At 61.8% G+C, this 57,671-nt stretch carries 48 protein-coding genes (2 of these 48 cut by a window edge); 29 read left to right on the forward strand and 19 right to left on the reverse strand.

The window, feature by feature from the left end; translation table 11 throughout:
* On the forward strand, positions 1-16 hold the 3' portion of the coding sequence (locus QQF40_RS05730) for a DeoR/GlpR family DNA-binding transcription regulator (protein ID WP_175088940.1). Its footprint begins 761 nt before the window's first position; only the last 16 of its 777 coding nucleotides appear in the window; the start codon falls outside the window, past its left edge; its stop codon occupies positions 14-16.
* A gap of 149 nt (positions 17-165) precedes the next feature.
* Here the strand turns inward: QQF40_RS05730 and waaA are convergent, their stop codons facing one another.
* From waaA to QQF40_RS05745, 3 genes are read right to left on the reverse strand one after another with little or no spacing between them, the layout of a single operon-like run.
* A complete protein-coding gene (gene waaA / locus QQF40_RS05735; protein WP_285460681.1) occupies positions 166-1,488 on the reverse strand; it encodes a lipid IV(A) 3-deoxy-D-manno-octulosonic acid transferase in 1,323 nt (440 codons plus the stop codon).
* Positions 1,489-1,490: 2 nt separating this feature from the next.
* Positions 1,491-2,921, reverse strand: a complete 1,431-nt coding sequence (gene hldE / locus QQF40_RS05740; protein WP_285460682.1) for a bifunctional D-glycero-beta-D-manno-heptose-7-phosphate kinase/D-glycero-beta-D-manno-heptose 1-phosphate adenylyltransferase HldE — start codon at positions 2,919-2,921, stop codon at positions 1,491-1,493.
* The gene (locus QQF40_RS05745; protein ID WP_285460683.1) at positions 2,921-4,084 is read right to left on the reverse strand and encodes a glycosyltransferase family 9 protein; all 1,164 of its coding nucleotides are present in this window, start codon (positions 4,082-4,084) and stop codon (positions 2,921-2,923) included. The genes hldE and QQF40_RS05745 overlap by 1 nt, the downstream gene beginning before the upstream one ends.
* Positions 4,085-4,088: 4 nt before the next feature.
* On the opposite strand from QQF40_RS05745, the gene QQF40_RS05750 reads away from it, so the two are divergent.
* From QQF40_RS05750 to QQF40_RS05760, 3 genes are all read left to right on the forward strand, one after another.
* Positions 4,089-4,871 (forward strand): 3-deoxy-D-manno-octulosonic acid kinase, encoded by a 783-nt coding sequence (locus tag QQF40_RS05750; protein WP_352230717.1) that lies wholly within the window; start codon positions 4,089-4,091, stop codon positions 4,869-4,871.
* A 202-nt stretch (positions 4,872-5,073) separates the two neighbouring features.
* A complete protein-coding gene (locus QQF40_RS05755; protein WP_175088935.1) occupies positions 5,074-5,919 on the forward strand; it encodes a glycosyltransferase family 2 protein in 846 nt (281 codons plus the stop codon).
* A gap of 2 nt (positions 5,920-5,921) precedes the next feature.
* Positions 5,922-7,055 carry a glycosyltransferase family 4 protein gene (locus tag QQF40_RS05760; protein ID WP_285460685.1) on the forward strand — a complete coding sequence of 378 codons (1,134 nt, stop codon included), beginning with the start codon at positions 5,922-5,924 and terminating at the stop codon, positions 7,053-7,055.
* A gap of 148 nt (positions 7,056-7,203) precedes the next feature.
* Here QQF40_RS05760 and QQF40_RS05765 read toward each other — a convergent pair whose 3' ends face one another.
* The 3 genes from QQF40_RS05765 to rfaD form a co-directional block, all read right to left on the reverse strand.
* Positions 7,204-8,115 (reverse strand): hypothetical protein, encoded by a 912-nt coding sequence (locus tag QQF40_RS05765; RefSeq protein WP_285460686.1) that lies wholly within the window; start codon positions 8,113-8,115, stop codon positions 7,204-7,206.
* A complete protein-coding gene (gene waaF, locus QQF40_RS05770) occupies positions 8,112-9,131 on the reverse strand; it encodes a lipopolysaccharide heptosyltransferase II (RefSeq protein ID WP_285460687.1) in 1,020 nt (339 codons plus the stop codon). The genes QQF40_RS05765 and waaF overlap by 4 nt, the downstream gene beginning before the upstream one ends.
* A 117-nt stretch (positions 9,132-9,248) precedes the next feature.
* Positions 9,249-10,205, reverse strand: a complete 957-nt coding sequence (gene rfaD / locus QQF40_RS05775; RefSeq protein ID WP_175088931.1) for an ADP-glyceromanno-heptose 6-epimerase — start codon at positions 10,203-10,205, stop codon at positions 9,249-9,251.
* Positions 10,206-10,374: 169 nt separating this feature from the next.
* On the opposite strand from rfaD, the gene glyQ reads away from it, so the two are divergent.
* The 5 genes from glyQ to QQF40_RS05800 all read left to right on the forward strand — a co-directional run bounded on the left by glyQ (position 10,375) and on the right by QQF40_RS05800 (position 16,144).
* Complete coding sequence (gene glyQ / locus QQF40_RS05780) at positions 10,375-11,331, forward strand: glycine--tRNA ligase subunit alpha (RefSeq protein WP_107335756.1); 957 nt, start codon at positions 10,375-10,377, stop codon at positions 11,329-11,331.
* Between the two features lie 2 nt (positions 11,332-11,333).
* Positions 11,334-13,403, forward strand: coding sequence for a glycine--tRNA ligase subunit beta (glyS, locus tag QQF40_RS05785; RefSeq protein WP_285460688.1), 2,070 nt, complete (start codon positions 11,334-11,336; stop codon positions 13,401-13,403).
* Between the two features lie 376 nt (positions 13,404-13,779).
* A complete protein-coding gene (gmhB, locus tag QQF40_RS05790; protein WP_175088929.1) occupies positions 13,780-14,409 on the forward strand; it encodes a D-glycero-beta-D-manno-heptose 1,7-bisphosphate 7-phosphatase in 630 nt (209 codons plus the stop codon).
* A 137-nt stretch (positions 14,410-14,546) separates the two neighbouring features.
* A complete protein-coding gene (luxS, locus tag QQF40_RS05795) occupies positions 14,547-15,059 on the forward strand; it encodes an S-ribosylhomocysteine lyase (RefSeq protein ID WP_175088928.1) in 513 nt (170 codons plus the stop codon).
* A 155-nt stretch (positions 15,060-15,214) separates the two neighbouring features.
* A complete protein-coding gene (locus QQF40_RS05800; protein WP_175088927.1) occupies positions 15,215-16,144 on the forward strand; it encodes an alpha/beta hydrolase in 930 nt (309 codons plus the stop codon).
* A gap of 146 nt (positions 16,145-16,290) precedes the next feature.
* Here QQF40_RS05800 and gyrB read toward each other — a convergent pair whose 3' ends face one another.
* The 4 genes from gyrB to dnaA form a co-directional block, all read right to left on the reverse strand.
* Positions 16,291-18,708, reverse strand: a complete 2,418-nt coding sequence (gyrB, locus tag QQF40_RS05805; protein ID WP_175088926.1) for a DNA topoisomerase (ATP-hydrolyzing) subunit B — start codon at positions 18,706-18,708, stop codon at positions 16,291-16,293.
* Positions 18,709-18,727: 19 nt separating this feature from the next.
* Positions 18,728-19,813, reverse strand: coding sequence for a DNA replication/repair protein RecF (gene recF / locus QQF40_RS05810; protein WP_153636738.1), 1,086 nt, complete (start codon positions 19,811-19,813; stop codon positions 18,728-18,730).
* A 175-nt stretch (positions 19,814-19,988) separates the two neighbouring features.
* Positions 19,989-21,092, reverse strand: a complete 1,104-nt coding sequence (gene dnaN / locus QQF40_RS05815; RefSeq protein WP_285460689.1) for a DNA polymerase III subunit beta — start codon at positions 21,090-21,092, stop codon at positions 19,989-19,991.
* Between the two features lie 145 nt (positions 21,093-21,237).
* A complete protein-coding gene (gene dnaA / locus QQF40_RS05820; protein ID WP_175088924.1) occupies positions 21,238-22,725 on the reverse strand; it encodes a chromosomal replication initiator protein DnaA in 1,488 nt (495 codons plus the stop codon).
* A gap of 885 nt (positions 22,726-23,610) precedes the next feature.
* Between dnaA and rpmH the strand changes: the two genes are divergently transcribed.
* The 6 genes from rpmH to QQF40_RS05850 all read left to right on the forward strand — a co-directional run bounded on the left by rpmH (position 23,611) and on the right by QQF40_RS05850 (position 31,423).
* Positions 23,611-23,745 carry a 50S ribosomal protein L34 gene (rpmH, locus tag QQF40_RS05825; protein ID WP_043331656.1) on the forward strand — a complete coding sequence of 45 codons (135 nt, stop codon included), beginning with the start codon at positions 23,611-23,613 and terminating at the stop codon, positions 23,743-23,745.
* An 11-nt stretch (positions 23,746-23,756) separates the two neighbouring features.
* Positions 23,757-24,146, forward strand: coding sequence for a ribonuclease P protein component (gene rnpA / locus QQF40_RS05830; RefSeq protein WP_175088923.1), 390 nt, complete (start codon positions 23,757-23,759; stop codon positions 24,144-24,146).
* 119 nt (positions 24,147-24,265) lie between these two features.
* The gene (gene yidC / locus QQF40_RS05835; protein WP_175088922.1) at positions 24,266-25,930 is read left to right on the forward strand and encodes a membrane protein insertase YidC; all 1,665 of its coding nucleotides are present in this window, start codon (positions 24,266-24,268) and stop codon (positions 25,928-25,930) included.
* A 210-nt stretch (positions 25,931-26,140) separates the two neighbouring features.
* Positions 26,141-27,559, forward strand: coding sequence for a tRNA uridine-5-carboxymethylaminomethyl(34) synthesis GTPase MnmE (gene mnmE, locus QQF40_RS05840; RefSeq protein WP_285460690.1), 1,419 nt, complete (start codon positions 26,141-26,143; stop codon positions 27,557-27,559).
* Positions 27,560-27,713: 154 nt separating this feature from the next.
* A complete protein-coding gene (locus QQF40_RS05845) occupies positions 27,714-29,609 on the forward strand; it encodes an ABC transporter ATP-binding protein (protein ID WP_285460691.1) in 1,896 nt (631 codons plus the stop codon).
* Positions 29,606-31,423: an ABC transporter ATP-binding protein gene (locus QQF40_RS05850; RefSeq protein ID WP_285460692.1), complete on the forward strand. Its 1,818-nt coding sequence runs from the start codon at positions 29,606-29,608 to the stop codon at positions 31,421-31,423. The genes QQF40_RS05845 and QQF40_RS05850 overlap by 4 nt, the downstream gene beginning before the upstream one ends.
* A 114-nt stretch (positions 31,424-31,537) precedes the next feature.
* Here the strand turns inward: QQF40_RS05850 and QQF40_RS05855 are convergent, their stop codons facing one another.
* The 4 genes from QQF40_RS05855 to rdgB form a co-directional block, all read right to left on the reverse strand.
* Positions 31,538-33,232 carry a 23S rRNA (adenine(2030)-N(6))-methyltransferase RlmJ gene (locus QQF40_RS05855; RefSeq protein ID WP_175088919.1) on the reverse strand — a complete coding sequence of 565 codons (1,695 nt, stop codon included), beginning with the start codon at positions 33,230-33,232 and terminating at the stop codon, positions 31,538-31,540.
* Between the two features lie 228 nt (positions 33,233-33,460).
* Positions 33,461-34,123 carry a YiaD family glycine zipper/OmpA-like lipoprotein gene (locus QQF40_RS05860; protein ID WP_043331663.1) on the reverse strand — a complete coding sequence of 221 codons (663 nt, stop codon included), beginning with the start codon at positions 34,121-34,123 and terminating at the stop codon, positions 33,461-33,463.
* A gap of 85 nt (positions 34,124-34,208) precedes the next feature.
* Positions 34,209-35,408: a radical SAM family heme chaperone HemW gene (gene hemW / locus QQF40_RS05865; protein WP_285460693.1), complete on the reverse strand. Its 1,200-nt coding sequence runs from the start codon at positions 35,406-35,408 to the stop codon at positions 34,209-34,211.
* Positions 35,408-36,028: an RdgB/HAM1 family non-canonical purine NTP pyrophosphatase gene (gene rdgB, locus QQF40_RS05870; RefSeq protein ID WP_175088917.1), complete on the reverse strand. Its 621-nt coding sequence runs from the start codon at positions 36,026-36,028 to the stop codon at positions 35,408-35,410. Before rdgB ends, hemW begins: the two co-directional genes overlap by 1 nt.
* Positions 36,029-36,510: 482 nt before the next feature.
* Between rdgB and QQF40_RS05875 the strand changes: the two genes are divergently transcribed.
* From QQF40_RS05875 to QQF40_RS05905, 7 genes are all read left to right on the forward strand, one after another.
* Positions 36,511-37,149 carry a LuxR C-terminal-related transcriptional regulator gene (locus QQF40_RS05875; RefSeq protein ID WP_052384307.1) on the forward strand — a complete coding sequence of 213 codons (639 nt, stop codon included), beginning with the start codon at positions 36,511-36,513 and terminating at the stop codon, positions 37,147-37,149.
* Between the two features lie 581 nt (positions 37,150-37,730).
* On the forward strand, positions 37,731-38,414 hold the full coding sequence (locus QQF40_RS05880) for a LuxR C-terminal-related transcriptional regulator (RefSeq protein WP_043331668.1): 684 nt from the start codon (positions 37,731-37,733) through the stop codon (positions 38,412-38,414).
* A gap of 11 nt (positions 38,415-38,425) precedes the next feature.
* Positions 38,426-38,929: a CsgE family curli-type amyloid fiber assembly protein gene (locus tag QQF40_RS05885; RefSeq protein ID WP_285460694.1), complete on the forward strand. Its 504-nt coding sequence runs from the start codon at positions 38,426-38,428 to the stop codon at positions 38,927-38,929.
* A 76-nt stretch (positions 38,930-39,005) separates the two neighbouring features.
* On the forward strand, positions 39,006-39,419 hold the full coding sequence (locus tag QQF40_RS05890) for a curli assembly protein CsgF (RefSeq protein WP_054556371.1): 414 nt from the start codon (positions 39,006-39,008) through the stop codon (positions 39,417-39,419).
* 27 nt (positions 39,420-39,446) lie between these two features.
* The gene (locus QQF40_RS05895; protein ID WP_175088915.1) at positions 39,447-40,280 is read left to right on the forward strand and encodes a CsgG/HfaB family protein; all 834 of its coding nucleotides are present in this window, start codon (positions 39,447-39,449) and stop codon (positions 40,278-40,280) included.
* A 355-nt stretch (positions 40,281-40,635) separates the two neighbouring features.
* Positions 40,636-41,124, forward strand: a complete 489-nt coding sequence (locus QQF40_RS05900) for a hypothetical protein (protein WP_285460695.1) — start codon at positions 40,636-40,638, stop codon at positions 41,122-41,124.
* A 244-nt stretch (positions 41,125-41,368) separates the two neighbouring features.
* On the forward strand, positions 41,369-42,544 hold the full coding sequence (locus QQF40_RS05905) for a hypothetical protein (RefSeq protein WP_175088913.1): 1,176 nt from the start codon (positions 41,369-41,371) through the stop codon (positions 42,542-42,544).
* Between the two features lie 293 nt (positions 42,545-42,837).
* On the opposite strand, the gene QQF40_RS05910 is transcribed toward QQF40_RS05905, so the two are convergent.
* From QQF40_RS05910 to QQF40_RS05930, 5 genes are all read right to left on the reverse strand, one after another.
* Positions 42,838-44,358: a bifunctional aminoglycoside phosphotransferase/ATP-binding protein gene (locus QQF40_RS05910; protein ID WP_225347450.1), complete on the reverse strand. Its 1,521-nt coding sequence runs from the start codon at positions 44,356-44,358 to the stop codon at positions 42,838-42,840.
* 211 nt (positions 44,359-44,569) lie between these two features.
* Positions 44,570-45,862, reverse strand: coding sequence for a glutamate-1-semialdehyde 2,1-aminomutase (hemL, locus tag QQF40_RS05915; protein WP_175088911.1), 1,293 nt, complete (start codon positions 45,860-45,862; stop codon positions 44,570-44,572).
* 251 nt (positions 45,863-46,113) lie between these two features.
* Positions 46,114-46,974: a bifunctional hydroxymethylpyrimidine kinase/phosphomethylpyrimidine kinase gene (gene thiD, locus QQF40_RS05920; protein ID WP_285460696.1), complete on the reverse strand. Its 861-nt coding sequence runs from the start codon at positions 46,972-46,974 to the stop codon at positions 46,114-46,116.
* Positions 46,975-46,988: 14 nt separating this feature from the next.
* Entirely contained in the window at positions 46,989-47,420 is a 432-nt protein-coding gene (gene hemJ, locus QQF40_RS05925; RefSeq protein WP_248380268.1) for a protoporphyrinogen oxidase HemJ, read from the reverse strand.
* Between the two features lie 169 nt (positions 47,421-47,589).
* Positions 47,590-49,341, reverse strand: coding sequence for a chloride channel protein (locus tag QQF40_RS05930; RefSeq protein ID WP_175089065.1), 1,752 nt, complete (start codon positions 49,339-49,341; stop codon positions 47,590-47,592).
* 253 nt (positions 49,342-49,594) lie between these two features.
* On the opposite strand from QQF40_RS05930, the gene argC reads away from it, so the two are divergent.
* The 7 genes from argC to rsmG form a co-directional block, all read left to right on the forward strand.
* Positions 49,595-50,638 carry an N-acetyl-gamma-glutamyl-phosphate reductase gene (gene argC, locus QQF40_RS05935; RefSeq protein WP_175088909.1) on the forward strand — a complete coding sequence of 348 codons (1,044 nt, stop codon included), beginning with the start codon at positions 49,595-49,597 and terminating at the stop codon, positions 50,636-50,638.
* Positions 50,639-50,785: 147 nt separating this feature from the next.
* Positions 50,786-51,139 (forward strand): iron-sulfur cluster insertion protein ErpA, encoded by a 354-nt coding sequence (gene erpA / locus QQF40_RS05940; protein ID WP_175088908.1) that lies wholly within the window; start codon positions 50,786-50,788, stop codon positions 51,137-51,139.
* A 221-nt stretch (positions 51,140-51,360) separates the two neighbouring features.
* The gene (locus tag QQF40_RS05945) at positions 51,361-52,122 is read left to right on the forward strand and encodes a transporter substrate-binding domain-containing protein (RefSeq protein ID WP_175088907.1); all 762 of its coding nucleotides are present in this window, start codon (positions 51,361-51,363) and stop codon (positions 52,120-52,122) included.
* A gap of 162 nt (positions 52,123-52,284) precedes the next feature.
* Complete coding sequence (locus QQF40_RS05950) at positions 52,285-52,956, forward strand: amino acid ABC transporter permease (RefSeq protein WP_043331697.1); 672 nt, start codon at positions 52,285-52,287, stop codon at positions 52,954-52,956.
* A 109-nt stretch (positions 52,957-53,065) separates the two neighbouring features.
* Positions 53,066-53,812, forward strand: coding sequence for an amino acid ABC transporter ATP-binding protein (locus QQF40_RS05955; RefSeq protein WP_054556363.1), 747 nt, complete (start codon positions 53,066-53,068; stop codon positions 53,810-53,812).
* A gap of 1,374 nt (positions 53,813-55,186) precedes the next feature.
* On the forward strand, positions 55,187-57,109 hold the full coding sequence (gene mnmG, locus QQF40_RS05960; RefSeq protein ID WP_175088906.1) for a tRNA uridine-5-carboxymethylaminomethyl(34) synthesis enzyme MnmG: 1,923 nt from the start codon (positions 55,187-55,189) through the stop codon (positions 57,107-57,109).
* Positions 57,106-57,671 carry the 5' portion of a 16S rRNA (guanine(527)-N(7))-methyltransferase RsmG gene (gene rsmG, locus QQF40_RS05965; protein WP_285460697.1) on the forward strand. The gene runs 85 nt beyond the window's last position, so the window shows 566 of its 651 coding nt (coding positions 1-566); its start codon is at positions 57,106-57,108; its stop codon lies off the right edge, out of view. Before mnmG ends, rsmG begins: the two co-directional genes overlap by 4 nt.

Here is a 57,671-nt window from a genome sequence, read left to right on the forward strand (position 1 = left end):
GCTTGTCGACTGCTGAGCAGCTGATTGTCTTGCAGGAAGGAGCCAGGCCACTCGCAGCGCCAGACCAATGCCAAACACCTGGATTCATAGAATAACCGCCGCACGATTGTGCGGCGTTTTCTGTCTGACCAGACAGTCAATGCACACTTTGCGTGCGCGGGGACGTCACAGCGGCAGGTGGTGCTCGAGCATCGCCAAGGTGCCGCTCAGCGCGCCACGATTGCGCGCCACGACCTGACTGGCCGCCAGGCCTGCCATCTGCTGCGCGGCCTGATCCGAGAACAGCGCATTCACCGCTTCGGCCAATGCCGCGTCATCCGCGACGACCTGGAGCGCGCCTTCCGCGGCCATCGCCTCGGCAATCTCGCTGAAGTTGTCCAGCGATGGGCCACTCAGCAGTGGCAGCCCCAACGCAGCGGGCTCGAGCAGGTTGTGCCCGCCGATGGGTACCAGACTGCCGCCGATGAAGGCGATATCACTGGCCGCATACAGCGTCAGCAATTCCCCGAGACTGTCACCGACCAGTACCGATACGGCATCAGCCACGTCGGTGCCGCTCTCTGACATGTCACTGCGCCGCAGGCTGCTCTCGCCGCGCGCCTGACACCACTGCGCCGCCTGAGCGGCCACTGCTTCGAAGCGCTGGGGATGGCGTGGCACCAACAGCAGCAAGGCTTGAGGATGCTGGTCACGTACCACGGCATGCGCCGCGAGCATCTGGCCGTCCTCGCCGTCATGCGTCGAGGCTGCGATCCATACCGGCCGCTGCGCGAATGACTGGCGCAGCGCCTGTCCGTCGGCAACGACCTGTTCAGCAATGTCCAGTTCGAACTTGAGCGAGCCGACGGCCGTGCCGCGCGCTGGCGGCAGACCGAGCGCCATGAAACGCTCCAGATCCTGCTGCGACTTGGCCGACAGACCACTGACGTGGGCGAGGCTGTCGCGCATCAGGGCGCTGATCCTGCGATAGCGCTGGAAGGCGCGCGGTGACAGGCGGCCATTGATGACGCACAGCGCAATGCCATCCCGCGCGCAGGCGGCCATCAGGTTGGGCCACAGTTCGGTTTCCACCATGATCGCCAGCGCCGGACGCAGCCGGCGCACGAAGCGCCGCGCGCTCAACGGGAAATCCAGCGGCAGGTAATGGTGTCGGGCCGGGGCAAGCTCCGACGAGCCCTGCGGGGTGTGCAGCAGACGTGCGGCCTGCGCAGCGCCGGTGGCCGTCATGGTCGTCAGCACCAGCGGGCGCCGTGGGTAGCGCTGACGCAGCACCTCGACAAGACTCGCCACCATCACCACCTCGCCCAGCGAGGCGGCGTGCAGCCAGATGGGGCGCTCACTGTCGGGCGTGGTGTTCGGCGTGGAGGGGATGATACCCAGCCGCTCCAGGCGCGGGTGCTGGGCATCATGCTCGCGCCAGACCCGCTGCCAGATGAGGGGCGACAGCAAGGTCAGCGCGGTGCTGTAAAGGCCACGGGCAAGGCTCACGCCTAGTCCTCGCGATCGAGAATGGTGGCGATCATCGCGGTGGTGGAGACGCCATCCTCGAACCCGAGCACACGGACTTCACCGCCATTGGCGATCACCGCCTCTCCCCCGGCGATCTCTTCGGGGCGATAGTCGCCGCCCTTGACCAGCACATCCGGCAGCACGGCTTCGATCAGACGTGCCGGGGTGTCTTCGCTGAAGGGCACCACCCAGGCGACCGCGCCGAGGCCCGCCAGCACCTGCATGCGCCGCAGCACCGGGTTGATCGGGCGTGTCGGCCCCTTGAGGCGTGCTACCGAGTCGTCGTCGTTGACGGCCACAATCAGGCGATCGCCATGGCGCGCCGCTTCCTGCAGATAGGCCACGTGACCAGCGTGCAGGATGTCGAAGCAGCCATTGGTCATCACCACGCGCTCGCCGCGTGCCTGGGCGGCCTTGACTGCCGGGATGAGCGCCGCTTCCTGGATCACGCCGAATTCCGCCAGCTTGTCGCCGTGCAGTGCGGTGTAGAGCTCCGCCACCGACAGGGTCGCGGTACCCGGCTTGGCAACCACCAGACCCGCGGCCAGGTTGGCCAGCATCACGGCTTCCGGGAAGGCGTGACCGGCCGCCAGCGCCAGACCCAGCACACCGATCACGGTATCGCCGGCACCGGTGACGTCGTAGACCTCACGCGCATGCGTCGGCAGGTGCAGCGGCTGATAGCCCTCGCGGATCAGGGTCATGCCCTTTTCGCTGCGGGTCACCAGCAGGGCTTCCAGCTCGAGCTCGGCACGCAGCGCCTCGCCCTTCTCGGCCAGTTCCTCATCGCTGCGGCACGGCCCGACGATGGTCTCGAACTCGGTCAGGTTGGGGGTGATGATGCTGGCGCCGCGATAGCGCGAGAAATCACTGCCCTTGGGGTCGACCAGCACACGCTTGCCCGCCGCACGCGCGGCGGCGATCAGCGCCTCGACCTGATTCAGCGAGCCCTTGCCGTAGTCGGAGAGAATCATCACGCCACTGGCGCCCAGTTCGTCCTCGACCTGGCTCACCAGCGCGCTGGTATCCACCTCGTGCAGCGGCTCCTCGAAATCGAGGCGCAGCAGCTGCTGGTTGCGGCTCATCACGCGCAGCTTGGTGATGGTCGGCACGCTGTGACTGGCCTGAAAGCGCGTGATGACATTGGCGTTTTCCAATGCGCGGGTAAGGATGGCGGCGTTGTCATCCTGACCGACGACACCGGCCAGGGTGGCGTGTGCGCCGAGCGAGGCGATGTTGAGCGCGACGTTGGCAGCACCGCCGGGGCGGTCTTCGCTCTCGCCGACTCGTACCACCGGTACCGGCGCTTCCGGCGAGATGCGTGAGGTGCCACCGTGCCAGTAGCGGTCGAGCATCACATCACCCACGACCAGCAGGCGAGCCTGTTCAAGCGCAGTCAGATCAAGCTTCATCAGGCGTCTCCGCGTGCAGAGGGGGATTGGGAAGAAGAGGTATCCGTAGAGGAGACAGCCGCGACCGGCAGACGTTCGCAGCTCTGGCCGCGAATGACGCCATCGGTGTCCGCCAGCAGCTCAGCGAGACGCGCGATGACATCCTCGGCGCGGATCAGGCTCATGGCGTCCTGATGGCGCACGCGCTGGCCCCAGTTGATCTCGTCCATCTGCTTGTGAAGATAGGTCTTCACGGCGTCCGGATAGCGATTGACCACCAGATGCTGCCAGCAGTACGGCGCCGCACGCTCGGGATTGGTGGTGGCGTACAGACCGATCACCGGGGTGTTGAGCGCATTGCCCATGTGCACCGGGCCGGAATCCGGCGCGATCACCGCCACTGCGCGATCGATCATCGCCAGCAGGCCCTTGAGCGAGGTGCCACCGATGGCATCGATGACCGCGCCTTCGCTGACCAGCGCCTTGATGCGTGCGCCCATTTCACGCTCCTGCGGGCTGCCGCCACCGGTCATCACGCTGCGGATGCCATATTGCTGCCAGGCATGATCGACGACCGCCGCATAGCCTTCCGGCGACCAGTTGCGGAAGTTGCGCAGTCGCGGATTGGCACACGGGCTGATGATCAGATACGGCGCCTCGCCGGTGACGCGTGCGGCTTCGGTGTAGGCCTCGGACGGCACATCGAGCCGCCAGTCGAGGCGGCAGTCCTCGACACCCAGCGTACGCGCGAAGTCCATGAACGACTCCAGCACGTGGGCGCGCTCTCGCGGGGCCAGCTGATGGGTGGTAAAGAGGTACTGCCAGTCCTTGGCGCGCGCACGATCGTAACCGATGCGCACCTTGGCCTTGAGGCCCAGCGACAGCGCACTGGCGCGCAGCGCCTGCTGCATGTGCAGCAGCACATCGAAGCGCGTGTCCTTGAGCTGTCGCCAGATGGCACGCATGCCCGCAAGACCGGTGGACTTGTCGTAGACCACGAACTCGACCCCGGTCAGGCCGGACAGTAGACTGTGCTCCCCCTTGCCGACGATCCAGGTAATGCGGGCCTCAGGCCACTGACGCTGCAAGGCGCGTACCGTTGGCACAAGATTGCAGACATCGCCGAGAGCGGAGAGCCGGAGCACGCAGATATGTGCGGGCTGGGCAGGGAGAGGATGCTTCATGCGGATGGCAGTTTTCCGAAATGAGAATGCCCACATTCTATATGATGGCGAAACAGCGCCACAAATGACGCCGGACTGGTTCATGCCATCGTTCTGGCGTGAACACGACGCCGTGACCGGCGAAGCGCCGGGGCGCGGGGCGAGTCTGTTCCTTGATGTCTGTCGTTTGCCAGCCGAGCTGCAACCCGCCAATACCACCGCGACACCGGCTCGCCGCTGGGCACTGCGCCCCTATCGTCGCGGCGGCCTGATCGCGAAGCTCGCCAGTCAGCGCTACCTCTATACCGGCCTTGAGCGTACCCGCGCCTTCGCCGAACTGCGCCTGACGGAGCGTCTGTATCGCCAGGGGCTGCCGGTGCCAGAGCCCGTCGGCGCCTGCGTGTGGCGGCATGGCCTGACCTACGAGGCCGCCCTGATCACGGTGCTGATTCCCGGCGCACGCGCCTTCGCCGATGACCTGATCGCCCTCGAAGCACAGCGCCTGCCTGCCGGGGCCGAGCTGCCCGACACCTTGCTCCGCCTGCTCGATACGGCTGGCCACGCCATCCGTACCGTGCATGACGCGGGGCTTGAGCATGTCGATCTCAACGCACGCAACCTACTGATCGATGAACGCGGACGCGTCTACGTGATCGATCTAGATCGCTGCCAGCTGCATGCCAAGACTCCCTGGGATGCACGCTGGCGCGAAAGCAACCTCTCCCGCCTGGGCCGCTCGCTGGCCCGCTTCACCCCGACACATCATGCGGCGTGCCTGGCACGCATCCGCAGCGCCTATCAAGCCTGAGCCGACCAGGACTGCCCCTTCACGCATGGCGCTTCCGATCGGCACTTCAGAACACCGCCCGGCAAGGCATCGTCGGCCATGCGGTGTACGATAGCGACATGAATCGTCGGCAGACGCTTCGCCCAGGCGAGCCTGCCACTGCGTCCCATCGGCGCCTGCCACACCCCGTCGTGCTGCAGGCGCTCTCAAGACAGAGACCGTCATGAACACGAGCGACGAGGCCTCGGCCGCCCCTTCACCCGATGGCAAGCTGCGCACTGCGGTGCCCATCACCGGCTGCGTCATCACCCTCAATGAAGCCCACAACATCGAGGACTGCCTGCGCTCGCTGGCCCAGGTCTGCGATGAGTTGATCGTGGTCGACTCCGGCTCCACCGATGCCACCTGTGAGCTGGCGCGCGACATGGGCGCCGTGGTGATCGATCAACCCTACCTGGGCGACGGGCCGCAGAAGAATGTCGGGCCGAGCCATGCCAGCCACCGCTGGGTGCTGTCACTGGACGCCGATGAGCGCCTGACCGACGGCGCCGTCAGCGCCATCCGGGCACTGGCACTCGACAGCACGCCTCACGATGGCTTCGCGCTGCGCCGTCGCAACTTCATCGGCTCGCGCTGGGTACGGCATGCCGGCTGGTATCCCGATTACTGCCTGCGCCTGTATGACCGCGAGAAACTCGCCTTCCGCGATTCGCGTCAGCACAGCTCGGTGCAGGCCAACCATCCCTGCGAGCTGGACGCCGATCTCGAGCATTACAGCTTCGCCAATCTCGGTGAACTGTTCGTCAAGGCCAGTGGCCGTTTCTCGAACCGCGCCGCCAAGATCATGTATCAGAAGGGAAAACGCGCCAACGCCTTGACTCCCTTCCTACATGCCAGCAATGCCTTCATGCGCAAGTTCGTCTTCCAGGCCGGCTTCCGCGATGGCGTCGATGGCTTCTCGGTGGCGCTGTCGGCCAGCGTCAATGCCTACCTGAAATACGCCAAGCTGCTGGAATTCCAGCGCGACGCCAAGGTGCGTGAGGCCGAAGATTTCAACAAGGTATGGTGACCATGACCTCTAGCTGTGAGCCGACTGCCGCGCGAGGTGTGACGCGCCCGCTTCACGTACGCCATGTCAATCTGGCACGCGGCTTTCGCGGCGGTGAGCGCCAGACGCTCAACCTGATCGCGGACCTGGCGCGACGCGCAAGCCCGGGGAAAGACGGGGAAGCCGGCGCACCGATCCGCCAGTCACTGGTGTGCCTGCAGGGCTCGCCCTTGATCAGCGAACTGGCGGCGCTTGAGCTGGCCGTCACGGTGGATGTGATCGAGGTCAGCGGACGCTTCAAGGGCCATCTCGGCCAGCCCCGCGCCGATATCGTGCATGCTCATGAAGCCAAGGCCGTGCACTGGGCATGGCTGCATCAGCGCCTCACCGGCACGCCTTACCTGCTGACACGCCGGGTGCCCCAGCCGGTGAAGGACAAGCCGTTCAATCGCCTGACCTATCGTGCGGCCGCCTGCCGGGTGGCGATTTCGTCGGTGATCGAATCTCACCTGCGGGAGCGCCAATGGGGTGAGACGGCGTTGATCCCCAGCACTCTCGCCCACCTGCCCAGCGACAAGCAAGCCGTGGCCGAGCTACGCCAGCGCTTCGGTAATACGTCCGCGGGGGGGCGCATCGTCATCGGGCATGTCGGCGCACTGGTGGACCGCCACAAGGGCCAGCGAGTGCTGATCGAGGCGGCCCGCAGGCTGCGCGACAGCCACCCGCAGCTGCTCTTCGTCTGCCTGGGTGCCGGCGAGGACGAAGCGGCCTTCAAGGCGGAAAGTGCCGATCTCGACAATCTGGTCTGGGAAGGCTTCCACACCAATGTCGGCGACTATCTGGAAGCCTTCGATCTGTTCGCCTTTCCATCACGCAATGAGGGCCTCGGCTCGATTCTGCTCGACGTGATGGATCACGGTGTACCGATCATCGCAAGCGATGTGGATGGCATCCCCGATATCGTGCATGACGACAGCACCGGCGTGCTGGTGCCCACCGGCGATGCACAGGCATTGGCTGCCGCCATCGAGGGACTCGTCGCTGATGCACCACGTCGGGAGCGACTGGTCGAGGGGGCACGGGCGCATCTGGCACGCTTCACTCCCAGCGCCATGGGCGAGGCCTATCTGGGGCTTTATCAACGGCTGGCACGCTAGACCGCTTTTCATCCCAGACACCTGGCCCACAAGCACCTATCATGCAGGCACCCATCACCCGGCTAGAGAACGAAAAAAGCCCTGTTTCATGTGAAACATCACAATGAAACAGGGCTTTTTTCGCTTTTCCAGACAGCAGGTCAGCAGCTCAAGCGCGCGAGTCACCGTCCTCCAGACCGCGGAGATCCGGCCAGCCTTCGTCCACACCCAGCACGGGATAGGTTCTGGGGTCCAGCGGGCCGGGCTCGCTTTCGGGACGACACTCTTGCAGCACAGCCTGCAGACGCTGCAGAGCCTCATCGCCTTCGGCACCGGCGGTCACCCTGTCCCAGAACTCGCGGTGCACCGCCTTGATGACGACAGGCACGCTGGGTACACCAACCTGTTGCGCCATCGCCAGGCGATGCAGGCCACGATTGATCTTGAGCAGACGGCCATCGCGCGTCACCGCGACGCCCATCTCGTCCTTGGTGATGCCCTGGCGGAAGCCATTGGCGGCCATGTCCTGCAGATAACCGCGATAACAACGCAGATAGCCGAGAATCTTCTCTTCGCTGTCCATCAATAGCCCATCACGCGGTGACGACCACGGCTTGCCTGCATCCAGCAAGGCCTTCAAGTGCTGATAGCGCTCCGTCACCGTCAGGTCATCGCCATGCTCGATCAAGTCCCGCATAAGACGCGAGCGTGAACCGAAGCGGAAGGCACCGCGCCGCAGGTCCCAGTCGCCATCCCAGATGAAGGCGTTGGAGGAAGGCCGGTTGCGCTTGTCACGCCCGAAGTTGACGTCACGCACCAGCTCACGCGGATTGACCCAGACCGTCAACGCCTCCTGCCCCATCACGTCTTCCAGCGCATGACGCGGCAGGCCACGGCGCTCAAGGGACTGATGGCGTGCACGCTGGCGTTTCCAACGCATCAACCAGCAACGACTGAACGGCAGAATCAGGTGGTGCTCGCACCAGGCACGCAGCGCCTCTATCCGCTGAGCACGCTGCATTGCCCCGCGCATGCGCGGGTGGATCAGATCATCCGTCGTGCGGTTTCTCGGCAGGTTCACCGCGCATCCTCATCCAGCGAGATCGCCGTCAACAGACGCTCGGGAGCAATATGGTTCAGACAATTGGTATGCCCCAGCGGACAGACGCGCTTGAAACAGGGGGAACACTCCAGCGCCAGCCAGTGGATCTCGCGATTGGCCGTCAGCGGTGGTGTGTAATGCGGCGACGAGGAGCCGTAGATGCCCTGGATACGGGCCCCTACCGCGGCCGCGACATGCATCAGGCCGGAATCATTGCTGACCACTTCCCGACACTCGGCGATCAGATCCACCGCATCCGCCAACCGCGTCTTGCCACACAGGTTGTGAACGCCTGCAAGCCCCTGGGCGATCTCCTCCCCCGCCGCGACATCCTTGGGGCCACCGAAGATACGCACCTCGGCCCCTTGCCGGGTCAATGACTCGGCAAGCGCGCGAAAGTGCGCCAGTGGCCACTGCTTGGCCGGGCCATACTCCGCCCCCGGCATCATGCCGATGATGGGCGCTGGCGGCGCCATCAGCCCCAACTCGCCGCGCAAGCGCAACTGATTGGCGCTGTCGGTGACCAGAGCGGGCTCCGGAATGCCCACTGGCGGATTGGCCTCCTCAACGGGCAGGCCCAGCGACGTGAAGCGCTTGACGGTCTGATCGAGCACCGACTTGTCGAGCTTGCGGCACTCGGTGAGCAGGCCGTAGCGCTGCTCACCAGTGAAGCCGACGCGCACTGGAATGCGCGCGAAGAACGGTACCAGCGCTGACTTCCACGAGCGCGGCAACACGATGGCGCGGTCGAAGCGCCCTCGCAGCGAACGCCCGAGCTGCCAGCGCGCCTTGAGAGCAAAGTCACCATGCCCCGCCGGCAGCGCCAGTACCTCCTCGACCTCGGGCATGCGCTCGATGATCGGCTGCGACCAGGCGGGCGCCAGCACACTGATCCGGCAGCCGGGCGAGCGCTGCTTCAGCGTCATGAACAGGCTCTGCGCCATCACCATGTCGCCGATCCAGCTGGGCCCGACCACCAGAATGCGCTCACTCATGCCTTGCTCCTCTTCACGGCCAATCCTCCTTGCGGGTGCGCTTGCCCTGCCTCGTCACCCTTGCGAGGCAGGCGCTCGCACTCAGTCCACCCGTGCTCAGTCCATACGTGCTCGAACTCAGCGATTCAGCCATTCGAGATAGGCGCGGGTGCCCTGGGCAACGGTCTTGAATTCGACGTTGCAGCCGGCCTTGCGCAGCTTGCCGATGTCGGCACGCGTGAAGCTCTGGTAGCGGCCCTTGAGGTTTTCCGGGAAGTCGATGTACTCGATCTCGCCCTTCTCGTAGTACTCGATGACGGTCTCGGCGATCGCCTTGAACGGCTCGGCGCGGCCGGTACCCAGATTGAAGATGCCGGAGGCTTCCGGGTGATCGAGGAACCACAGGTTCACGTCGACCACATCACCGACATAGACGAAGTCACGGCTCTGCATGCCGGCTTCAAAGCCATCGTAGGCACCGAACAGCTTGGGGTTCTCGCCCGCCTTCACCTGGGTGTGATGGTGATAGGCAACGCTGGCCATCTTGCCCTTGTGCTGCTCACGCGGGCCGTAGACATTGAAATAGCGGAAGCCGACGACCTGGGTGGTCAGGCTGTCCCAGCGCTGGCGCACGTGCTGATCGAACAGCAGCTTGGAGTAGCCGTAGACGTTGAGCGGACCTTCGAACTCTGGCGTTTCCTTGAAGACCTGGCTGTCGCCGTAGGTCGCCGCGGAGCTCGCGTAGAGGAAGGGAATCCGGTTCGCTTCGCAGAAGTTGAGCAGCACCTTGGAGTACTCGAAGTTGTTCTCGAGCATGAACTGGCCGTCCCACTCGGTGGTATCCGAGCAGGCACCTTCATGGAAGATCGCCTCGATCTTCGGCAACTCGGCATACTCGCCCATCAGGCTCGACTGGACACGAATCAGGAAGTCGTCCTTGTCGAGGTAATCGGCGATGGTCAGGTCCGCCAGATTGACGAACTTGGTGCCGTCACTCAGGTCATCCACCACCAGGATATCGGTACGGCCGCGGTCATTGAGTGCCTTGACGATATTGGCACCGATGAAACCGGCGCCTCCGGTAACGACGATCATTTGAGCTCCCAGAGCCTCTAGAGGCTTGTAGGCAACGCGCGCGTTCAGGAACGCGACACATCAGAATTTGGAAATGGCACGCACTCGGTTTCGTCTGCGGCCTATAACCCGATAAGCGGGGATTGTATACTCGGCAGTTCTCGAATTCATGGGCCAACGGGCTTCACCAATGACACAGCCAGACGTGAAAACCTTCCAGGGCCTGATTCTGGCCCTGCAGCAATACTGGGCCGAACAGGGTTGCATCATCCTGCAACCATTGGATATGGAGGTTGGCGCGGGGACTTTCCACCCGGCGACCTTCCTGCGTTCCATCGGTCCTGAAACCTGGAACGCTGCCTACGTGCAGCCTTCCCGCCGTCCCACCGACGGCCGCTACGGCGAAAACCCCAATCGCCTGCAGCACTATTATCAGTTCCAGGTGGTGATGAAGCCGTCACCGGCCAACCTGCAGGAGCTCTATCTGGGCTCGCTGGAGCGTCTGGGCATCGACCCGCTGGTCCACGACATCCGTTTCGTCGAGGACAACTGGGAATCTCCGACGCTGGGCGCCTGGGGCCTCGGCTGGGAAATGTGGCTCAACGGCATGGAAGTGACCCAGTTCACCTACTTCCAGCAGGCAGGTGGCATCGAATGCTTCCCGGTCACCGGCGAGCTGACCTACGGCCTCGAGCGCATCGCGATGTACCTGCAGGACGTGGACAGCGTCTACGACCTGATCTGGACCACCGCGCCGGACGGCTCCGTCGTGACCTATGGCGACGTCTTCCTGCAGAACGAGAAGGAGCAGTCGGCCTACAACTTCGAGCACGCTGCCGTGCCGGAGCTGTTCGCTGCCTTCGATCACTGCGAGAGCGAGTGCCAGAAGCTGCTGACCGCCAACCTGCCGCTGCCGGCCTACGAGCAGGTCCTGAAGGCATCGCATACCTTCAACCTGCTGGATGCGCGCCACGCCATCTCCGTCACCGAGCGTCAGCGCTACATCCTGCGCGTGCGCACTCTCGCCCGTGATGTGGCCCACGCCTATTACGATTCGCGCAAGGCCGCCGGCTTCCCGCTGGCCCCGCAGGCGCTGCGTGATGAGCTGCTCGCCGCCGATGACACCACTACCGAGGGAGACGCGTAAGCATGGCCTCCGTGAATACCCTGCTGATCGAACTGGGCTGCGAAGAACTGCCGCCGGGCGCCATCGACGCACTCGCTGACAGCCTCGCCAACGGTCTCGCCGAGGGCCTGCGCGACGCCGAAGTCGCCTTCGGTCAGGTACGTGCCTACGCCACACCGCGTCGTCTGGCGGTGATGATCGAATCCCTGGCCGAGCGCCAGCCGGACCGCGAGATCGAGAAGCGCGGACCGGCCAAGGCCGCCGCCTTCAAGGATGGCGAACCGACTCGCGCGGTGCAGGGCTTCGCCCGCTCCTGCGGTGTCGAAGTCAGTGACCTGATCGAGCTGGAAACCGACAAGGGCACCTGGCTCGGCTATCGTCACACCCAGCCGGGCGAGCATCTCTCCGCCCTGCTGCCGACCATGCTGGAGCAGGTCGTGGCTCGCCTGCCGGTGCCGAAGAACATGCGCTGGGGTGCCTCACGCATCGAGTTCTCGCGTCCGGTGCATTGGCTGGTCGCGCTCTACGGCAGCGAAGTGATCGAGGCCAGCGTGCTCGGCCTCGACTCCGGTCGTACCACTTTCGGTCACCGCTTCCATGCGCCGCAGGCCATCACGCTGGCGCACGCCGAGGACTACCTCGACGCGCTGGAAGGCGCCCGCGTGCTGGCCAACCGTGAGGTGCGTCGTGAGCGTATCCGCGAACAGGTCCAGGCCGAGGCAGAAGTCTATGGTGCCAACGCCGTCATCGAGGAGGCCCTGCTCAACGAGGTCAACGGCCTCGTGGAATGGCCGGTGGCACTGACGGGCACCTTCGACGAGCGCTTCCTGGAAGTGCCGGCGGAGTGTCTGATCTCCTCCATGAAGGCCAATCAGAAGTACTTCCACCTGCTGGACAATGACGGCAAGCTCAAGCCGGCCTTCATCACCATCTCCAATATTGAGAGCAAGGACCCGCAACAGGTCATCTCCGGTAACGAGAAGGTGATTCGTCCGCGTCTGGGCGACGCCGCCTTCTTCTACGAGACCGACCTGCGCAGCACGCTGGAATCGCGTCGCGAGAAGCTCGAGAGCGTCGTCTTCCAGCAGAAGCTGGGCAGCATGGCCGAGAAGGCCCGTCGCAGCGAAGCCGTGGCACGTCACATCGCGGAACGCATCGGCGCCGATGTCGACCACGCCGCACGTGCTGCACAGCTGGCCAAGACCGACCTGGTCACCGAGATGGTGCTGGAGTTCCCGGAACTGCAGGGCATCATGGGCCACTACTACGCCCGTCACGATGGCGAAGATGCCACCGTCGCTCTCGCGCTGGAAGAACAGTATCTGCCGCGCTTCGCCGGCGATGCGATCCCCACGACCAAGGCCGGCATGGCGATTGCCCTGGCCGACCGTCTCGACACCCTGACCGGCATCTTCGGTATCGGTCAGCGTCCGACCGGCGCCAAGGACCCGTTCGCGCTGCGTCGCGCCACCATCGGGGTGCTCAACATCCTGATCAAGGGTGAGCTGGACCTCGACCTGCGCGAGCTGCTGACCGTCAGCGCCGAGCAGCATCGTGATCTGCCCAAGGCCGAAGGACTGGTCGAGGACGTGCTCGAGTACATGCTCGATCGCTTCCGCGCCTGGGCCAGCGACGAAGGCATGGGTGCCGAGCTGTACCTGGCCGTGCGTACCCTGAAGATCAGCAACCCGCTGGACTTCGCGCGGCGTCTGCGTGCCGTGCACGCCTTCGGCGAACGCCCGGAAGCCGCTGCTCTGGCGGCAGCCAACAAGCGAGTCTCCAACATCCTCGCCAAGGCCGAGCACGATGGTCGCACCGAAGTGGACGCAAGCCTGTTGAGCGAGCCGGCCGAGCAGGCACTGGCAGACGCCCTGACGGCACGTGGCGCGGAAGTGGCACCACTGTTCGAAGCGGCGCGCTACCAGGAGGCCCTCGATGCACTGGCCAGCCTGCGCGAACCGGTTGATGCCTTCTTCGATCAGGTGATGGTCAATTCCGACGATGCCGCCGTGCGTGCCAATCGTCTGGCGATGCTGGCGAGTCTGCAAGGCCTGTTCATGGGTGTGGCCGACATCAGTCTGCTGACCCAATGAGATCTGCCGATCCACGGTGTCCCTGACATCGTTGAACCGCAGCCTCTGCAAAAGAACCCCGCCACGGCGGGGTTCTTTTGTATCCGGGGTCCTGAAATGCCGTGTTGCGTGACAGGATTTCACGCAACACGGCAGCGATGTCACAATTTCTGCCTTGATCCCCTACCTAGGTCGCACTAGTATTCCAGTATAGAAACAGTGTTCGAAAAGCGCGGCAGCCTGTCGCACCACGCACTTCGAGCACTCGGCGCCATTTGCCCATCCCCACGTGCGAGCGTCATCTTGTGACTCGGCTCACAATTTCCCAGGCAAAGCGGCGACCCCTGACAAGCAGCCCGGCTGACGCCCCTGACTGCCCTGAAGTGAAGAGTTGACCATGCAAAAACTGATCGTGCTCGACCGTGATGGTGTCATCAATGAAGACTCCGATGCCTTCGTCAAGAACGCCGAGGAGTGGATCGAATACCCCACTTCCATCCAGGCCATCGCCCGTCTGACTCGCGCTGGCTATACCGTGGCCGTGGCGACCAATCAGTCCGGCATCGCCCGTGGCCATTTCGGCCACCGCGAACTCGACCAGATGCACACCAAGATGATGCAGCTGGTGAAGGAAGCCGGTGGCGATATCGCTCACATTGCGTACTGCCCGCATGGCCCGGACGACGGCTGCGATTGCCGCAAGCCCGAACCCGGCCTGCTCCACCAGATCCAGGATGCCCTGCAGATTCCCGACTTTGAAGGAGCCTGGATGCTGGGCGACAGCCTGCGTGACCTCATCGCGGGCCAGAAGGCCGGCTGTCACGCCGCGCTGGTGATGACCGGCAAGGGCCAGAAGACGCTGGCAGATGGCGAGGGCCTCAAGGACGTGCTGGTAGTGGCCAACCTGGCCGACTTCACCAACCGCCTGCTCGATGGTGAGCTCAACCACCCCATATCGGATGGTGAGCCGGGAAAGTCCCAGCGCCGCTGCGTGAGCTGTGAAGCCGCTGCCGAAAGCTATCTGTGAGGCGCGCCTGCCCGGCGAGAACCCTGCGCACGGCGCGCTTGCCTCTCTAATCAACAGCGGCGATATGCTACCCTTCAGACATGAATCCGGGCGGGCAACTGCCTGCCTGTCTCACTTCCTCATGCTGGAGGCTTCACATGCCACTGCTGGATAGCTTCACTGTCGATCACACCATCATGAAGGCGCCTGCCGTGCGCGTGGCCAAGAAGATGGGCACCCCGAAAGGCGACAACATCACCGTCTTCGACCTGCGCTTCTGCGTGCCGAATGAAGAGATTCTCTCCGAGAAAGGCATTCACACCCTCGAGCACCTGTTTGCCGGCTTCATGCGCGAGCATCTCAACGGTGATGATGTCGAGATCATCGATATCTCACCGATGGGTTGCCGTACCGGCTTCTACATGAGCCTGATCGGTGAACCGGAAGAAGCTCGCGTTGCCGCAGCCTGGTCTGCTGCCATGCAGGACGTGCTCAACGTGGCGCGTCAGGAAGAGATTCCGGAGCTCAACATCTATCAGTGCGGCACCGCACAGATGCACTCTCTGGAAGAAGCCAAGCAGATCGCCAGCAACATCCTGTCCCGCGATATCGGCGTCAACCGCAATGACGAGCTGAAGCTGGATGAAGGCTTCCTCAATCAGGCGCACTGAGTCTTGAGGCAGCAAGCCTTGAAACATCGAGCCTTGAGGTACCGGGCTTGATCAGCCTGTCGAGTGCGCCGAGCACTTGAACGAAAAAGCCCGCTATCTGACCGGTTCAGATAGCGGGCTTTTTTCATGACGTGGCCTCCGAGCGAGTGTAGCCAATGCCAGATTCCAGCAGCCATGCCTTTGATTTCACGACCTTCCTGGCAGACAAGGAAGCGTGGTCGGCGCCGAATGAACTCGTCCCCTACCGCTGCCGCGATGACAGTAGCCTGGGCTGTCGCCATTATCCCGCAGCAGGCATGTCAGGGAGCCGCTCACACCTCATCCTGCTGCATGGCTCCAGTGCTGACAGCCGTTATCTCGCATCGCTGGCAACGCGCCTGGCTAAGGCCGGCCATCATGTGCATACGCCGGACTTGCGCGGCCACGGCCCAGCTCCACAACGACGTGGCGACATCGACCACCTGCTCCAGCTCGAGGAAGATCTCGAGGACCTGATCCTGTCGCTCGAGTTACCAGCCGATGCCAGGGTCATCGTCGCTGGTCACTCTGCCGGAGGCGGCCTGGCACTGCGCTTCTCGGCCGCTGTCTGTCAGCACCAGCGTGCCGATATTCCGTTGCACGGCGTGATACTGCTGGCGCCGTACCTGCATCACCTCGCACCCAACATGCGACGTGATTCACGCTGGGCACAGCCACGCATCGCGCGGATGCTGGCCTGCGCACTCCTGAACCGGCTCGGCATCCATCGCCTGGATCATATTGAGGTGCTTGGCTTCAGTATCCCACCAGAGTACCGCGATGCACATACCACCGACGCCTACTCGTGGCGCCTGATGACGGGCCTCAATCCTCGCGACTATCAAGGTGACCTCAAGGCGCTCGCCCATCATCAGGTGCCAGTGATGGCGCTGATCGGCGAGCATGACGAGGCATTTCATGCCGAACGTCTTGCCCAATGTCTGCAACCCCACCATCCCGTGGCGCAGGTGGAAATCCTCGAGACGATCAATCACCTGGGGCTTGCGACAGCCTTTATCACGGCAGAGCGAATCATCGCCTGGCTGAACGAGCAACGCGCCGGCTGAGACTGAGCCAAGCCCTGTCCCGCACTGTCATCCTTGTTAATGATTGCAGCAACACGCACATGCAAAAACGGCCCCTGATCGAAGATCAGGGGCCGTTTTTCTGGCTTGACTTGGCAAGACATCCGCCAAGCGCTAGCTCAACGCCATCATACGTCGAGGTTGGCCACCAGCGCGAAGCGCTCGATGAAGTCACGGCGCGGTTCGACTTCGTCACCCATCAGGGTGTTGAACATCTGATCGGCACCGATCGCATCCTCGACGGTCACACGCAGCATGCGACGGGACTCCGGATCCATGGTGGTTTCCCACAGCTGATCCGGGTTCATCTCGCCCAGCCCCTTGTAGCGCTGGATACTGAAGCCACGTGCCGCTTCCTTCATCAGCCAGTCGAGGGCTTCGTAGAAGGTAACGACTTCCTTCTTGCGCTCACCGCGCGAGACGTAGCTGCCAGCTTCCAGCAGGCCTTCCAGCATGCTGCCCAGCTCACTCATCTCGCGGTAATCGGCGGACTTGAAGAAATCGACATCCCACAGGTAATCACTGCTGACACCATGTGCCGTCAGCGTCACTGCTGGGAGATAGAGATTGCGCTCGCCGTCGTGGCTGAGAGTGAAGCTGTAGTGCGGGCCACCCTCATAGGCGATCAGGTCATCCATTTCCTTCTGGAGACCGTCGATCCAGCCTTGCGCCTGAGACTGGTCCGCGAGTGCGGCCTCATCCAGATGCGGAGCATGCACGATCTTGCGCAGCACGGCAGATGGATAGACACGCGCCAGACGATCGATACGCTTCATCACGCCACGGTACTGGTTGACCAGTGCTTCCAGCTGAGCGCCCGCGATGCCCGGGGCATCGGCGTTGACGTGCAGCTTGCCGCCGTCCAGCGCTGTGGCGGTCAGATAGTCCTGCAGCGCCTGCTCGTCCTTCAGATACTGCTCATGCTTGCCACGCTTGATCTTGTAGAGCGGCGGCTGGGCAATGAAGATATGACCGCGCTCGATCAGTTCCGGCATCTGGCGGAAGAAGAAGGTCAGCAGCAGCGTACGGATGTGCGAACCATCGACGTCGGCATCCGTCATGATGATGACGGAGTGATAGCGCAGCTTGTCAGGGTTGAACTCTTCACGACCGATACCGCACCCCAGCGCGGTGATCAGCGTGCCGACCTCGGCAGACGACAGCATCTTGTCGAAGCGCGCCTTCTCGACGTTGAGGATCTTGCCCTTCAGCGGCAGGATCGCCTGAGTACGACGATCACGGCCCTGCTTGGCGGAACCACCGGCGGAATCACCCTCGACCAGATACAGTTCGGAGAGGCTCGGGTCCTTCTCCTGACAGTCAGCCAGCTTGCCCGGCAGGCCTGCGATATCCAGGGCCCCCTTGCGTCGCGTCATGTCACGCGCCTTGCGGGCGGCTTCACGTGCGCGAGCCGCATCCAGCATCTTGTTGACGATGGCCTTGGCTTCGTTGGGCTTCTCGATCAGGTACTCGGAGAACAACCGGCCCATCTCCTGCTCAACCGCTGTCTTGACCTCGGAAGAGACCAGTTTGTCCTTGGTCTGCGAGGAGAACTTCGGGTCCGGCACCTTGACCGAGATGATCGCAGTCAAACCTTCACGGGCATCATCCCCGGTCGTACCGACCTTGGATTTCTTGAGCAGACCTTCCGCCTCGATATAGCTGTTGAGCGTACGCGTCAGTGCCGCACGGAAGCCGGCCAGGTGAGTCCCGCCATCACGCTGAGGAATATTGTTGGTGTAGCAGAAGATATTCTCGGCGAAGCCTTCATTCCACTGCATCGCCACTTCAACGGCAATGCCATCCTCACGCTCCATCTCGAAATGGAACACCGGATTCAAGGGCGCCTTGTTGGTGTTGATATGGTCAACAAACGCCTTGAGGCCACCTTCGTAATGGAACAGCTCTTCCTTGCCGCTGCGCTCATCAATCAAACGGATGGCGACACCGGAATTCAGGAAGGACAGCTCGCGCAGGCGCTTGGCCAGCACCTCGTAGTGGAATTCGATATTGGCAAAGGTCAGCGGCGAAGGCTTGAAGCGTACCAGGGTACCAGTCTTCTCGGTCTGGCCCACGATGCCCAGCGGCGACTGCGGCTCGCCATGGCGATAGATCTGCTCGTGGACATTGCCTTGACGCCAGATGGTCAGCTTGAGCTCTTCGGATAGCGCGTTGACGACCGAGACACCCACACCGTGCAGACCGCCGGAGACCTTGTAGGAGTTGTCATCGAACTTACCGCCTGCGTGCAGCACGGTCATGATGACTTCCGCTGCGCTGACGCCTTCCTCTTCATGGATTTCGGTCGGCACACCACGACCGTTGTCGCTGACGGAAACTGACTCGTCGGCATGAATAACGACCCGGACTTCGCTACAGTGACCGGCCAGCGCCTCGTCGATGGAGTTATCCACCAGCTCGAACACCATATGATGCAGCCCCGTGCCGTCATCGGTATCACCGATATACATGCCGGGGCGCTTGCGTACGGCATCCAGGCCCTTGAGGACCTTGATGCTTGATGAGTCGTAAGCCTGTTCGCTCATTGGCTTCTCCGTCGTGAAATCATTCCGTGTGCAGTCGCCCGTGTTCCACGTGAAACATCCTGACATCAGTGTTCGGCAACCATACCCGATCCAATGTTTCGGGTTCGACGCAGGTCACGAAGACCTGGCACTCGAGGCCTGCCAACAGCTGGCAGAACAGACGGCGATGCTCGCCATCCAGTTCCGCCGGCAGATCGTCGATCAGGTAGACACAGGTACGTCCGTTCATTTCTTCGAGCAAGCGACCCTGAGCCAGCTTGAGAGCGCTGACCACCAGCTTCTGCTGGCCGCGAGACAACACCTCGACTGCAGGGCGTCGCCCCAGGCGAATACGCAGGTCGGCGCGTTGTGGGCCGGTCTGGGTAAAGCCCATATGGCTATCACTGTCGCGCCCTGCTGCCAGCACGTCGCCCAGAGGGCGTTTGGCATCCCAACCGCGCTGATAGCGCAGAGTCAGCTCGGGTAAATCAATCAGCTCGGCAAGCGTGGCTTGAAACAAAGGCGCCAGCGCCTGCATATATTCCATGCGCAGGGCATCAAGACGCTCGCTCCAGTGAGCAAACTCTCGATCCCAGACGTTAAGTGCCTGAACGTCCATCTTACCATGCCTGAGCAGTGCGTTCCGATGTTTGAGCGCCCGACGCACGCGGCGCCAGACGTCGAAGAAGTCGTGTTTCACGTGAAACACACCCCAGTCGAGGAACTCACGTCGGGCAGAGGGCGAACCTTCCAGCAAACGGAAGGCATCAGGGTTGATCAGCTGCAACGGTAAGGCCTGAGCCAGCTGGGCGACTCGCTCGACCTTCTCGCCATCCAGCCGCATCTCCAGCCCATCTGCGGCCTGATCACGCCTTACCCCCAAGGGGCGCGGCGGATCGCCTGCCAGGCGGCCAAACAGCGTCATTCCCGCCGTGTCATGCGCAATGGCATGCTTGAGCTTGTGCGTGCGAAAAGAGCGCGCCAGCCCCAGCACATGGATACCTTCCAGCAGGCTCGACTTGCCACTGCCATTGGCACCACTGACCAGATTCACTCCTTTTCCTGGCGCCATATCGACTGTCGCCAGGTTACGCAGATTCTGGAATTGGAGTCGTTCAAGCGCCATGACGGCCTCATTCGATAGAGAGAAAGAGCCATGGCCGCCTTCGGGGCTCAAATACGACAACACCCGCCATTCAGGAGTGAAAATGGCGGGTGTTGTCGAGGCTCATTCTGCGATTGCGTGCATCAACTGCACCGCAATTACGATTCAAGTTTCTGATTTTCTTACAATTACGATATTACAGACGCATCGGCATCACTACGTAACGTGCATCACCACCGCCCGGCTCTTCCAGCAGCGCTGAGCTGTTGGCATCGGAAAGCGTCAGCTGCACGCGATCGGCATCCAGCACTCCCAGCACATCGATCAGGTAACCGACATTGAAGCCGATCTCGAGGCCAGCCCCTTGATACTCAAGGGCAATATTCTCTTCGGCTTCTTCCTGCTCGGGGTTGTTGGCCAGCACGCGCAAGTTGCCTGCCTCCAGATAGAGGCGCACGCCACGGTACTTCTCATTGGAGAGGATCGCGGTGCGCGACAGTACCTGACGCAGCTCGGCACGCTCGGCCACGATGACCTTGTCACCGCCACGCGGGACAACGCGCTCGTAATCCGGGAACTTGCCGTCCACCAGCTTGGAGGTAAAGGTGAAGTCGCCGGTCTGGGCGCGCACGTGCGTCCCGCTGACCGTCAATGTCATCAGCTCGTTGCTGCCGTCGAGCAGGCGCGTCAGCTCGAGGATACCCTTGCGCGGGATGATCAGCTTCTGCGCTTCCGGCACGCTGATGTCAGCGGCCTGCTCGCAGACGGCCAGGCGGTGACCATCGGTCGCCACGGTACGCACCAGGTTGCTGGTCAGTTCCAGCAGCATGCCGTTGAGGTAATAACGGACATCCTGCTGCGCCATCGCGAAGGAGGTCGCGTCGATCAGATGCTTGAGGGTACCGCGCGGCAGGCTGACGGTGATATCGCCCTGACCATCATCGATGTTCGGGAACTCGGCCACCGGCAAGGTCGACAGGGTGAAGCGTGAGCGGCCGCTGCGCAGAATGGCACGCCCTTCTTCCAGCGCGAGAATGATCTCGCTGCCTTCGGGCAGTGACTTGCAGATATCCATCAGCTTGCGTGCCGGTACCGTCGCGGAACCCGGCTCATCGACACGGCTGGGCTCGACACGCCCGATCAGCTCGACCTCAAGGTCAGTCCCGGTCAGCGACAGCTGCTGATCGGACACCTCAAGCAGCACATTGGACAGCACAGGCAGTGTCTGGCGACGCTCGACGACACCCGCCACCAGGGACAGCGGGCGCAGCAGGGCTTCACGCGAAATGGCAAATTTCATGGAGACTCCACTCTCTGGAAACGGGGCAATGCTCGCTGACAGGCAGCGCGCACGCAAAAGAAATTCGGGGCCGCGACAGGCAAGCCCGGAGCACAGCAGGTCGATAGCGTGATTGTCGCCAACCCGACCTGCCGCTGCAATTCGATCAGCTGGTCAACAGACGCAGCAGGTTCTTGTAGTCCTCGCGGATATCGGCATTCTCTTCTCGCAGCGAGGCCACCTTGCGACAGGCATGCAGCACGGTGGTGTGGTCTCGTCCACCGAAGGCATCGCCGATTTCCGGCAGGCTGTGGTTGGTCAGCTCCTTGGCGAGCGCCATCGCGACCTGACGCGGTCGGGCGACGGAGCGCGAGCGACGCTTGGAGTGAAGATCGGAAATCTTGATCTTGTAGTACTCGGCCACGGTGCGCTGGATGTTGTCCACCCCCACCTGCTTGTCCTGCAGCGCCAGTAGATCCTTCAGGGATTCACGGATGAAGTCCTGATTGATCGCGCGCCCCATGAAGTGGGAGTCGGCGATGACCTTCTTCAAGGCACCTTCCAGCTCGCGAACGTTGGAGCGGATCTTCTGCGCGATGAAGAAGGCAGCATCGTGAGGCAGATCGACCTTGGCCTGATCGGCCTTCTTCATCAGGATCGCGACGCGCGTCTCGAGCTCCGGCGGCTCGATGGCCACTGTCAGCCCCCAGCCGAAGCGTGACTTGAGACGCTCCTCGACCCCATTGATCTCCTTCGGATAGCGGTCCGAGGTCAGAATCATCTGCTGCCCGCCCTCGAGCAACGCATTGAAGGTGTGGAAGAACTCCTCCTGGGAGCGCTCCTTGCCAGCGAAGAACTGGATGTCATCGATCAGCAGCGCATCCACCGAACGGTAGAAACGCTTGAAGTCATTGATGGCATTGAGCTGCAGCGCCTTGACCATGTCCGCCACGAAGCGCTCGGAGTGCAGGTAGACAACCTTGGCATTCTCGCCGCCCTGCTTGGCCAGATGATTGCCCACCGCGTGCATCAGGTGGGTCTTGCCCAGACCCACGCCGCCATACAGGAACAGCGGGTTGTAGGCGCCGCCGGGATTCTCGGAGACCTGGCGCGAAGCCGCGCGAGCCAGCTGGTTGGACTTGCCTTCGACAAAGGTTTCGAAGGTGAAGTTCGGATTCAGGCCACTGGAATGCTTGAGGCTACCTTCTACCTGCACCTGGCGCGTGTTGCGACGCGGTGCCTGTTCCTGGGCGCCATCGCCGGCCATCTCACGCTCTTCCGCAAAATTGCCTCGCGGTGGCGTATGCACGGAAGGGGCACGCGGGCTCGGCATCTGACCCGGCGCCGGCGCCTGGGCAGATACCGGCGACGCAGCCGCGCCTTCCGGACGCGGGTTCGAGACGGTCCGACGGCTACCGACGCTCAGCTCGACCTTGGGCGGCTTGCCCGGTGCCAGCTCACGCAGCAGCTCGTGGATTCGTTTGAGGTACTTGTCATTGACCCAATCACGCACGAAGCGGTTGGGGGCGAGCAGGCACAGCTCTCCGCTGTCGCCTTCCTCGGCCTGCAGGGGACGAACCCAAGTATTGAACTGCTGTGAATTCAGCTCGTCTTGCAGGGCGTCAAGACATTGTTGCCAAAGTGCGAGCGACACGCGACCTCACATCCAGTTGTCGAAGGGGCGGCCATTGTATAGGCCAAGCCACGAGTTATCCACACGACATCTGCCGCAAAAAGCGCTGTGGACAACATCGGTATTCTTCAAGTATCCGCATCGGGACAAGCTGGGGAGCGTCCGAGCACAAGATTTCGACTGTGGACAAGACGACAGTTATACACATAGCCATACACAGGCTGAATGCAGGTTGCCCACCACTTATCGCCAGAGCTGTCCTATCGACATGCAATTGAGCAAGATACGAAAAAACAGGTTATCCACAGGAACTGCCCTCCTTTACAGTTATTGGTTATTCAGAATGACTTTCTAGTAGTAATGACAGTAGCCCCGCGATCTTCAAATCACGCGAGGTGCGAGGGGCTGTGATAGCGCCGGCAGAATTTCGGGTTATCCACTGCGACGTTTCGGCGCACTGACACGCCAGCGGCGTGAGTGCACAACCGCTCTGCAGAAACGCGAGTCCTTGAGGCTCACGACCGAACACAGGACTTGCCCCTTCCCCCGCATCGCCATGGCGGGCGATGCCAATCACTCAGCCCCACTGAGCGCTGAAAAAGCGCTGATCGCTTGCCTGGCGAGCGGTGCCTGTTGGCTCAAGGACGCCGAAACGAATTTTTTTGTGCCCGAAGGCCTGTCTTGCGCATGATCCGCGTGAGACACGAAGCGCCATATGGCGGGCGACGTAGACGATATCTGTCGTCAAATGCCGCGAACGGGCTGTGGACAACTTCCAACGCGACATTGCAAGCCACTTGCAGATTCACTAGAATCCCTGCCCCTGACCAATCTGCCCTGTCCTCATGTGGATACAGGGCAACATTCGTTGACCTTTTCCAAACAACCACGTGGGAAGAAGCAGCTATGAAACGCACATTTCAGCCGAGCGTCCTGAAGCGCAAGCGCACACACGGTTTCCGTGCTCGTATGGCGACCAAAGGTGGCCGTGAGGTCATCCAGCGTCGTCGTGCGAAAGGCCGTAAGCGTCTGAGCGCCTGATCGAGGCCCGGATGTCCCGTCAGGGATTTCCCCGGCAGCTTCGCTTGCTGACTGCCGGGGATTACCGGCACGTCTTCGATCACACCACCCTCAAGGTACACGGCAAGGGGCTTCTGGCCCTGGCGTGTCCGAATGACCTGGGACATGCCCGCCTGGGGTTGGTGTTCAGCAAGAAGAACGTGCGCCGTGCCGTAGATCGCAACCGCCTCAAACGTCTGACGCGCGAATCCATTCGCCTCCGCCAGCAGCGCCTTCCGGCCGTCGACATCGTCGTACTGGCCAAGCGAGGCGTGACCGAGCTGGACAACGAGACTCTGCATCGCCAGCTGGACGGCATGTGGGCTCGTCTGGAGAGGGACGCCAGACGCCAGAAAGCGGCCAAGTCAACGCCACCTGCCTGACGCGACACCTGCCCGGTGCGTCCGGCATGTGGCGTTTTTTTCGTTATACGCCCTACCGTTCGTGACCGGACTCATCTGACTCCCCGCCAGATTGATTCACCCTCCAACGGGTATACACCATGGACGTCAAACGATTACTCCTCGTGATTCCGCTTGCGGTTGTCGCCTATCTGATGGTGGTCCAGTGGAACAAGGACTACGACCAGCCGGCTGCGGAAACACAGGCTCCCCAGGTTGCCTCTCAGGCCGCCAATGCCACTGCGCAAGGCCTTGAAGCCCCGAGCAGCAGCACGACTGCCAATGGCGATACCGGCCTCTCCACGCCGGATAGCGCAGCAAGCACCCCGAGCAACAACCTGATTGAAGTCAAGACTGACGTGCTGGACCTGCGTATCGATCCGCAGGGCGGCGACGTGGTCTATGCAGCGCTGCTCGCGCACAAGCAGAACAATGCTTCCGAGTCGCCCTTCGTGCTGCTGTCCGACAATCAGTCACGCAGCTACGTGGCCAAGTCCGGCCTGCAGCTGGATGGCCACAAGGGCCGTATCGCCTTCTCTGCCGACAGCAACAGCTACACCCTTGCCGAGGGTGACGACAGCCTGCAAGTGGACCTGAAGGCCGACATCAATGGTGTTGCGGTCATCAAGCGCTTCACCGTCAGCCAGGACAGCTACCAGATCAAGGTCGACTACCTGCTGGACAACCAGACCCAGCAGCCGATCAATGCTCGCTTCATCGGCCAGCTGGCCCGTGACAACAGCGCGGACCCGACCAGCGGTGGCGGCATGGGCATGAAGTCCTATCTGGGGGCAGCGTTCTCTTCTGAAGAGAATCACTACCAGAAGGTCGATTTCGAAGACATCCAGGACGGCAGCTTCAAGAATGTCGACGTCCAGGGTGGCTGGGTCTCCATGATCCAGCACTACTTCGTGTCTGCCTGGGTGCCGGCTGACAACCAGAAGAACCTCTACTACGCCAACGTCGACAAGCAGAACCGCAATGTCGCCGCCTTCGCGAGCCCGACGACCCAGATCGCCGCGGGTCAGCAGGCTGAGCTCGGCGCGACCCTGTTCGTTGGCCCGAAGGATCAGGACCAGCTGGAAGCGACCGCTCCCTACCTGGAGCTGGTTGTCGACTTCGGCTGGCTGTGGTTCCTGGCCAACCCGCTGTTCTGGCTGCTGGAGCACATCCACGCGCTGGTCGGCAACTGGGGTGCCTCCATCATCCTGCTGACCGTTCTCGTCAAGGTCGTGCTGTTCCCGCTGTCCGCGACCGCGTACCGCTCGATGGCCAAGATGCGCAAGATGGGCCCCGAGATGCAGCGCATCAAGGAAAAGTACGGCAGCGACCGCCAGAAGGTCTCCCAGGAGATGATGAAGTTCTACCAGACGGAGAAGATCAATCCGCTGGGTGGCTGTCTGCCGATCTTGATCCAGATGCCGGTCTTCATCGCCCTGTACTGGATGCTGATGGAATCCGTCGAACTGCGCCACGCACCGTTCATGCTGTGGATCCAGGATCTGTCAGTGAAGGACCCGCTGTTCATCCTACCGATCATCATGGGCCTGACGATGTTCATTCAGCAGCAGCTGAACCCGACGCCTCCGGACCCCACTCAGGCGAAGATAATGAAGATGCTGCCGATCGTCTTCACCTTCTTCTTCCTGTGGTTCCCGGCGGGTCTGGTGCTGTACTGGATCGTCAACAACACGCTGTCGATCGCTCAGCAGTACGTCATCACCCGTCAGATCGAGAATGCCGAGCCAACCAAGAAAGGCGCATGATGCCTTTCAGGTTCGCCTGACATGACTCACCCACGACCCTCGCCTCGGCGAGGGTCGTGGCGTTTCGGGACTCTGATTCCGGCGGCTGCGCCGACACTCCCGCCGCAAGGCGCCTCCCCCATCACCCCGCTTGCTGTCACGGGCCTCCAGCCGCGACAATAGCGGCCATCTCCTTCATCTTCATTCCGGCTTCGCGCCCGAGGTTTGTGCATGTCTACCGCCTACCAGCCTGACTCCATCGCGGCCCTGGCCACTCCGCCCGGCCGTGGTGGCGTCGGCATCATCCGTGTCTCCGGCCCGGCCTGTCAGGCCATCGCCCAGGCCATGCTGGGCCAATGCCCGTCGGCACGCCGCGCCCACTATGGTCCCTTCATGGGGCTGGATACCCAGGGCAACCCCATCGCCCTCGATGAAGGCATCGCGCTCTACTTCCAGGGCCCGAATTCCTTCACCGGCGAGGACGTGCTGGAGCTGCAAGGGCACGGCGGCCCGGTGATCATGGACCTGCTGCTGGAGCGCTGCGTGCAGCTGGGCGCACGCCTGGCACGCCCCGGTGAATTCAGCGAGCGCGCCTTCCTCAACGACAAGCTGGATCTCGCCCAGGCCGAGGCCATCGCCGACCTGATCGACGCCAGCTCACGCGCAGCGGCCGAGAATGCGCTGCGCTCGCTCAAGGGCGAGTTCTCGACGCGCGTCAGCGCGCTGGTGCAGCGCCTGATCGAGCTGCGCATCTACGTCGAGGCCGCCATCGACTTCCCCGAAGAGGAAATCGACTTCCTGGCCGACGGCCATGTCGCGGCGCGCCTCAATGAGGTCAAGGCAGAGCTGGTGGGCGTGCGCGCCGCTGCCAACCAGGGCGCTCTGATGCGCGAGGGCATGACGGTGGTGATCGCCGGCCGCCCGAATGCCGGCAAGTCGAGCCTGCTCAATGCGCTGACCGAGCAGGACACCGCCATCGTCACCGACATCGAAGGCACCACCCGCGACGTGCTGCGTGAGCACATCCATCTCGACGGCATGCCGCTGCATATCATCGATACCGCCGGGCTGCGCGACACGCCGGACGCTGTCGAGCGCATCGGCGTGCAGCGCGCCTGGGACGAGATCGAGAAGGCGGACCGCGTCCTGCTGCTGGTCGATGCCGCGACTACCTCGGCGACGGACCCGATGGAGATCTGGCCGGAGTTCGTCGCGCGCCTGCCGGACCCGTCCCGCCTGACGCTGGTCCGCAACAAGATCGATACCAGCGGCGAGACGCCGGGGCTGACCGCCATCACCGCAACGCAGGATGGTGATGCCGAGCTGGCACGCCACCAGGCCAGCGTGGTGCGCATCTCGGCGCGCGACAATCAGGGCCTCGATGCGCTGCGTGATCACCTCAAGGACATCATGGGCTTCACCGGCACGGCAGAGGGTCGCTTCAGCGCCCGCCGCCGCCACCTGGATGCGCTGGAACGCGCTGGCGAGTCCCTCGACAACGGCGACGCCCAGCTGCATGGCGCCGGTGCCGGGGAGCTGCTGGCCGAAGACCTGCGCGCCGCCCAGATGGCGCTGTCCGAGATCACCGGCGAATTCTCCGCCGATGACCTGCTCGGAGAAATCTTCGGCAGCTTCTGCATCGGCAAGTGATTGCACCGAAGTGATCGCACCGAGCTGACTCCCGCCCGCAGGCGGGCTCTCCTCTTGTCGACAGTGCTTGCGTCTGGCTGTCTCCCTCTCGTTATACTGCCTCTGCCGACCCCTCCGAGTGGCGGAGGCGGGCAGGGGCAGACCGGGAGCCGACATGGCGGGACGCGCGACATCGAACAGACCGCAGGATGCCCATCGCGAGTCCCGTGACTCCAGTGCCTCCCCTCCGCCGGCCCCTGACGCCGAGCTGACTACCGGGCCTCTCCCCGAGGCCCCGTTGCGCCACCTGCTGCTCGACTTCTTCACCCGCCATTGGCCCCGCTATCTGCTGGCCATCGCGTTCCTGATCGGGGTCGCGGGGCTGAATCTGCTGTTGCCGTGGGCCATCGGCGCCACCATCGACGCGTTGCGTGACGGCAGCCTGGACCACGACGCCTTGCTGAAACGCCTGTTGTGGCTGGTAGGCGCGGGGCTCGTGCTCTATGCACTGCGCTATGCCTGGCGCGTGACGCTGTTCGGTACCGCCTATCAGCTGGGGACGGAGCAACGTGATGCCTTCCATGCCAAGCTGACGCGCCTGGACCCCGGCTTCTACCAGCGCCATCGCACCGGAGACCTGATGGCGCACGCCAGTCAGGACATCGATGCCGTGGAGATGGCCGCCGCAGAAGGCGTGCTGTCCAGTGTCGATGGCGCCATGACCTTCGTGCTGGTGCTCGGCATCATGTTGATCGCCATCGATGTGCCGCTGACGCTGCTCGCGCTGTTGCCCTTCCCTTTCATGGCCTGGGCCTTCGCACGCATCTCGCGGCGGATCGGAGAGAGTTTCCGCGAATCTCTGGAGCGCTTCTCGGACCTGAATGACCAGACCCAGGAAGCCTTCGCCGGCATTCGCATGCTCAGAAGCCATGCCTTGCTGGAGGATGAAGGCGCAAGGTTCTCTCAGCGTGCCGCCGCCGCCGAAGCCGTCGATTATCGCGTCCAGAAGCTGGAGGCAGCCTTTGATCCGGTGGTGTTCATTGCGCTCTCGGCGGCGACGCTGATGACACTGGGCGTAGGTAGCTGGCGCTATCTGGATGACGCCATCACCCTGGGCCAACTGACCAGCTTCACGCTCTATCTGGCGCAGCTGATCTGGCCGATGTTCGCGCTTGGCTGGTGCCTGAATATCCTGCAGCGCGGCGCGGCAGCCGCACGGCGGCTGGCTACCTTCCACGCCGCACCAGAAGCCCTTGAGGGCAGCGGCACTCTGGACGAGGTCAGTGACCATTCACTACGCTTTGAAATCAATGAATTCCACTACCCGGGCAGCCAGCAACGTGCCTTGGGCCCCCTCTCCCTTCAGGTGGCGGCAGGGGGGAGTCTGGGGATCGTCGGCGCGACCGGCAGTGGCAAGTCCACCTTGCTGCGTCTGCTGTCGCGCAGCTGGCCTCTGACACCTGAGCAAGGGGTCCTGACGCTTGGCGGCAGAGAAGCGAGTGAGTACACACTATCTACCTGGCGTCAGCAGTTCTCACTGGTCCCCCAGGACCCGTTTCTGTTTGCGCTCTCGGTGGCCGACAATGTCGCTCTCGCCTGCCCCGAGGCCTCTGACGAGCGAATCCGCGAGGCGCTGCGCGCAGCAGCCTTCGAGGAGGATCTGCGCCGCCTCCCCCAGGGGTTGGAAACGCTGGTGGGTGAGCGAGGCATCACACTCTCCGGCGGCCAGCGTCAGCGACTGGCATTGGCACGCAGCCTGCTCAGCGAGGCGCCTATCCTGCTGCTGGACGACACCCTCTCGGCGGTCGACCAGGTCACCGAACGCACTCTGCTGAAGACTCTGGCGCGTCTGCAGCAACCCGATCACCACGGCCTCAAGCGCACGCTGATCATCAATTCCCATCGCCTGTCTGCCGTACAGGCCTGCCAGCAGATTCTGGTGCTCGAGGACGGGTGCATCCTGGAACAGGGCGATCACGCCAGTCTGCTGGCCGCCCGCGGCGCCTACTGGCGCCTATGGCAGGCCCAGCAGGTCAACCGCGAAGACGATGCCAAGGCGGAGCGCTCATGAGCCAGGATGCCGCGACACGACCCGACACCCTCAGCGGCACTCGCCTGCTCAGCCGACGGCGGCTGACATTGCTCTGGCAACCGCTGGGCAGGCGCCGCGCAGAGGTCCTGCGCGCGCTGTTGATCCTGATCGCGGCGACCGTACTGGATGTGCTTGGTCCGTGGCTGACCCAGCGCTATCTGGATGACTACCTGATTCCCGGCAACCTCGCTCCCGAGGCTCTGGCCGGATTGGTGGCCATCTACGTGATCACCCAGCTGGGCGCCGCCGCCGGGCGCTATTTCCAGCAGCTGCGCTTTGCCCGTCTGGCCCTCGCCAGCGTGCGCGATATCCGTGAGCGAGTCTTCACACACCTGCTGCATCAACCACTATCGACCCTCGACAATATCGCCGCCGGTGAATTGGTGGCCCGCGTGACCAACGACACCGAGTCGCTCAAGGAGCTGTATATCGGGGTGCTGGCGACACTGATCGGCAATGTGGTGCTGTTGATCGGCATCCTGTCGGCGATGGCCCTGATGGATGGCACCTTGGCGATGATCGCGACGGCGCTGGTACCGCTCTCCATCGGCATGATCTGGCTGTATCAGCGCTTCTCCGGGCGTGCTGCACGCGAGGTACGCCGCCTGCGCGCCTTGCAGAATGCCAGAATTGCCGAGGCGATCGGCGGCATGAGTGTGCTGCAGGCAAGCAACCAGACCGAACGCTTCAGTCAGCGCTACCATCACCTCAACGTCTCCCAGTATCAGGCGCGCATGCGCACGGTGCGTGTGTCGGGGCTGCTGTTGCGTTCGGCCATCGACCTGATGGCGATGCTGATCACGCTCTCGCTGGTCGCCTTGTTCGGGCTGCGCGAACTGGGCGGCGGTGCAGAACTGGGGGTGCTCTACGCGTTCATCGCCTGGTTGGGTCGCATCAGCGAGCCCCTGATCCAGATCACACAGCGACTGCAGGTCTTCCAGTCGGCGCTGGTGGCGACAGGCCGGCTGGAAGAGGTCCTGGACCGGCCGCGCGAGACGCCTGAGCCAGATAAGCGCGCCGCGAGGAAATCCACGCATGGGCACACGGACAACACCGTGATAGCGAGTGGTCACTATCAACTCGAGAATCTGACGTTCCGCCATCAGGGTGCGGAGGGCTCGGCCCTCAAAGGCCTGACGCTTGCCATCGAGAGCGGTGAGTTTCTCGGCGTGGTCGGCCCGACGGGCAGCGGCAAGTCCACCCTGCTCGATCTGCTCAGCGGGCAGCGCCCTGCCCCGGGGTCTCAGCTGCTGCTGGATGGTCGTCCGCTGATGGAGTGGTCGGCTCGACAGCGCGCTACCGCGATAGCCGTCGTCCCGCAGGAGCCCTTCATCCGCGCCACGACACTGCGCGACAACCTGCTGCTGGGACGTGAGATCAGCCAGCAGCACCTGTCACGGGTTCTGCACAAGGCGCATCTGGCGCCGCTGGTCAATAGTCTTCCGCTGGGGCTCGACACCTTGCTGGGCGAGCGCGGCCTGAGTCTTTCCACGGGTGAGCGCCAATTGCTGGCGCTCGGACGCGCACTGGTCACGACACCACGCGTGCTGTTGCTGGATGAGGCCACCGCCAGCATCGATAGCCATACCGAAGCCCTGTTGCAGCAGGCACTGCATGAGCTGCGTGGCGAAGTGACCTTGATCGTGGTGGCACACCGGCTTGCCACAGTGCGCGATGCAGACCGCCTGCTGGTGCTGGAACAGGGCCGCATCACCCAGCTGGGGCCCCATGATGCCCTGATGGCAGAATCCGGCCTCTATCGGCGGTTATGGCGAGAAGACATCGCGCACTGATCAGGCAGGCCAACGGCCCCCATGATGCAAACGCCCCCACAGGCATGGCCTGCGGGGGCGTTGTCAGTCCGAGCTCTTGATATGGCGCTCAGCGTACTGCGTTCATCTCAGTCATCACGGCTTGCGCGGGCCGCGTGGCTTGTTGCCCTGTTTCTTGCCAGACGCTGCCTTGCCTGAATTCGTCTTGCCAGCTGCTGACTTGCCAGAGCTTTCCTTGCTGGCGCCGCCCTTGGCAGCCTTGCCTTTCATGGCATTGCTTTCCTGCTTCTCACGCAGGGCACGCGCTTCACGCGCATCCAGCGGCTTGCCGACATCCTTGTTGTCTTCAGGGCGCTGTTTGGCCGCGTACTTTCTGGGCAGCTTGGTCGTGCTGTTCGGATTGACCTGACCATCACGGCCGATCGCCGGCGTACTGCGCATGCTGACCCGCGTGGTACCTTCGCGGCGGCCCTTGCCCGGCACGCTGGAGGACCAGTCGCTCCAGCTGGCAGAATCCTTGCCCGCCCCCTTGCCTGCCGTCTCGCCCTTGCCGCGCGGACGAGTGGGCTCGACAGCGGCCGTCGACTTGCGCTCGGCAGGCTTCTCACTGACGCGCTTCTCACTCGGCGCCGAATGCCCGTGCACCTGATCCTTGATCTGCGCCTTGATGCTGGTCTTGGGCTTGGCAGTCGCGGAATGACGCTTGCCCTTGGCCTTGGGCGTCGCACTGTCATTGCGCACGCGAGGCTTGGCCCAGCCTTCACCACGCTTGAGCTTCTCGCGCTTGGGCTTGGCCTGGGTCACCTCGACATCGCTGTCGCGCTTGACCTTCTGATTGAGCTTGCGCAGCGCCAGTAGTCGTTCACGCGGCATCGGCTTGGGCTCACTGCGCGCACGGGCGACCTCTTCCGACAGCCACCACAGGCCCTTGTGCTCGACGGCAACCGACTGCGGAGCCGGCAGCGCGCTCTTGAGCACCTCGACCACTTCCTGCATGGCGATGGAGAACTGACGATCGAACTGCCACGGTGGATTGATCACCAGCATGCCGGAACCGTACATGCCGTGATCCCCCTCCGGTGAATCGATCGTCAGCTCACTGCGCCACATCGGTGCCGGCGAATGCTTCTTGAGACGCTCGAGCAGGTCATGCTGACGCCCTGCCGGCAGCAGCGGATACCAGATCATGATGGTGGCATGACGTGACTTGCGCAGGGTCTCGACCACGACATCTGCCACATCACGGTAATCATTCTTCAGCTCATAGCTGGGGTCGATCAGCACGGCGACGCGCGGCGTGGTGACCGGCACGGCCGCCAACAGACCGGACAGACCATCCTGCTGACGACGCATGACCTTGCCGAGGCTGTCACGCTGCACCGGCGCCTGATCGAAGTGGTAGATCTCGCCCGGATGCAGCTCATAGGCCAACAGGCGATCGCCGCGGCGCAGCGACTGGCTCAGCCACCAGGGCGAACCGGGATAGACGCTCAGCTCGCTGGCGCCGCCCTTGGCGACATCCGGCTGCATGTCCGCCAGACGTGCCAGCCAGCGAGCCAACGGCTTGTCAGCTGACGAAGACTTCGGCTCACCCGCATCGGTCAGCCAGCGATCACGCACCTGCCACAACGGCAGAACGCCCTGCTCGTATTCGCGCAGCTGTTCCGTCTCGCGGGCCGCCAACGGATACCAGCCACGACCGGCGTGAGTGTCGATAAACGTAACGGGAGATTCTTTACGTAATAACTGCTCGGCCAGGGTGGTGGCGAGCAGGTGCTTGTGCAGGTCGGCAAAATTGCCAGCGTGATAGGCGTGCTGATAGGCGAGCAAGAGCGCCTCCTTGATACGGCGATATCTGCCACATCCAGCGAGGCAGCAGATAGAAATCGGGGGGCGGCGACGAGAGGAAAACCAGACAAGGCCGCCGAAGGGGCTGAAGGATAGCAGAGATGATCACTTGTCACCCCAAAAGCCGTGCTTGCCAAGCAACGAGGCCCACGCAAAAGCGCAGGCCTCGTGGTCATTCACCATCATGCCGCCATGGCAGCTGATGGATACTCAGCTTTCCATCGGCGTCAGCGTGATCTCGACGCGACGGTTCTGGGCGCGCCCGGAGGCGGTGTCGTTGGATGCCACCGGGCTGGCTTCACCATAACCGCGCATGTTCAGACGGTTGAAGGCGATGCCACCACTGGCCAGATAGTTGCCGACGGCCTGGGCACGCAGCTCGGACAGGTTCTGGTTGTAGTTGCTGGCACCGGTGGAATCGGTATAGCCCGCGATGTTGACGCGGGTCTCGTCGTATTCCTTGAGCACGGTGATGACGCCATCCATGACCGGCTGAATCTGACCGGACAGGGTGCTGGAGTCGGAGCCGAAGGTGACGTTGGACGGCATGTTGAGGATGATCTGGTCGCCGACACGGGTCACGCTGACGCCGGTGCCCTGCAACTGATCGCGCAGCTTGGCTTCCTGAACATCCATGTAATAGCCGATACCACCGCCCGCGGCGGCACCCGCAGCGGCGCCGATCAGCGCCTTGTCGAGACGATGGTTACCACTCTTGGTCGCTCCGGCGATTGCACCGACGACCGCACCGATGCCGGCACCCTTCGCCGCACTGGAGGTCTGCTGCTCATTGGTATACGGGTTGGTCGTGGAACAACCCGCCATCGCGACGGCGGCTGCCAACGGCAGGGCCAGGAGTACAGACTTCTTCATGGTAACGCTCCCTATCTACACACTCATTAAAGGCAAGATGACAATTGCGCAAATAATCGTCATGCCTCCGATAATGCCTGATCAATCAGGTGTCGAACATGGCCAGCAGGTCATTGAGGAACAATAAGCCCCGGGGCGTGGCGCGCAACAGCACGTCATCCTCAACGATGAGCCCGCGCGAGCGCGCCTGGCTCAGGCCCGGCTCCAATGCCTCGCGATCCAGCCCGGTCGTGCGACGCAGATCCTCGAAGCTGACACCCCCGGTCAAGCGCAGTGCATTCATCATGAACTCCAGCGCCAGCTCATCGCGGTCAATTTCCTGCTGACCCGCCACGAACCCGCGAGGGTCCTGCATCCTGCGCAAGTACGCTTCAGGCTGACGACTTTTCCAACGTCGTTGGAGCTGCAACTCATCGTTCAAGTTCCCAGCCGGGTCGGTTTTCAACAACGTCAACTTGCCATGCGCGCCCGCTCCGATGCCCAGGTAATCACCGAATTTCCAGTAATTGAGGTTATGACGCGCGCTGCGCCCTTCAAGGGCATAGGCGGAAATCTCGTAACGACGGAAACCGGCAGCCTCCAGCTCGGCGTGACCATGATCCTGGATATCCCACAGCAGATCATCTTCCGGCAGTACCGGCGGACGCGAATAGAACTCGGTATTCGGCTCCAGCGTCAATTGATACCAGGACAGATGGGTCGGCTTGAGTGCCAGGGCACGCCGGATATCATCCAGCGCCGTCTCCAATGTCTGGCCCGGCAGGCCATGCATCAGATCGATATTGAAATTGTCGAAGCCCGCCGCCCGTGCGCTGGCCACCGCGCGCTCGGCTTCTTCAGCGGAGTGGATACGCCCCAGCACCTCGAGCTGCTCCGGCTGGAAGGTCTGCACGCCCAATGACAAGCGATTGATGCCGGCGGCGCGATAGGCGGCAAAGCGGCCCTGCTCCAGCGTACCGGGATTGGCCTCCAGCGTGACCTCGCAGTCGGCAGAGAACGTCATGCGCGCCCGCAGGCCATCGAACAGTCGCTGGTAAGCCGCTCCGCTCAGCAGGCTCGGCGTGCCGCCGCCGATGAAGATGCTGTGCAATTCACGCTCGGGCTGGCCCTGCAGCAACTGCAGGTCCTGATCGAGATCGGCCAGCAGTGCCGTGATGTATTCCGCTTCAGGCAAGCCGGCATCACGCCCGACCCCGTGGGAGTTGAAGTCACAGTAGGGGCACTTGCGCACGCACCACGGCACGTGAATATAGAGCGACAGAGGCGGCAGGTTCGCGGCGGACATCACGCTTGACCGCTCTGCGCGGCAAGCGCCTCGAGCAACTGCTGCATCGCACGTCCCCGGTGGCTGAGACGGTTCTTGGTCTCGGCATCCAGGGCCGCGGCGGTCATGTCATGCTCCGGCAACCAGAAAAGCGGGTCATAACCGAAGCCACCCTCGCCTTGTGGCGCGTCAAGAACACACCCCTCCCAACTGGCCTGAACGATGATCGGCACCGGGTCTGCCGCATGGCGCAGATAGACGAGCACGCACCAGTAGCGCGCCGTACGCGCTTGCTCAGGCACGCCCTCAAGCGCTGCCAACAGGGCGGCGTTGTTGTCACCATCACCACTACCTTGCTGACGCCGCGCGGCAAAGCGTGCGGAATAGATGCCCGGCTCCCCGCCCAGCGCATCGACTTCGATCCCGGAATCATCTGCCAGCGCCGGCAGGCCGGTGGCCTCTGCGGCGTGGCGCGCCTTGATCAATGCATTCTCGACGAAGGTCAGCCCTGTCTCTTCGGCGTCACTCACTCCCAGCTGCCCTTGAGGAATCGGTTCGATCCCCAGCGGCGCGAGCAGGTGGGAAAATTCACGTAGCTTGCCGGCATTGCCACTGGCCAGTACGAGAGAAGAAGCGGACATGTGAATCTCCGGGATAGGAACAACGAGAATGCGGCCGCGTGTGAGTCACACGGGCGAGGCGCTTGCAGCACCCCATTCTAGCGCGTGCGTCCGATGCGTACACGCGAGGGGTCTGCGCCAGGCACGACTGAGATCCATGGTGTCATGGGCCGATATCACTCATGTGCTCAACTTGATGACTGACAGGCCGATACAGGCTATCTGCCCCATAGCGGGCTAATGCCAGTGCAGGATTTGTCTGTGCCTCGCGGCTCAAGCAAGTAAGCATCAACCGAAAGAATCGCGTAACTCGATGATTTGTATATCTTTAAATTGAGAAATAAAAGGAATATGCGTTATGCCATCTAACACTATGCGCAGCGCCAGCCCCCGGATGACACTCGACTAGACTTCAAGACAACCATCGAATCACCGTGGATTCATGTCTCCGCCTCAGCCTGCTGATGATGAGCCCCCCCAACGCTTGCGACAGGAGCGCCCCCATGACTGCTACCAGAGTCCTGTTCGTGACAAGCCCTTCACCGCAGACCGAACTGTTCGTCGAGTACCTGCAAGAGACACTGAAATGTGTCGTCGAGGCCTGCCACCATGAAGCCCCACTGCCGTCATCTCCCTGCCTGGTGCTGATCGACAGCACCCAGTGCAGTCTGGCCCAGATGATGCGATGGAGTCATATCGACAAGATCGCTGCCTTCAATGTCGAACATGAAGACGATGCCATCTCACTACTTCTGAATATTCCTTTCAGTGGAATCTTCTATCGCCAGGACAGCCTTGAACAGATCAGCAAGGGAATCGGCAAGATACTCGAGAATGAAAACTGGCTGACTCGCAATATCATGCAGACGCTGATTCGTCATTATCGTCAACAACAACAGATTGCCTTTCAGCCTGTCATGGGACTGACACAACGAGAACTGGAAATATTGTCACTCATTGCCTCACAGCAAAGTAATGCAGATATCGCGCATAGATTGATGTTGAGCCAGCACACCGTGAAATCTCATTTATATAACATTTTTCGCAAGATCAGAGTCCACAACCGCCATCAGGCGATCCAGTGGGCCCACGAGCACCTCAACCTTTACATCCCCAAGCGCACGACGGAGCCGGAATCCTGAGGCTCAGGTGACGCTGGGCGACCACCTCTCCCACGAGGCGGACCTGTGAGGTAACCACTGCGACAGAGCATGCCCCAAGTCGGCTACGCGTAGTAAGCGCTTCACTTTTCAAGAGTGAAATGACTCATGTGCAGTACTGCGTCGCATTCCTGACACCCCTCAAATACGTGGATACAAAAAGACAAGCCCAGTTACATAATGACATTGAAGAGACGCTTTTCAGTATTAGATATGTGGTACCTTTGAACCAGTAAAAAGCTTGGTAAAAAAAGCGCAAAGGTCTGGTTTTCATTGCACTCTCGAGAAGGGTCATCATGACCAGCGCTATTTTCATCAGGTTTACGTACTGTTTTTCCTATTCTTTTTCTGGGTCAAATCAGAACTGGAGGGGAAGGATAAACTGGTTATTTTAGCAAGTACTGATTAGAGGTTGCCTTATCCCCACTATCGCGCAATCCTATAAAGGTGCTCAGCGCGTAATGCCCGACGTGAATGAGTGCAGTGCTACACGACTCACCCAACCACACTTCAGATATGGCTCCGCCAAGAAAATCGGTACGACAACTCAGAGGTCTCGCACCATGATTACAGGGAACGCAATGGTGCTGCTGGTGACTGACTGCAATCCGCAGTCAGCGCTTTTCATGGATTACATTCGCCAGCAGCTTGAGTGTCAGGTGGCTTCCGCAAGCCCCGACGAGGATTACACACCCGGGCAGGCAGAAAGAACGATAGTGCTGCTGGACACCGACCACGTCGATGAAGGCACGATGCAACGCTGGGATGCAGATGCCAGCCAGGATGCCAGCGCAGAGCTGGCCGCTATCAACATCAGTGATGAAGAGGAAGCTGCCAGCCTGCTGGTCAGCACCCATCTTCAAGGCGTGTTCTACCGACAGGACAGCCTCTCACTGATCAGCAAGGGCATCGCGAAACTGCTGGAAGGCGACATGTGGATGTCCCGACCGCTGATGACCCGCCTGCTGGATTTCTATCGCCGTCAGCAGCTCAACGCCTATCGCCCGGTCTGTGGTCTGACCCAGCGTGAGGTGGAAATCATCGGCTTGCTGGGCACGGGTGCCTCGAATACCGAGATTGCTGACCAGCTGTTCGTCAGTGAACACACGGTCAAGTCACATCTCTACAACATCTTCCGCAAGATCAAGGTGCATAACCGCATTCAGGCCATGAACTGGGCACGTCAGAACCTGGCAATGCCTGTCTCGCGCACCCCACGCATCGCTCGCAGAGCACAGATGTCGTGAACGGTCGGGGCATGACAAGCCGCCAGGTGGTCGCCTGGGGACTGACATGCTTCAGTCTGTCGCCCGCCTTCGCGCAATCCGCGCCGGAGGCGGTGCGACCCGAGGTATCCGTTGCCAGTGAAGAGCAGCAGGCTCGCCGTCAGGGGGAAGATGGGGTCGCCATCCAGCGCGCTCGCCCCACGCTTTCCGACGGTCTAAGTGGGGTGATGATCGATCGTACCATGACCATGATCGGCAAGACCTTCTTCCGCCAGTTCAGCCAGCAACGCCTCGATAGCCCAGCCATCCGCAACACATCCCTCAGTATCCATGAACGCCCCTCAGCACGCTGGGGCAGCCTCATCTGGATCACCGAAGGCAACAACGTTCTGTATGAAGCGACGCTCCCTCCGCGCCTTAATGACGTGGATATGTACGCCAGCGCCGCTGTATCAAACGTCTCCGACCAGTTCCTGCGTCGCAAGGTCATGGAAGCCCTGCGCAATGACCCGGACATGGCCGGTGACGAATTCTGATGTATTGAAGACCGACATAATAAATGGGCTCCGGACACGGAGACCCTGACAATACGCAAGGGAACAGGGGAACATCATGAAGCATCAGACACTCGCGGTGTCGTTGCTGTTGTCGGCGATGCCGCTATATGCCGGTGAACTCATCTATCAGCCCATCAACCCGAGTTTTGGTGGCAACCCTCTCAATGGCAGCTATCTGCTTGGCAAGGCCCAGGCCCAGGACACCCACGAGGATCCTGATGCCTACTCCTTCGATAGTCTTTCCGAAACAGAACTTTTCATCAGCGACCTGCGCAATAGCCTGGTATCCGATGCCATCACCGATGCTGTCGATTCCACAGAACCCGGCCGCTCCAGCGTGATCGACAGCGCTCAGCTGCGTGTCGAAGTCATCAGTAACGGCAATGGCGGTTTCTCCATGCAGGTGCTTGATCGCGCCACAGGTGAAACCACCGTCATCAACCTCGGCACATCAGGCAATACATTCTGATCCGCTACTGATGAAAGGTTTCGCTCAATGAAGACACTCACTTCCATGCTGGCCGTCGCCAGCCTGGCGCTTGCTGGCTGTGCACCGATGGTCGCCAATACCCAGGGTCTTGAAGGGGTGCCCAGCACCTTGATGCCAAGAACCTCCACCTATCAGGATCTGATCAGTCTACCGCCTCCTGCCGGCCGTATCCCGGTCGCCATCTACGACTTCCGTGACCAGACGGGCCAGTACCGGCCTGCCCCTGCCAGTACCTTCTCTACGGCGGTCACCCAGGGCGGAGCCGCCATGCTGAGCGCCGCATTGTCGGACTCCGGCTGGTTCATCCCCCTCGAGCGCGTGGGACTGCAGAACCTGCTGACAGAGCGCAAGATCATCCGTGCCAACATGGAGCGCACAGGCCAGAATGATCTTGCCGCGCTGCAAGCTGCCAACCTGCTGTTCGAGGGTGGCATCATTGCCTTCGACTCCAATGTCAGAACAGGCGGGGCAGGCGCGGAATACTTCGGCATCGGCGCCTCTGGTCAGTATCAGGTAGATCAGGTGACGGTCAATCTACGCGCTGTCGATATCACCACGGGGCAGGTCATCGCCAACGTCAATACCAGCAAGACGATCTACTCCCGGGAGCTGAGAGCGGGCGTCTATCGCTTCATCGATTTCAGTCGCTTGCTGGAGATGGAGGCGGGGTATACCAGCAATGAACCCGTACAGATGGCGGTCATGTCCGCCATCGAATCCGCCGTGATTCACTTGATTGCGCAAGGCGTCGAACGCCAGCTCTGGGTTCTCCAGGACCCGGACAGCCTTCAGACATCAGAACTGATGGAGTATCTGCAAGCCCCGACTCCGATGTTGTAGAGCCGGCACACATCCAAGCCCCCGAAGAGAGCATCGTGGTATTCGCGGTGTTTATCTCTCCCTTGAAAGGCAGTCACCTCACAAGAGGTGGCTGCCTTTTTCGTATCGGCATAAACATAAGAGATAAATAAAACAACAAAGCATGAAGTAGCATGCGTCTAATACCGTCAACAGTAATACCTCCCTGAACGGTGCTGAAAATCTGGCCACCCTTTGTCATTACACACCGCTAATGGGCAAGACATTATGAGTAGCAATCTCTAGCCCTCATAAACCCGAAAATGACTGATGGCGATGGCCTCGATAAAGACCAATAGTTAGTGCACTTAGACGGTCACCTGGATGGACTCACGCCATGGCTTCGGCAAAGCATCAACAAATAAGAATGCTACAGGCCTGCCTTTTCTTTTCATCACTGACACTCAGCTTATGGGTGTTGGCCAATGACCTGGCGACCACCTCCGAATTGGGAAGCAGCCACTCAGTGGCAGTCATCGAGCAATCTGGCACATACAACACAGCGATGATCGCTCAGCATGGCAATGGCAACGCCTCATTGATTGGCCAGAGCGGTGCCCTGAATGAAGCAGGTGTCGACCAATATGGCAATGGAAACACGGCATACACACTGCAAGAGGGTGCCCTGCATGAGGCCAGCATTCTTCAGCATGGCCAATATCATGATGCGCTGATCATTCAGCAAGGTGTTGGTCAAAGCGCCAGCATTCAGCAGATAGGCATCGGGGGAAGCGCCACGCTTCTACAACAGGCCAGTAGTCAGATACCGGCAAGTATCACTCAATATTCACGGGGCCATATGCGTGTCCAGGTCATACAACAGTGATCTTTATCACGATGGCTCGCATGACATCGCTCCATGACAATGATGCTTGTGAAGGTGATGGCTGAACAGCCGCTTTCATCGAATCGCCAATACGAATTTTGCCTGGCCAGGAGAGGTTCTCACTTACATGTAGTCAAGAGACCTGCATGACGAATACAACCTCCTGGCAAGGCCATAAAAGAGCAGTAGCAGTACAACATGATGTCGCGGATCACGAAAAACCAGACTGTCATCATGTCAGGGGATGCATGACCAGAAGCAAGTCAATAATAAAAACACAACTCAAAAAATGATCTACACAAGGGAACAAACCATGAAAATCCAAATGAGCCTGCTGGCTGTCGCGATTGCCTTTTCCTCTCAGGCCATGGCAGACAACAACACCGCAGATGTCGATCAAACTGGCTTCATGAACATGGCCAATGTTGGCCAGACATCACGTGATGGTGGGTCTCTCGACAGCTCCCACGATAGTGATATTGATCAGGTCGGCCTCTACAACAAGGCGAACAGCTATCAGAACGGCGTCAATCATACGATTCGCATCAATCAGCTGGGTGGCGCCAACAAGGTAGAATCAACCCAATACAGCAGCACCAATACCGGTATCGTCAACCAGACTGGCGTCTACAATTCCGTTGACCTGAACCAGAAAAGCTACAAGCATCTCACCCGTGTCACTCAGGATGGCTTTGCCAACCATTCTGAATCGTGGCAGGGCGCTAGTGGCTCCCCGGCGGGACGTGAAAATACTCTTGTCGTGACTCAGACAGGAGCATTCAATGACTCCATGGCCACCCAGCAAGGCAGTTACGCCATTGCCCGAGTGACCCAAGGCGGCTATCAGCACGCCTCGGATGTTATGCAGACCGGCGAATACAACCGTGCACGTGTCACTCAGGAAGGCCGCTTCAACAACTCCACAGTAACGCAGACTGGTGAGCTGGGTCTTGCCGTCGTGACCCAGACCGGATCACGTATCGATTCCACCGTCACCCAGGCTGGCGCCAATCAAGTCGCACGGGTCACGCAGGATGGCAGCTCTCATGACTCGCTCGTCAACCAGAGCGATGCGAACAATACCGCGCTGGTGAACCAGTCCGACATGCTGCAGTACTCCGATATCAGCCAGACAGGCAGCGAGAACCTGGCCATCAACAATCAGAGTGGCTACTCCAACTACGCCATCGTCGAACAGGGCGGTACCAACAGTGACTCACTGATTACCCAGACCGGCCTCAACGACCATGCTCGCGTCCAGCAGACGGGATCTGGTCACACCTCTGATGTCCTTCAGCAGTCTGGGGGGTTCCTGAGCTTCGTCGCCAACCGTGCTCACGTCGTTCAATCAGGCGCCATGAACGCTTCCAGCGTGACCCAGACTGGCGGTGGCAACGTAGCCAACGTGATGCAGTATTGATCACGCGCCAGCCAGGATGTCTTACAGAACCCCGCGCAAGCGGGGTTTTCGTTTTTTCGCCCGGTGGACCCCCATAATGAAAAAGGCCGCTGACAGGGTCGTCAGCGGCCTTCCAGTACCAGCCGCGAAACATCTATCGCAGCGGCAAGTTACTTCTTTGGCGCTGTCACGGCACCCTCCGGGAAGGGCTTGCGATAACTCTCAAGGCTTTCATCCACCATCTGGCGGCCCTTGCTGACCTGCCTGTTGCCGCTGGCGAACCCCGCCTTGCCCCATGACAACGATCGCTCACCTCAATGCAGCCTGAGCTGCTCACGAATCAGACGAGCCAAGGTGACATTGGCGTTGGGTGCTGTCGTGTCGATATGGACCAGCTGACCATGCTCTTCTGGCGCAAATGGCTCGCGATTGGCCAATTGCTTGTCGAGCACTTCCAGTCCCGCTTCGGAAGCCTCGCCACTGCGCTGACTACGCTTGATGATGCGCTTGCGCAGCGTCTCGTCATCGGCCTCGAAGCTGATCATCAGTACCGGCAGGCCACGGGCTTCTGCCTCATGACGCAGGCGATCACGCTGCACCTTCTTCAGGCAGGTGGCGTCGATGCAGACGGGGATACCCGATTCCAGCAGCGTGGCTGACAGATTCGAGAGTCGCTCGTAGGTCGCATGGGTAGCCTGGGGGGTATAGATGCCACCATTGAGCCCGGACTCGGTATCGGCATCCGCCGCAAAGCCATACAGGCGCTTGCGCTCCACATCACTGCGAATACGCACGCCGCCCAGCTCGCGCACCATCTCTTCCGTGAAGCGACTCTTGCCACTGCCGGAGACACCCACACCGATGATCATGTAAGGGAAGCGGATCTCGCTATAACGCTCCGCCAGCCCGATATAGCGCTCGTACTCGGCCAGCACATCGGCGCGATCCGCCTCACACAGGTCCGGTTGGTGATAGCGAATCATCGCCACCTTGGCCCGGATCAGTGCGCGATAGATCTTGTAGTACGGCAGCAGACGCACCAGCGAGTAATCACCGGAGAGCTCGAGATAACGGTTGAGTGCATGATGGGCAAAGGCCTGCTCATCACGCGCTTCGAGATCCATCACCAGGAAGGCCAGGTCACAACCGACATCGTTCCAGCGCAATTCTTCATTGAACTCGATGCCGTCAAACAACAGAGCACGGCCTTCATGGCGCACGGCGTTACCCAGGTGGATATCACCGTGAGTCTCACGCACGAAGCCTTCCTGCCAGCGACGCTCGAACTCGGGATTGAGGCGCTGGAAGGTCTCTTCTGTCCACTGCTTGAGCAGCGCGAGTCGCTTGATGGCCTCGGCATCATCGCCGAGGCGGGGACGAATCAGTTCGAACTCGTTGTCGATGGTACGACTGACCATCTGCGGGCTACCCAGCTCGCTATCGCCCTGGATGCGCTCGGCCTGCTCATGGAAGGCCACCAGCTGGTCGACCAGATCATCCAGCAATTCCAGCGACAGCTCGCCACTGGCCTGCAGGGCGCTGAACAGATGGCGATTGGAGAACTGGCGCATCTTGACCGCGTACTCGAAGACAGCACTGTCGTCTCCGATGCGCGGAGCCTCGGGCGTGCCCGAGATCGCCACGGTATCCAGATACAGCGTCGGTGCCAGACGGCGGTTGAGGCGCACTTCCTGTTCGCACAGGAGCTTGCGGCGCTCAAGGGTCGAGAAATCCAGGAAGCTGCCGAAATCCAGCGGCTTCTTGATCTTGTAGGCGTAGTCGCCGGTCAGCACGATCCACGAGATATGCGTCTCGTGCACTTCGATATCCTTCACGGGGTGATCGAAGCAATCGGCTGTGTGAAGGGCTCGAATCAAGGCCTGGCTCAAGGTCGTCTCCGCTAAGGCAAGCTGGCTATAAGGTCATTAGCGCAATCGCTATCGTTGGCGACAAGTGTACCGGATGGCAGCCCGCCCGGCAGCCTGCCGAGCGGGTTCCTGTCTGCGTTGGCCAACCCGCGGACTCAGGTACTGTATTACGTCGCACTCAGTTCGATGAGGACATCTGCGCAAAGACCCGCTCAGCCGCATCCAGCGTGGCCTGGATATCCGCATCGGTGTGCGCCGCGGACATGAAGCCGGCTTCATAGGCGGAGGGTGCCAGATAGACGCCTTCGGCGAGCATCGCGTTGAAGAAGGTCACGAAATCCTGCTGACGGCAGCGCGTGGCGGAGGCGAAATTGCTGACTTCTGCGTCATCGGTGAAGAAGACACCGAACATGCCACCGGCATGCTGGGTGATCAGACGGATGCCTGCCGCCTTGGCACGGCTTTCCAGGCCTTCACACAGCATCTCGACCTTGCGTGAAAGCTCGGCGTGGAAGCCGGGCGCCTTGAGCTTGCGCAGCAGCGCGACGCCAGCGGCCATCGCCAGCGGATTGCCTGCCAGCGTCCCGGCCTGGTAGACCGGCCCCAGCGGCGAGAGGTGGTGCATGATCTCGCGCTTGCCGCCGAAGGCACCCACCGGCATGCCGCCGCCGACGATCTTTCCCAGGCAGGTCAGGTCCGGCGTGATGCCGTAATGCGCCTGAGCGCCACCCAGGGCGACACGGAAGCCCGTCATCACCTCATCGAGGATCAGCACGCTGCCATGGGCATCGCACACTTCACGCAGGCTTTCCAGGAAGCCCGGAACCGGCGGAATGCAGTTCATGTTGCCGGCGACCGGCTCGACGATGATGCAGGCGATCTCGTCACCCAGCTCGGCGAAGCAACGACGCACGCCCTCGGCATCGTTGTAGTCCAGCGTGATGGTGTGCTCGGCCAGCGACGCCGGCACGCCCGGGGAGCTGGGCTCGCCATGGGTCAGCGCGCCGGAACCGGCCTTGACCAGCAGCGAGTCGGAGTGACCGTGATAGTTACCCTCGAACTTGACGATCTTGTCACGACCGGTGAAACCACGCGCCAGGCGAATCGCCGACATGGTGGCTTCGGTGCCGGAGTTGGTCATGCGCACCATGTCGAGGCTCGGCAGCATCTCGCAGATCAGCTCGGCCATCTCGGACTCGATCTCGGTGGGCGCGCCGAAGGACAGGCCACTCTCGAGACGCTCGCGCACGGCGCTGAGCACATCTTCATCGGCGTGACCGGTGATCATCGGCCCCCAGGAACCGACGTAATCGATATAGCGCGTATTTTCCACATCGAACAGATACGCGCCCTTGGCATGGTCGATGAACACCGGCGGACGATGCAGTCCCTTGAAGGCGCGGACCGGCGAGTTGACGCCACCGGGAATATGACGGCTGGCGCGTTCGAACTGGGCAGCGGACGTGGTCATGACATACCTCTTGATAAGCGGCGGGCGGCACATCGGCCGCGAAAATGGAGAAAGGGTGATCAGACACAAAGAGGCTGTGGATAACGTGAGTGCAGCTTGTCCACAGCAAAAAAACGGCCCGATAGCCTCGGGGCGGCAAAGGGGGGTGTGGATAATCCGAATGCCGTCGATGGCGACAGCTTAACGCGACTCACGGGTGAGTTGCAGCCGCGCGAGCGCAAGGGGTGCCGGCATCGAAAGAGGCAATAGCGCTATCGCCAGGGCAGAAACTGGGCCTCGGGCAACGCACCTTTCCGCCCACGCTGCTGGCCATCGACGAGACTCTGCCAGGTGGCCTGCTGGGCAGCCTGCCATGCCGATGGCAATGTCATACCGCGCGCCAGACGCACCGCCAGGTGCGAAGCCAGCGTGCAGCCGCTGCCATGGAAGCTGCCAGTCAGTCGCGGGCAGTCCAGTACGAGCGTGGCATGATCTCGGCGATACAGACGATGGATCACCGACGGCTCAGCCAGCGAATCAGCGCCATTTCCCAGCGGGTCAGCATCGCGCTCGACAGGATCAGTACCGGTGACCAGCACGGCCCCGGCGCCTGCCGCCAGGAGATGCTCGGCAAGTTGACCGTCGCCCGTCCCCGCGGGGCAGGCCGCCAGCCGCGCAAGCTCCGCGCGGTTGGGCGTGAGCACATCCACGTGCGGCAGCAAGCTCTCACGCGCCTGATGGATGAGCGACTCGGTGGAAAGCTCCAGCCCGCCGCCCGCTTTCAACACCGGGTCCCATACCACGGGTAGCCCCGGCCAGCGCTGCTGGAGTTCCTCGATCAGCGTCACACACGCCGTGAGCGCCGCTTCGCTGGCGAGCAGACCGATCTTGAGCGCGCCCGGGCGGAAGTCCTCACACAGGGTGCGGGCCATGGCGAGCATCGACTCGCCCGATTGCGGAATCACCGCCTGTACATTGCAGGAGTTCTGCACCGTCAGTGCCGTCGGCACTGTCAGCGCCCAGCCACCACCGGCACGGATCGCCTCGCTGTCGGCGACCAGACCCGCGCCGCCGCTGGGATCATGCCCCGCCAATACCAGCACGTAGGGCAGTTGCGCTGAGCACTCGGTCATGGCTGAACCAGCCCTCAGAACGGTTTGACGATGACGCAGATGACGATCACCACCAGCATCAGCACCGGCACTTCATTGAAGAAGCGGAAGTAGCGCGAGGTTCTCTTGCAGGTATCGGCGGCGAACTGCTTCAGATACAGGCCACAGGCATGGTGATAGCCGACCAGCAGCACGACCATGGTCAGCTTGAGGTGCATCCAGCCCATGCTCATGAAGCTCGGCACCAGCGCCAACAGCCAGATCCCCAGCACCAGGGTCGCGATCATCGACGGCATCATGATGCCGCGATAGAGCTTGCGCTCCATGGTCTTGAAGTAATCGATGGCCTTGTGGTCGCCGGCATCTCGCGCCTGGGCGTGATAGACGTACAGCCGCGGCAGATAGAAGAGGGCAGCAAACCAGCACACTACGGCAATCAGATGGAAAGCCTTGATCCACAGATACATGAGGGAGCTCCGTCAGTCAGGGTCGGGAAGGTCAGAAAGTGGACGCGCGGATGAAGCAATCGGATCGCCACGATGGCATGTGACACCTCCAAGGCCCATGCGGTATGCGGTCGCGGCCAGGCGTGCGCAAAGTGAATTCACGCCTGAGAAGCAGGTGCCACGAGGTGCTTCAGGGCGTATAGCGATAGTAGCTCTCTATTGCATCCCGCGTGATGATACCTGAAATCTTGCGAATCATCGGTGCGGTGGTGTGCTCGACATAGAGGGCATCGACATCGCTGGGCAGCAGCCGCTCATAGGCCTCGGACAAGGTAGCCTGCAGGTGGATGGGCGCGAGATCCAGACGCTGCGCGGGGATCTCGAGCAGGTCGAGCTCTTCCTGCTCCCGCCAATGCTCATCCATCAGCACACGCACCAGATCCGCCGCCGGCAGTGCGACCATCGGCTTTTCCGGCGTCGAGCGCGTGACCACCAGCCAGACCGGCTTGCTGTCGAGCAGGGCGCGAGCACGTTCACGCGTGATGCGGCGCGGCACGCTGACCAGCGAGCGCTCCATCACCGCCGGCACCGCCACCCGCGACAGCGCCTGCATCAATGGCTGCTGGAGCGGATGCAGTCCCTGCGCCGTCAGCGTCGAGATGAAGAAGCCCTGGCAGTGACACAGCTGGCGACAGGTCAGGCCTGCCACCACCACCGCCAGCATGCCGGGCAGGATGATATTCGGCGAATGCGTCAATTCGAGCAGTGCCATCAGGGCGGCCAGTGGCGCCTGAAGCACCGCACCCATCATCGCCGCCATGCCGAGCAGGGCGTAAAGCGCGATGTCCGAGGCCTGGTCCGGCAACAGCCAGCCGCCCAGCATGCCCATCAATGCCCCGGCCGCGGCGCCCGCCACCACCACCGGGCCGATGATGCCGATCGGCACGCCACAGGCCACGCACAGTGCCGACAGCACCAGCTTGCCGACCACCAGCGCCAACAGGATATCCAGCGCCAGCTGGCCGTCGAGCAACTGAGCCAGACTGTCATAGCCGATGCCTTGTACCTGGGGATACCACCACGCCACGACGGCCGTCGAGACCCCGACCAGCGCCATGCGCATCCCCCATGACAGGTGTGCCACGCGCGCCTGCTGACGCGCCAGATGCACGAAGCCCCCCGCCAGCAGGCCGATGACCAGCGCCGTGACGATGACCCAGGGCAGATCGAGCAGGGAATGCAGCAGCAGAGACGGCACCGCGAAGGCCGGTGCCGAGCCGTAGACCATCTGCGTGACCACCGCGCCGGTGGTCGAGGCCAGAATCACCGGCATGAACCCCATCAGGGTGTACTCCATCATCACCACTTCCATGGCGAAGATGACCCCGGCGATCGGCGTATTGAAGGAGGCGGAGATGCCCGCCGCCGTACCACAGGCGACCAGCACGCGCAGACTGTTGTTGGGCAGCTTGAGGCGCTCGCCGATCCAGCTCGAGGCACCGGCACCCAGGTGGATCGCCGGGCCTTCACGCCCCGCCGACAAGCCGCCGAGCACGCTGGCGACCCCGACCACGACCTGATTGAGCCAGGCACGCAGCGGCATCTTGCCCTGATGGTAGGTCAGGCGCTCGATGACATGACCGATGCCCAGCTTGCGCTGCGCCGGATGCTGTCGCCCCAGCACGATGCCGATCACCAGCACCGCCAGCAGCGGCAGCGACGCGCGCACCCAGGGGGCAAGTCCCTCGAAGTTCTCCGGGTTGTCATCGGGCATGAAGCCCAGAGCACCGGCACTCAACAGCAGGCGGAAACCGACCATCAATGAGCCGGTCAGCAGCCCTGCCACCAGCCCCAGCAGACACAGTTGCGGGAGTGCATCGACCGCCGCCAGCTTGCGCCGAAAATTGTCGAGACTGGGACGAGGCAGATGCGGACGCGTCAGGCGTGACACTCACGACTCCTTGAAGGCACTGGCAATGACAGAGGACATCCATGTCGGCAGCGCATTACTGCCCGCCTGACACCTGTGTATCATATCGATTGCGAACCGTCGCGACCGTGCGCAATCCGACAACCTCGGCACAGCATGGCGCAACGCCTGTCTCGCGCACAGGCCACCAAAGGTCGCAGCAGCAGATCGGACACAAGATTACATCTCGCATCAACAGGACACCGCCCGAAGGCGGGGAGGCAGCATGATCAAGGTAGGTATCGTCGGCGGCACCGGTTACACCGGAGTGGAACTCCTCAGGCTCCTGGCCAGCCATCCGCAGGTGGAAGTGACCGTGATCACCTCGCGAAGCGAGAAGGGCGTGCGTGTCGACGAGATGTACCCCAATCTGCGCGGCCACTACGACACTCTCGCATTCAGCGAGCCGGATGCCGACGTGCTGGCCGCCTGTGACGCCGTATTCTTCGCCACGCCTCACGGTGTCGCTCACGCCCTAGCTGGCGATCTGCTGGCACGCGGCACGCGTGTCATCGACCTGTCCGCGGACTTCCGCATCAAGGACGCCGACGTCTGGGCCGAGTGGTATGGCCAGCCGCATGGCGCGCCGGAGCTGCTCGGCGAAGCCGTCTACGGCCTGCCGGAAGTCAATCGCGATGCCATCCGCGAAGCGCGCCTGATCGCGGTGCCGGGCTGCTACCCGACCTCCGTGCAGCTGGGCCTGATCCCGCTGCTGGAAGCCGGCCTGATCGAGACCGACAACATCATCGCCGACTGCAAGTCCGCCGTCTCCGGCGCGGGTCGCGGTGCCAAGGTCGGCTCTCTGCTGTGTGAAGCCGGCGAGTCCATGAAGGCCTACGGCGCCTCCGGCCACCGTCATCTGCCGGAAATCACCCAGGGGCTGGACCTGGCAGCCGGCAGCGCGGTCGGTCTGACCTTCGTCCCGCACCTGACTCCGATGATTCGCGGCATCCACTCCACCCTCTATCCGCGTCTGAGCGGCTTCAGCGGCACGCTGGAAGATCTGCAGACGCTGTTCGAACAGCGCTACGCCGACCACCCCGCCGTCGATGTCATGCCGCTGGGCAGCCATCCGGAGACGCGCAGTGTGCGGGGCACCAACCTGTGCCGCATCGCCCTGCATCGTCCGGGCAACGGCGACACCCTGGTGGTGCTGTCGGTGATCGACAACCTGGTAAAGGGCGCGTCAGGCCAGGCCATCCAGAACCTCAATCTGATGTTCGGTCTCGATGAGATGATGGGGATCGGTGCGCCGGCGATGATGCCCTGAACCGCCAGCGTACGCCCGCAAGGCTGCACGTCAGACAAAGTTGACCCTTTTGCTCGGATATAGGGATAATAGCCGTCATTCCGTTCTCTATACCGTGCCGGGCGCTGTCTTCAGCGTCCGGCCTCCGACTCCTTCCAGGAGGCCCGCATGAGCGAAGCACAAAGCTTCATCCCCACGCCGTTGTACCTGTCCGAGCGCGCCAGTGCCCGGATTGCAGCGCTGCGCGCGGAAGAAGCCAACCCGGAGCTGCGTCTCAGGGTCTACGTCACTGGCGGCGGCTGTTCCGGCTTCCAGTACGGTTTCGATATCGCCACCGATCTGGCCGATGACGACACCGTGGTCGAGCTGGGCGAAGCCGCCATCGTGATCGACCCGCTGTCCTACCAGTATCTGGTCGGCTCGACGATCGACTATGAGGAAGGTCTGGCAGGCGCCCGCTTCATTATCCAGAACCCCAATGCCACCAGCACCTGTGGCTGCGGATCTTCCTTCATGGTCTGATCATTGAGGATCTGACACGCCCCGCACACGACATTGGCGCCTTGCTGGCGCCTGATCGCCCCCTACCGGTTCCTGGTAGGGGGCGATTTTTTTGTCATCTCAGTGGCTTGCGAGCTTCCCTTCGCGGTATGGCAGCGGCGGCAGACTTGACGGGGCCCGGTGCGCTCGTCAATCTAAAAACGCTATACATCCTAAAATCTAAATATAAAGAGGAATGTAAAATGCGCAGATCCCACCTGCTGGCCTCCCTCTCTGGCCTTGCGGCCGCCACCTTCATGGCCAGCGCTGCCCATGCCGTCACCCTCAAGGCGGCGACCGACCCGAGCTTCGTGCCCTTCGAGATGCTCGATCAGGAAAGTGGCGAGATGGTCGGCTTCGATATCGACATCCTCAATGCCATCGGCGAGCGCGCCGGCTTCGATATCGACCTCAAGACCATGGACTTCAATGGCATCATCCCGGCCGTGCAGACTGGTAGCGTCGATGTCGCCATCGCCGGCATCACCATCACCGAAGCACGCGAGAAGATCGTCGACTTCACTGATCCCTACTATGACTCCGGCCTGCAGATTCTGACCTCGACCAACAACGGCGACATCGAGGATATCGAGGGCCTGGAAGGCAAGAAGGTCGGTACCAAGATCGGATCCACCAGTTACGACTATCTCACCGCCAACCTCGGTGACTCCACCATCACGCCTTATCCGGGCAGCGCCGACATGTACATGGCCCTGATGTCCGGCAGCGTCGATGCCGTCTTCTACGATGCCCCCAACGTCGGCTACTTCGCCAAGACCAAGGGCAATGGACGCGTCAAGACGGTGGGGCCGCTCTATGAAGGCCAGCAATACGGTATCGCCTTCACCGAAGGCAGCGAGTGGACCGAGGCCGCCAACAAGGCGCTGGCCGAGATGAAGTCCGATGGCAGCTATGCCGAGATTTACCAGAAGTGGTTCGGCGCCATGCCCGGCGACAGCCAGTAAGCCGCTTTCGACTCGCCTCGGACGCCCCACGTCGCGTAGTGCAGAACGTAGTACAGATCATCATCACGACATTTCGGCAGCGACAGCCTGCCGGAATGTCGGTCGTCTCGAACCTCCGGCGCGCCCAGCGGTGCATGAGAGGTTCGTGCCAAGGAGCCCCCCGTGGACGTTCAGTTCCAGTTTGATTGGCAGGCCGCACTCAATTCGGTGCCCTACCTGCTCGAGGGCATTCCCTGGACCCTCGCCATATCCTTCGGTGGCCTCGCCATCGGCTTCGTGCTCGGCATCCTGTTCGGACTGCTGAGCCTGTCTCCCAGCCGGATCCTGCGCTGGGTCGCCACCGCCTATATCGAGATCTTCCGTGGCACCCCGGTACTCGTCCAGGTGCTCTTCATCTTCTATGGCCTGCCGCAGATCATCGGTGGCCCCATCGATGCCCTGACCGCCGGCATCGCCGCGATCGCCTTGAACTCGGCGGCCTATATCTCGGAAATCGTGCGCGGTGGCGTGCAGTCCATCGCCCGGGGCCAGCGGGAAGCCGGCCTGTCACTCGGCCTTTCCACCCCGCAGACCTTCCGCTATGTCATCTGGCCCCAGGCGCTGCGCCGCATGATCCCTGCGCTTGGCAACCAGGGCATCGTCTCGATCAAGGACACCTCGCTGTTCTCGGTGATCGGCGTCGGTGAGCTGGTGCGTCAGGGGCAGATCTACATCGCCACGACCTTCAATGCGCTGGAAACCTACTTCATGGTTGCGCTGCTGTATCTGGTGATCACCCTCAGCCTGTCATTTGGCTTGCGGATGCTCGAGCGCCGCGGGTTGGTGGGCCAATGATGTCTCTCTGCCCCCCAAACGTGACGGATATCGCCGCGCCATCTCTCCTTTTGCCTGATCTCATTTCTCTGACGACCATCCGGCATGCAGCGCCGGTTCGGAGCGCCCCATGACTGCCATCGTGAAGATGCACAAGCTCAACAAGCATTTCGGCAGCCTGCATGTCCTCAAGGACATCGAGCTCGAGGTCGCCCAGGGGGAGGTGGTGGTGATCATCGGGGCCAGTGGCTCCGGCAAGTCGACACTGATTCGCTGCGTGAACGGCCTGGAGGAGTTTCAGGACGGCAACATCGAGGTGGATGGGCACTCGCTGATCCCCCACGGCAAGAGCCACAGGGCGCTCAAGGCGATACGCACCGAAGTCGGCATGGTCTTCCAGCAGTTCAATCTCTTTCCGCACATGAGCGTGCGTGACAACGTCAGCCTGGCCCCCATCAAGGTCCGCGGCACCTCGCGTCCGGCGGCCGAGCAGCAAGCCGATACGCTGCTCGAGCGGGTCAATATCCTCGAGCAGGCCGACAAGTACCCGGGGCAACTCTCCGGTGGCCAGCAGCAACGCGTGGCCATTGCCCGCTCACTGGCGATGGAACCGCGCCTGATGCTGTTCGATGAGCCCACCTCGGCACTGGACCCGGAAATGATCGGTGAGGTGCTCGATGTCATGCGCAAGCTGGCCCGCGAAGGCATGACGATGATGATCGTCACCCATGAAATGAGTTTTGCCCGTGAAGTGGCAGACCGGGTGGTGTTCATCCATCAGGGCAGCATCGTCGAGGAAGGCACGCCAGAGCAGGTCTTCGATACGCCGCAACATCCACGCACCCAGAGCTTCCTGGCCCGCGTACTGTCTCACTGAGCGTCTTCCGGAAAGCTAGCTGAGCCACTGTCCGGACACGCGTTGAGCACGTGATATCCCACCCGCTGCAGCATGGCAGCGGGCATGCCCCGACCGTCAGGTCGGGGCATTTTTTTGTCCTCAGAGAGGCTTGCGAGCCCTGCGGATCGCCAAACGATGAAAAATCTTCTCCCTCCACGCCTTCTGTCGGCATTTCGAGAAGAAAAAAACGAATTTTTTTGGCCCCGGCCACCCCCTTGCCAGGTCACGCAAACACGCCTCGACGCTCGAACGAATGTCGCTTTCCCCGCCTGGCAGCCCTCACTCAAGCGTCGCTTTAGCGTGTGAAAAGCAGGGATAAATCAGGGGCCTAGTCGGAAAACCACACGAGGATAACGTGCACCGTGAGCCGCCGGGACAGCGTTCAGGCAATCTCAGCGGCCGATACGGGCAAGACAAGCGAAAAAGTATCCACAGGCTGGGACGCATCGCGTCATTGGCACCATTGGCGAGGGCTGTAGGCATTCACGCACCACTTATCCCATGACTGTCTACAGCTTTGGCCAGCGCAGGAAATCGACATTTGCCTCTGTGGACATTTTCCGGCATTATCCGCGGCCTTCTTGCCGTCAGGCCATGCAGCACTAGGGGTTGTGGGTAACAACGCCACTTGTGCACAGCAGGGCAGAAAAGTCGGGTACCAGCTCGGTATGAATCAGGGGGTAATCGGGGCTGTGGACAAGGGCGCATTTCATCCACAGGAAGCGACCGGTGACGTCCTCAGGTACTCCGCATTTTCTCCCCAACTATATCAACATCGTAAGCTTTTGATTTGTAACGGATAAAGTCGATTTCCCACTGATTTTGTCCACAACAGTAGTTACAACATCAACAGAACCCCTTTTTCTTTTCTTTATATAATCTTGTTATCCGGAAACCCGAAGGACGGACCGAGACCTCACGATCGACCTGACGTGAACTCACCGAACCCGAAGTGTTCGGGATAACGAACGGCTGTCTGGTCAACACATCCCTCGCCGGAAAATCGACGTGTTGTATCCTCAAGACTCGTGAATCGTCACGGTGTGGATTGATGCCTGAGTAGAAACAACCCGGGCATTCATTCATGACCTGCCAGGGCACGGCGCTGTGGAAAACTCCTGACGCTTACCCACAGGCGGTTTATACTGTGCGGCCCGGACGTCATCCTGCTGGCTTGCAAGCTCCCTCACCGGTCGAGCACATGCCTTCGGCGACGGACATCATTCGCCATGCCGTCTGGCAGACCTTGATTCATCCAGGCATCGATTCATCGCCCTGCCTGGCCGATTTGCCTGCTTCGCCAACCAGCGAACAGCGCTTCACCCAAGTTTCGTGATACCCCGAGGTGCCAACGTGGATTACCCGAACCGCTTTGACGTGATCGTCATCGGCGGCGGTCATGCCGGTACGGAAGCCGCACTGGCTGCTGCCCGCATGGGCCGTCAGACCCTGCTGCTGACCCATAACATCGAGACGCTGGGCCAGATGTCCTGCAATCCCGCCATCGGTGGGATCGGCAAGAGCCATCTGGTCAAGGAGATCGATGCGCTGGGCGGCGCCATGGGCCTGGCCACCGACATGGCGGGTATCCAGTTCCGTACCCTGAATGCCCGCAAGGGGCCGGCAGTGCGTGCCACTCGCGCCCAGGCTGACCGGGCGCTGTACAAGGCCGCGATCCGCAACGTGCTGGAAAACCAGCCGAACCTGACGCTGTTCCAGCAGGGTGCGGAAGACCTGATCGTCGACGGCGAGACCGTGCGGGGTGTCGTCACCCAGACCGGGATCCGCTTCCACGCCACCACGGTGGTGTTGGCGACCGGGACCTTCCTCGGCGGCGTGATTCACATCGGTCTGGACAACCATGCCGGTGGTCGCGCCGGTGATCCGCCCGCCAATGGGCTGGCGTCACGTCTGCGTGAACTGCCGTTCCGGGTAGATCGCCTCAAGACCGGCACCCCGCCGCGCATCGATGCCAAGAGCGTCGACTTCAGCAAGATGGAAGCCCAGCCGGGTGACACGCCGCGACCGGTGATGTCCTACATGGGCAGCCGTGAGATGCAGCCGGAGCAGGTCAACTGCTACATCACGCACACCAACGAGCGCACTCACGAGATCATCTTCGCCAATCTCGACCGCTCGCCGATGTACTCCGGCGTCATCGATGGCATCGGGCCGCGTTACTGTCCGTCCATCGAGGACAAGGTGCATCGCTTCGCCGACAAGAACAGCCACCAGGTCTTCATCGAGCCGGAAGGCCTGAATACCCATGAGCTGTATCCCAACGGCATCTCCACCTCGCTGCCCTTCGATACGCAGCTCGAGGTGGTGCGCTCGATCCGTGGCATGGAGAACGCGCACATCACGCGTCCCGGCTACGCCATCGAGTACGATTTCTTCAATCCCCAGGACCTGCATCACTCCCTGGAGACCCGTTTCATCAAGAACCTCTACTTCGCCGGTCAGATCAATGGCACCACCGGCTATGAAGAAGCCGGTGCCCAGGGGCTGCTGGCGGGCGTCAATGCCGCCTTGCGCGCCACTGACGACGAGTCCTGGCATCCGCTGCGTGACGAGGCCTACACCGGTGTGATGGTCGATGACCTGATCACCCTCGGCACGCGCGAGCCGTACCGCATGTTCACCTCGCGCGCCGAATATCGCCTGTTGCTGCGTGAGGACAATGCCGATCTGCGCCTGACCGCCAAGGGGCGCGAGCTGGGCCTGATCGATGACGCCCGTTGGGAAGCCTTCGATCGCAAGCGTGAAGCCATCGCCCGCGAGACCGCACGTCTCGAGAGCACCTGGCTGACGCCGAAGAGTCCGGAGCTGGCCCCGTTGAGTGACAAGCTCAGCTCGCCGCTCAAGCGCGAAGCCAGCCTGATGGAGCTGCTCAAGCGTCCGGAGCTCGAGTATCCGGATGTGGCAGACCTGAAAGGGGAAGGGGTCGACGACTGGCGCATCGCCGAACAGGTACAGATCACTGCCAAGTACGCAGGCTATATCCAGCGTCAGCAGGAGGAGATCGACCGCCTGCGCCGTCACGAGCACACCGAACTGCCGACCAGCCTCGACTATGATTCCGTCGATGGTCTCTCCAACGAGATCAAGCAGAAGCTCAACGAAGCGCGCCCGGCGACGCTGGCCCAGGCCGGCCGTATTTCCGGTGTCACGCCGGCAGCCGTCTCCATCCTGTTGATTCACTTGAAGAAGCGTCAGCTGATCAAGGCGGAGACACCCGCAGATGCCGCAACGACTGACACGGGAGTCGCGCAATGAGCCAGACGCTCAACGAGACCCAGCGTGAACGTTGCGCTCAGCTGCTCAGCCGCGGTGCCAGCGCCATGGGCGTAGAGTTGAGCGAGGAAGAACATGCTCAGCTGATGACACTGCTGGTGCTGTTGCACAAGTGGAATCGCGCCTATAACCTCACCGCGGTACGTGAGCCGGAGGCGATGGTGACTCGCCATCTGCTCGACAGCCTCAGTGTGCTGCCTTATATCAGCGGGCCACGCCTTCTGGATGTCGGCGCCGGCCCGGGCCTGCCCAGCATCGTGATCGCGATCATGCGTCCCGACATCGCCGTCGTGCCGCTGGATTCGAATGGCAAGAAGGTGCGCTTCCAGATTCAGGCCGGCCATGAACTGGGCCTCAAGAATCTGAGCCCGACCCAGGTCCGTATCGAAGCCTATGATGGCGCGCCGTTCGAACAGATCATCTCGCGTGCCTTCGCCGATACCGATGCCTTCGTCAATCTGTCAGCGGCCGTGCTCGCCGAGGGCGGCGAATGGTTGGCCATGAAAGGGCGCATCCCCAGTGATGAGATTGCCCGCCTGCCGAT

The organism is Cobetia sp. LC6, from assembly GCF_030264805.1.
Classification (GTDB): Bacteria; Pseudomonadota; Gammaproteobacteria; order Pseudomonadales; family Halomonadaceae; genus Cobetia.

What these genes read in the sequence shown, in the direction of transcription:
- hldE (WP_285460682.1), bottom strand. Translation starts at nt 2,921, where the DNA reads ATGAAGCTTGATCTGACTGCGCTTGAACAGGCTCGCCTGCTGGTCGTG.
- QQF40_RS05745 (WP_285460683.1), bottom strand. Translation starts at nt 4,084, where the DNA reads ATGAAGCATCCTCTCCCTGCCCAGCCCGCACATATCTGCGTGCTCCGG.
- QQF40_RS05750 (WP_352230717.1), top strand. Translation starts at nt 4,089, where the DNA reads ATGGCAGTTTTCCGAAATGAGAATGCCCACATTCTATATGATGGCGAA.
- QQF40_RS05755 (WP_175088935.1), top strand. Translation starts at nt 5,074, where the DNA reads ATGAACACGAGCGACGAGGCCTCGGCCGCCCCTTCACCCGATGGCAAG.
- QQF40_RS05760 (WP_285460685.1), top strand. Translation starts at nt 5,922, where the DNA reads ATGACCTCTAGCTGTGAGCCGACTGCCGCGCGAGGTGTGACGCGCCCG.
- waaF (WP_285460687.1), bottom strand. Translation starts at nt 9,131, where the DNA reads ATGAGTGAGCGCATTCTGGTGGTCGGGCCCAGCTGGATCGGCGACATG.
- rfaD (WP_175088931.1), bottom strand. Translation starts at nt 10,205, where the DNA reads ATGATCGTCGTTACCGGAGGCGCCGGTTTCATCGGTGCCAATATCGTC.
- glyQ (WP_107335756.1), top strand. Translation starts at nt 10,375, where the DNA reads ATGACACAGCCAGACGTGAAAACCTTCCAGGGCCTGATTCTGGCCCTG.
- glyS (WP_285460688.1), top strand. Translation starts at nt 11,334, where the DNA reads ATGGCCTCCGTGAATACCCTGCTGATCGAACTGGGCTGCGAAGAACTG.
- gmhB (WP_175088929.1), top strand. Translation starts at nt 13,780, where the DNA reads ATGCAAAAACTGATCGTGCTCGACCGTGATGGTGTCATCAATGAAGAC.
- luxS (WP_175088928.1), top strand. Translation starts at nt 14,547, where the DNA reads ATGCCACTGCTGGATAGCTTCACTGTCGATCACACCATCATGAAGGCG.
- QQF40_RS05800 (WP_175088927.1), top strand. Translation starts at nt 15,215, where the DNA reads ATGCCAGATTCCAGCAGCCATGCCTTTGATTTCACGACCTTCCTGGCA.
- gyrB (WP_175088926.1), bottom strand. Translation starts at nt 18,708, where the DNA reads ATGAGCGAACAGGCTTACGACTCATCAAGCATCAAGGTCCTCAAGGGC.
- recF (WP_153636738.1), bottom strand. Translation starts at nt 19,813, where the DNA reads ATGGCGCTTGAACGACTCCAATTCCAGAATCTGCGTAACCTGGCGACA.
- dnaN (WP_285460689.1), bottom strand. Translation starts at nt 21,092, where the DNA reads ATGAAATTTGCCATTTCGCGTGAAGCCCTGCTGCGCCCGCTGTCCCTG.
- rpmH (WP_043331656.1), top strand. Translation starts at nt 23,611, where the DNA reads ATGAAACGCACATTTCAGCCGAGCGTCCTGAAGCGCAAGCGCACACAC.
- rnpA (WP_175088923.1), top strand. Translation starts at nt 23,757, where the DNA reads ATGTCCCGTCAGGGATTTCCCCGGCAGCTTCGCTTGCTGACTGCCGGG.
- yidC (WP_175088922.1), top strand. Translation starts at nt 24,266, where the DNA reads ATGGACGTCAAACGATTACTCCTCGTGATTCCGCTTGCGGTTGTCGCC.
- mnmE (WP_285460690.1), top strand. Translation starts at nt 26,141, where the DNA reads ATGTCTACCGCCTACCAGCCTGACTCCATCGCGGCCCTGGCCACTCCG.
- QQF40_RS05845 (WP_285460691.1), top strand. Translation starts at nt 27,714, where the DNA reads ATGGCGGGACGCGCGACATCGAACAGACCGCAGGATGCCCATCGCGAG.
- QQF40_RS05850 (WP_285460692.1), top strand. Translation starts at nt 29,606, where the DNA reads ATGAGCCAGGATGCCGCGACACGACCCGACACCCTCAGCGGCACTCGC.
- QQF40_RS05860 (WP_043331663.1), bottom strand. Translation starts at nt 34,123, where the DNA reads ATGAAGAAGTCTGTACTCCTGGCCCTGCCGTTGGCAGCCGCCGTCGCG.
- hemW (WP_285460693.1), bottom strand. Translation starts at nt 35,408, where the DNA reads ATGTCCGCCGCGAACCTGCCGCCTCTGTCGCTCTATATTCACGTGCCG.
- rdgB (WP_175088917.1), bottom strand. Translation starts at nt 36,028, where the DNA reads ATGTCCGCTTCTTCTCTCGTACTGGCCAGTGGCAATGCCGGCAAGCTA.
- QQF40_RS05875 (WP_052384307.1), top strand. Translation starts at nt 36,511, where the DNA reads ATGACTGCTACCAGAGTCCTGTTCGTGACAAGCCCTTCACCGCAGACC.
- QQF40_RS05880 (WP_043331668.1), top strand. Translation starts at nt 37,731, where the DNA reads ATGATTACAGGGAACGCAATGGTGCTGCTGGTGACTGACTGCAATCCG.
- QQF40_RS05885 (WP_285460694.1), top strand. Translation starts at nt 38,426, where the DNA reads ATGACAAGCCGCCAGGTGGTCGCCTGGGGACTGACATGCTTCAGTCTG.
- QQF40_RS05890 (WP_054556371.1), top strand. Translation starts at nt 39,006, where the DNA reads ATGAAGCATCAGACACTCGCGGTGTCGTTGCTGTTGTCGGCGATGCCG.
- QQF40_RS05895 (WP_175088915.1), top strand. Translation starts at nt 39,447, where the DNA reads ATGAAGACACTCACTTCCATGCTGGCCGTCGCCAGCCTGGCGCTTGCT.
- QQF40_RS05900 (WP_285460695.1), top strand. Translation starts at nt 40,636, where the DNA reads ATGGCTTCGGCAAAGCATCAACAAATAAGAATGCTACAGGCCTGCCTT.
- QQF40_RS05905 (WP_175088913.1), top strand. Translation starts at nt 41,369, where the DNA reads ATGCATGACCAGAAGCAAGTCAATAATAAAAACACAACTCAAAAAATG.
- hemL (WP_175088911.1), bottom strand. Translation starts at nt 45,862, where the DNA reads ATGACCACGTCCGCTGCCCAGTTCGAACGCGCCAGCCGTCATATTCCC.
- thiD (WP_285460696.1), bottom strand. Translation starts at nt 46,974, where the DNA reads ATGACCGAGTGCTCAGCGCAACTGCCCTACGTGCTGGTATTGGCGGGG.
- hemJ (WP_248380268.1), bottom strand. Translation starts at nt 47,420, where the DNA reads ATGTATCTGTGGATCAAGGCTTTCCATCTGATTGCCGTAGTGTGCTGG.
- argC (WP_175088909.1), top strand. Translation starts at nt 49,595, where the DNA reads ATGATCAAGGTAGGTATCGTCGGCGGCACCGGTTACACCGGAGTGGAA.
- erpA (WP_175088908.1), top strand. Translation starts at nt 50,786, where the DNA reads ATGAGCGAAGCACAAAGCTTCATCCCCACGCCGTTGTACCTGTCCGAG.
- QQF40_RS05945 (WP_175088907.1), top strand. Translation starts at nt 51,361, where the DNA reads ATGCGCAGATCCCACCTGCTGGCCTCCCTCTCTGGCCTTGCGGCCGCC.
- QQF40_RS05955 (WP_054556363.1), top strand. Translation starts at nt 53,066, where the DNA reads ATGACTGCCATCGTGAAGATGCACAAGCTCAACAAGCATTTCGGCAGC.